The organism is Streptomyces cucumeris, from assembly GCF_024295805.1.
Classification (GTDB): Bacteria; Actinomycetota; Actinomycetes; order Streptomycetales; family Streptomycetaceae; genus Streptomyces; species Streptomyces cucumeris.
In genome coordinates this window covers 108,818-166,488 of sequence record NZ_JANCLX010000001.1, presented here as the reverse complement: position 1 = coordinate 166,488, position 57,671 = coordinate 108,818, and the positions used below count along the sequence as shown (strand labels likewise).

Genomic DNA, 57,671 nt, shown 5'->3' with positions numbered 1-57,671 from the left:
GCTCCAAGCCGTGGTGGTAGGTGAGGTCGTACCCCGCGGCCAGCCGGAAGGCGCCGGGGTCCCAGCCGAGGACGTCCCAGTCCCACCAGGAGCCCTCCGGCAGCCGGAGCGCCGGGTACGGGGGCGCGCTGTCCACCGTCGGTACCTCCTCCGCGGTCAGTAGGCGGGCAGGTGGCGGGGGCCGAGGTCGGTGCGGACGGGCGGCGGGGCGAGCCGGGCGGAGGCCCCGAGCACCGACAGACCGCGCTGAGCGACCACGACCGGTTCGAGATCGACCGCGACCATCTCGGGATGGTCGTCGACCAGACGGGACACCCGGAGCAGCAGCTCCTCCAGGGCCGCGGTGTCGACGGGCTTGGAGCCGCGCCAGCCGAAGAGGAGGGGAGCGGTCCGGATGGACCGGATGAGTTCGGCGGCGTCCCGGTCGGTGGCCGGGACGAGCCGGTGGGCGGTGTCACCGAGCAGTTCGGAGGGGGCACCGGCGAGGCCGAAGGAGAGCACCGCCCCGGCCGCCGGGTCGATCGCGGCGCGGACCACGGTGTCGACCCCGCGCGGCGCCATCCGCTGGACGACAAGACCCAGCTCCTCGGGCGGGCCGAGGTAGTCGGTCAACTCGGCGTAGGCGCGGCGCAGTTCCGCCTCGCCGCCGAGGTCGAGCCGCACCCCGCCCAGATCGGTGCGGTGGCGCAGATGGGGTGCGGTGGGCTTGAGGGCCACCGGGAAGCCGAGCCGCCCGGCGGCCCGGACGGCGGCGTCGGGGCCGGGCGCGGGCAGGGCGGGCAGCACACTGACCCCGTAGCGGGCCAGCAGCCGCTGGGTGTCGGCGGCGGAGAGCTCGACACCGGTCACGGTGGCGGGGTCGTCCGGCAGCGGGGCGCCGGGGTGTGGACCGCCGTCGGCCGGGACACCGGCGGCGAGGGCGCCGTCGCCCGGTGCGAGCAGGACCTCGATATCGGCCGCCGCCCCGGACTCGTCGATGTCGTCGTACTCCGGCACCCTTCCGGGTTCGGCGGACTCCTCGCGCCAGTGCGCGTACCGCACGGCCTCGGCGAGGGCGCGGACCGCCCGCTCGGCCGCGGGGTAGGCGGGGATCCGCCGGGTCCGCGGGGTGTCGTCCCCGTCGCGGATCCCGGCCAGGGCCTCCACCAGATCGGGGATCTCCAGGTGGACGACGGCCACGGGCTTGGCACCGCCGGGCACGGGGGCCGCGTCGGCCGCCTCGCGCACCGCGGCGGCGAGATCGGCGGCGCAGGTGTCACCGACCCAGGGGATGGCGGTGACGACGACCGCGTCGCACCCGTCGTCGGCGAGCGCCTCGGTGAGGGCCGCGCGGAAGTCGCCGGGCTCGGCGGCGGTGGTCAGATCGCGGGGCGGCAGCGGGCGCAGCCCCTCGGTGAGACAGGCGTCGTAGGTGAGCAGCCCCAGGGACTCGGAGTTGCCGAGGATGGCGACGCGCGGCCCGGCCGGAAGCGGCTGGGAGGCCAGCAGGACACCCACATCGGCGAGTTCGGTCACGGTGTCGACACGGATGACGCCCGCCTGCCGCAGCAGGGCGGAGACGGTGGCATCGGGGATCCGGGTGGTGGGCACGGCGTGGCCGGTGGGGGCGCTGCCGCTGTGCCGGGCGCCCTTGACCACCACCACCGGTTTGACGGCGGCGGTGCGCTTGGCGAGCCGGGTGAACTTCCGCGGGTTGCCGATGGACTCCAGGTACATCAGGGCCACGTCGGTCTGCGGGTCGTCGTACCAGTACTGGAGGAGGTCGTTGCCCGAGACATCGGCGCGGTTGCCCGCGGAGACGAAGGTCGATATCCCGGCGATCCCGGGCAGTCCGGACAGCCCCGCACCGCGCCGGTGCAGCCCGGCCAGCAGCGCGATACCGATCGCACCGGACTGGGTGAAAAGACCGAGCCGCCCGGGGATGGGCAGTTGCGGGGAGAGCGAGGCGTTCAGCCGCACCCCGTCGGCGGTGTTGATGACGCCGAAGGCGTTGGGGCCGATGACGCGCATACCGTAGCCGCGCGCCTGGCGGAGCAGGTCGCGCTGGCGGGCCCGGCCCTCGGCCCCGCTCTCGGCGTATCCGGCGGAGAGGACGACCAGGCCCTGCACGCCGTGCTCACCGCAGTCGGCCACCACGGAGGGCACCTGGGCGGCGGGGACGGCGACGACGGCGAGGTCCACCGGGCCGTCGATGTCACGCAGCGAGCGGTGGCCGGGAACGCCCTCGGGGTCGAGCGGCCCGCCGCCTTCGGGGAAGGCCCGGTTCACGGCGTGGAGCTGCCCGGTGAAGCCCCCGTAGAGGAGGTTGCGCAGCACGGTGCGGCCGACCCCGCCGGGAGCGCGGCCGGTGCCGATGACGGCGACGGAGCCGGGGGCGAGCAGCCGCTGTACGGAGCGGGCCTCGGCCCGCTGCTCGCGGGCGCGCATCACGGCCAGCGAGCGGTCGGTGGGTTCGAGGTCGAACTCGAGGCGGACGACACCGTCCTCGAAGCTGCGCTGCTGGGTGTAGCCCGCATCCGTGAACACCTTGATCATCTTGGTGTTGGCGGGCAGTACCTCGGCGGCGAAGCGGCGGATGCCGCGTTCGCGCGCGACCGCGGCGATGTGCTCCAGGAGGGCGGAGGCGACGCCCCGGCCCTGATGGGCGTCCTGGACCAGGAAGGCGACCTCGGCCTCGTCGGCGGGCGCGCTGGCCGACCGGCCCCGGTCGTCGATGCGGTCGTAGCGCACGGTGGCGATGAACTCGCCCCCCACGATGGCCGCGAGACCCACACGGTCGACGTAGTCATGGTGCGTGAAGCGGTGGACATCGCGGTCGGACAGACGCGGATAGGGGGCGAAGAAGCGGTAGTACTTCGACTCGTCGGAGACATGCTCATAGAAGCTGACCAGCCGCTGCGCGTCATCGGCGGTGATGGGGCGGATCTGGGCGGTGCCACCGTCCCGGAGCACCACGTCGGCCTCCCAGTGGGTCGGGTAGGCGTGCTGGTCCGGCGGCGTCGGCATGGGGCAAGCGTACGGGCCGGGAGGCCGTCGGGAGCAGGTCCGAACGGTCCCGTCCGGATTGGTGGGCGGGTCCGAATGGTGGACGCCCTTGCGTGGGGGCCGGGTGTCGGGGGAAGGTCCGTATCGGATCGGTCCGGGCATGGCCGGACCCACTCGGACATCGTTCGGGTGAACCCGGACACCGTATGATTTTGGTCTAGACAACAGCACCCGCCACATCTGAAGGGCAACACCATGGCTGAGCGCCGCGTCACCATCGGCTGGGCCGAGGGCCTGCACGCCCGCCCTGCGTCGATCTTCGTCCGGGCGGCCACCGCCGCGGGCGTCCCCATCACGATCGCCAAGGGCGACGGCACCCCGGTCAACGCCGCTTCCATGCTGGCCGTGCTCGGCCTGGGCGCGCAGGGCGGCGAGGAGGTCGTCCTGGCCACCAACACGGATGACGCCGAGGTCGCGGAGGTCGCCCTCGACCGTCTGGCCAAGCTGGTGGCGGAGGGTCTGGAGGAGCTTCCGGAGACCGTCTGACCCGTCCGGCGACTCCGGCGATCCGGCTCCGGCGATCCGCCGGGCCTTTTCTACGCCCACAGGGCCGCGGTGACCATTACGGTCATCGCGGCCCTGTCGTTTCCGATTTCCCACGTCCCGGAAATACACGGCCGGAAAAGCGATCAGAAAAGTGGTCAGAAAACGGTGAGAAAACCTGTATACGGGGGCCGTGTTAATTCCGGCCGCTCGCCGTGTTGACGGAGTGTTTCGAAGTTCTCACCTGCGCCGGACGGCGCCGGTACGCGGAGAGCGAGCGCTCGGTGTGCGCGGCGGCCAGCGTCCGGGCGCGGTCGGCGTCGCCGCGCGCGACCGCGTCCACCAGCGCGCCGTGCTCCGCCCAGGACTCCACCGCCCGCGCCGCGGGGTCCGGCCAGGCGCCGGCGCCCGGCGCGGTCCGCCGCGACGGCTGGTCCGACCAGCGCGCGGGACCGTCCGCGTAGACCCAGGCGATCTTGCGCCGGACCTGGACCAGCAGCCCGGCCAGACTCGGACTGCCCGACGCCTGGGCCAGTGTCTCGTGGAACCAGTCGCCCAGCGGGGCGAGTTCGCCCAGGCTGCCGCGGCGGGCCCGCTCCTGGCCGAGCCGCACCAGACCGCGCAGCACCTTCAGATGCGCCTCGGTGCGGCGCTGCGCGGCGCGGGCGGCGCCCAGCGGCTCCAGCAGCCCGCGGATGTCGAGGAGATCGGCGGCCTCCCGCTCGGACGGCTGGGCGACACAGGCGCCCGCATGGCGCCGGGTGGTCACGAACCCCTCGGACTCCAGGGTGCGCAGGGCTTCCCGGACGGGCACCCGCGAGACGCCGTAGCGGCGCGCGAGCAGTTCCTCGGTGAGCCTGCTGCCGGGCGGATGGGCACCGGAGACGATGTCCTCGCGAATGGCCGTGCACACCGCGTGCGCCGAAATCCGCCGACCACTTGGGATCGCGGTGGCATCCCCGTTCATTTCCGGTCCCGCACTGTCGAACCTCCGCCTTAATCCCAGCGAAACGCACCCGGCTGACGGGTGTTCGACAACTCTATTCCAAACCGAGGGAATTTCCGATGGCGGGCCGGAATTCATGGATATTTTTGGTCAGCCGGGGCGCCCCACGGCGAAGGCCCCGTCCGCTCGGCGGACGGGGCCTTCGGCCACAGGCTGGTGTGCGCGGCACCCGGGGTGCCGTGCGGTGGATCAGAGGTTGACGCCGTGCGAGCGCAGGTACGCCACGGGGTCGATGTCCGAACCGTAGTCGGCGCCGGTGCGCGCCTCGAAGTGCAGATGCGGGCCGGTGACGTTGCCGGTGGCGCCCGACAGGCCGATCTGCTGCCCCGGGGTGACCTGCTGGCCGACCGAGACGTTGAGCGAGGACAGGTGGCCGTACTGGGTGTACGTGCCGTCCTTCATCTTGATGACGATGTTGTTGCCGTAGGAGCCGCCCCAACCCGCCTCGACGACCTCGCCGGAGCCGACGGCGTGCACCGAGGTGCCCGAGGCGGCGTGGAAGTCGATACCGGTGTGGCTGCCGGAGGACCACAGACCGCTGGACGCCTGGTAGGCGGTGGAGACATAGGAGCCGGAGACCGGCGAGACGAAGGTGTTGAGGCGCTTGCGCTCGGCCTCGCGCGCGGCGCGCTCCTTGGCCGCCCGCTCCGCCTTGGCCTTCTTCGCGGCCGCCTCGGCCTTCCTGGCCGCCTCCTGGCGGGCGATGGTCTCGGCCCGTGCCTTGGCCGCGGCCTCCGCGGCGGCGGTCTCCTGGGACTGCGCCTGGGCCTGGATCTGGTCGGCCAGACTGTCGTCGATCACGATCGCCTGCTGCAGCCCCGTCTGCGCGGGAGCGGGGGCCTGCTCGGCGGCGAGGGCGGGACCGGCGATACCGGCGACCACACCGGAGGCGACGGTGGTGACTCCCGCGATGTTCGCGCCGGTGCGGACGGACCGTCGGGGACGGCGGTGTTTCCCGGTGGCACGGGTGAACGCCATGCTGTGGCGCACTCCTTTCCTTCCTTCTCGCCTACCGGGTTAGCTGACGGGTTCGGAGCAGGAAGGTCTCCTACGGCCCCCTCGTCCATCAGGACAAGGCGCCCGATTCACCCCTGGGGACATTGGGTCCCCGGCTCCCCTGGCTCGCGCCGTACGGGGACTCGGCGATGGCTGCCCGTGCCGCGGGTGCGGCGTGGTGATGGCGAACAGCCGGACTGACGCTAAACGGGGCGTCTTTGGATCACCAAACAGATCCTGATTTTTGTTGCTCTCCCCACAAACCAAACACCTAACCTCCCTATAAAACGGGCATTCGGAAGGACCCTGACATCGCACACGATGCCAGGGTCCTTCCGCTGACGGCCCGTCGGACGGCCGGAGGTCGTGCCGGGGTCAGCCCGAGACGACGGTCACCTCACCGATGCCCAGCTGCCGGACCGGCTCCGCGATCTGCGAGGCGTCCCCGACCAGCACGGTGACCAGCCGGTCCGCCGGGAAGGCGCTCACCACCGCGGCGGTGGCCTCCACCGTCCCGGCCTCGGCGAGCCGGGCGTACAACTGCGCCTGGAAGTCGTCCGGAAGGTGCTGCTCTACCTGGTCGGCCAGGGTGCCCGCGACGGCGGCCGCGGTCTCGTACTTCAACGGGGCGACGCCCACCAGGTTCTGCACCGCGACATCGCGCTCGGTGTCCGTCAGCCCCTCCTCCTTCACGGTGCGCAGCACCTTCCAGAGGTCCTCCAGCGCGGGGCCGGTGACCTCGGTGGCCACCGAGCCGCTGATCGCCAGCAGCGCGGCGCCCGCGGAGCCGCCGGACGGCGAGGGGGCCGTGGACCGCAGCACCTGGCAGAAGGAGCGCACACCGTAGGTGTAGCCCTTCTCCTCGCGCAGCACGCGGTCGAGCCGGGAGGTGAGGGTGCCGCCCAGGCAGTAGGTGCCGAGCGCCTGGGCGGGCCAGACGCGGTCGTGGCGGTCGGCCCCGATCCGGCCGATCAGGAGCTGGGTCTGGACCGCGCCGGGCCGGTCGACGATCACCACCCGGCCGGTGTCGTCGGCCACGATCGGCGGAACCGGACGGGGCGCGGCCGCGCCGCCGGTCCAGGCGCCGAGGGTGTCGGCGAGGGCCTTGTCGAGGTCGACCCCGGTGAGGTCGCCGACCACGACGGCGGTCGCGGTGGACGGACGGATATGCGCCTCGTAGAAGGCCCGCACGGCCGCCGCGTCGATGCCCTCGACCGTCTTCTCGGTGCCCTGGCGGGGCCGGGACATCCGCGACTCGGCCGGGAACAGCTCCTTGGCCAGGGCCATGGAGGCGCGGCGGGCCGGGTTGGCCAGCTCGTGCGGGATCTCGTCCAGCCGGTTGCGCACCAGCCGCTCGACCTCGCCGTCGTCGAAGGCAGGGGCGCGCAGCGCATCGGCGAGCAGCCCCAGCGCCTTGGGCAGCCGGGAGACCGGGACCTCCAGGGCGACCCGCACACCCGGGTGGTCGGCGTGGGCGTCCAGGGTGGCGCCGCAGCGCTCGAGCTCGGCGGCGAACTCCTCGGCGTCGTGCTTGTCGGTGCCCTCCGACAGGGCGCGCGCCATGATGGTGGCGACGCCGTCGAGCCCGGCGGGCTCGGCGTCCAGCGGGGCGTCCAGGTTGATCTCGACGGCCACCACCTGCTGGCCGGGGCGGTGACAGCGCAGCACCGTGAGCCCGTTGGGGAGCTCACCGCGCTCGGGCGCCGGGAAGGCCCACGGCCTGGGGGCGCCGCCGCTGGGCTGCGGGTGGAAGGTCATGGTCGCGGTGACGGCGTCGCTCACTGGGCCGCCTCCCCTTCTGCGTCGGTGTCGTCGGCGTCATCGGCGGACTCGGCGCCCTCGACGGGCTCGTAGACCAGCACGGCCCGGTTGTCCGGACGCAGCCGCGCGGCGGCCACGGCCCGCACCTCCTCGGGGGTGATGTCGAGCACCCGCTCCACGGCGGTCAGCGCGAGCTGCGGATCGCCGTGGAGCACGGCGAAACGGCACAGCTCGTCGGCGCGGCCGCCCACGGTGGCCAGCCGGTCCAGCCACTCGCGCTCGATCTGCGCCTGGGCGCGCTCCATCTCCTGTGGGGTCGGCCCCTCCTCGGCGAAGCGGGCCAGCTCCTCGTCGACCGCGGTCTCGATGGCGGGCACCTCGACACCACCGGAGGTCTTCACGTCCAGCCAGCCCAGCGAGGGCGCGCCCGACAGCCGCAGCAGCCCGAATCCGGCCGCGACGGCGGTACGGTCACGGCGCACCAGGCGGTTGTGGAGCCGGGAGGACTCACCGCCGCCGAGGACGGTCAGCGCCAGGTCGGCCGCGTCGGCCTCACGGGAGCCGTCGTGCGGCAGCCGGTAGGCGGCCATCAGGGCGCGGGCGGGGACCTCCTCCTCCACGACCTCGCGCAGCTGCTCGCCGATCACCTCCGGCAGGCTGCCGTCGCGCGGCGGCTGCTTGCCGTCGTGGGAGGGGATCGAGCCGAAGTACTTCTCGATCCAGGCGAGGGTCTGCTCGGGGTCGATGTCCCCGACGACCGACAGCACCCCGTTGTTCGGCGCGTAGTAGGTCCGGAAGAAGGCGCGCGCGTCCTCCAGGGACGCCGCGTCCAGGTCGGCCATCGAGCCGATGGGGGTGTGGTGGTACGGGTGGCCCTCGGGGTAGGCCATGGCGACCAGCTTCTCGAAGGCCGTGCCGTACGGGACGTTGTCGTAGCGCTGACGGCGCTCGTTCTTGACGACGTCCCGCTGGTTCTCCAGGCTCTCCTCGTCCAGGGCGGTCAGGAGGGACCCCATCCGGTCCGCCTCCAGCCACAGCGCGAGCTCCACCTGGTGGGTGGGCATCGTCTCGAAGTAGTTGGTGCGCTCGAAGCTGGTCGTGCCGTTCAGCGAGCCGCCGGCACCCTGCACCAGCTCGAAGTGCCCGTTGCCCGTCACCTGGGCCGAGCCCTGGAACATCAGATGCTCGAAGAGGTGAGCCAGACCGGTGCGCCCCTTGACTTCGTGGCGCGAGCCGACGTCGTACCAGAGGCAGATCGCGGCGACCGGGGTCAGGTGGTCCTCGGAGAGCACCACCCGCAGTCCGTTGGCCAGACGGTGCTCGGTCGCTTTCAGGCCGCCGGAGCCGGCCTGTTGCGTGGCCGTGTGACCCATGGGCATGTACGTCCCTTCGATCGCGTGATGGAGGCGGTGCGAGCCGCGTGATGAGCGCTCCTGTCACTGTATGCAAGCGCATGGACATCTGGCGAAGTTCCGGTCCCGTTCGACCGCGCGGACTGCCCTCGGACCACCGCCGTGACCCCCGGGGCGGCCCCTTCCGGGCAGGGCCGACGGCGTCCTCGGGACCGGTCCGGGGCGGGACGCGACCACGCTCATGCACGGCCCGTTCCACAGTTGTCGGCGGGGCGGGCCACAATGGACGCCGTCAGATCCCGCCCCGGCAGTTGAAGGAGCCGCACGCGCGATGGCCCGCCGCAGCACGAAGACCCCGCCGCCGGACGACTTCGAGGAGCGCATCCTCGACATCGACGTCGTCGACGAGATGCAGGGCTCCTTCCTCGAGTACGCCTACTCGGTCATCTATTCGCGTGCGCTGCCGGACGCCCGCGACGGGCTCAAGCCCGTGCACCGGCGCATCCTCTACCAGATGAACGAGATGGGGCTGCGCCCCGAGCGCGGCTTCGTGAAGTGCGCCCGCGTCGTCGGCGAGGTGATGGGCAAGCTCCACCCGCACGGCGACGCCTCGATCTACGACGCCCTGGTGCGGATGGCGCAGCCGTTCTCGATGCGGCTGCCGATGGTCGACGGCCACGGGAACTTCGGCTCGCTGGGCAATGACGACCCGCCCGCGGCGATGCGTTACACCGAGTGCCGGATGGCCTCGGCCACCTCGCTGATGACCGAGTCCATCGACGAGGACACGGTCGACTTCACGCCGAACTACGACGGCAGTGAGCAGGAGCCGGTCACCCTGCCAGCCGCCTATCCGAACCTGCTGGTCAACGGCACGTCCGGGATCGCGGTCGGCATGGCGACGAATATGCCCCCGCACAATCTGGGCGAGGTCATCGCCGCCGCCCGTCATCTGATCAAGCACCCCGGCGCCGATCTGGACACGCTGATGCGGTTCGTGCCCGGCCCCGATCTGCCGACCGGCGGCCGGATCGTCGGACTCGGCGGCGTCCGGGACGCCTATGAGAACGGCCGCGGCACCTTCAAGATCCGCGCCACGGTGGCGGTGGAGGACGTGACGGCCCGCCGCAAGGGCCTGGTCGTCACCGAACTGCCCTTCACCGTGGGCCCCGAGAAGGTCATCTCCAAGATCAAGGACCTGGTCGGCTCCAAGAAGCTCCAGGGCATCGCGGACGTCAAGGACCTCACCGACCGCCAGCACGGTCTGCGACTGGTGATCGAGGTGAAGAACGGCTTCAACCCCGAGGCCGTGCTGGAGCAGCTCTACAAGCTCACGCCGATGGAGGAGTCCTTCGGCATCAACAACGTGGCGCTGGTGGACGGCCAGCCGCTCACCCTGGGCCTGAAGGAGCTGCTGGAGGTCTACCTCGACCACCGCTTCGAGGTGGTGCGGCGGCGCAGCGAGTTCCGGCGCGGCAAGCGGCGCGACCGGCTGCACCTGGTCGAGGGCCTGCTGGTCGCCCTGCTCGACATCGACGAGGTCATCCGGCTGATCCGGTCCAGCGAGAACGCGGCGCAGGCCAAGGAAGCCCTGATCGCGCGGTTCGAACTCTCCGACGTCCAGACGCAGTACATCCTGGACACCCCGCTCCGCCGGCTGACCAAGTTCGACCGTATCGAGCTGGAGTCGGAGCGCGACCGGCTCAAGGCGGAGATCGAGGAGCTGACCCGGATCCTGGACTCCGACACCGAGCTGCGCAAGCTGGTCTCCGCCGAACTGGCCCAGGTGGCCAAGAAGTTCGGCACGCCCCGGCGGACCGTGCTCCTGGAGTCGGCGAACGCACCGGTCACCGCGGTGCCGCTGGAGGTCGCGGACGACCCCTGCCGGGTGCTGCTGTCCTCCACCGGTCTGCTGGCCCGCACCGCGAACGGGGAACCGTTCCCGGTCGAGGGGCAGGCAGCCAAGCGCACCAAGCACGATGTGATCGTCTCGGCGGTCCCGGCCACGGCCCGCGCCGATGTGGGCGCGGTGACCTCCACCGGGCGGCTGCTGCGGCTGCCGGTGATCGACCTGCCGATGCTCCCGGAGAAATCGGGTCCCGCCAGCCTGGCGGGCGGGGCGCCGATCGCGGAGTTCCTGACGCTGGAGGAGGGCGAGGAGCTGATCTGCCTCACCACCCTCGACGAGTCCTCACCGGGGCTCGCGATCGGCACGGAGCAGGGCGTCGTCAAACGCGTGGTCCCCGACTATCCGGCCAACAAGGAGGAGCTGGAGGTCATCGGGCTCCGGGACGGCGACCGGATCGTGGGCGCGGTGGAGCTGCGGACCGGTGAGGAGGACCTGGTCTTCATCACCGACGACGCCCAGCTGCTGCGCTACCCGGCGAGCCAGGTGCGGCCGCAGGGCCGCCCGGCGGGCGGTATGGCCGGCGTCAAGCTGGCCTCCGGCGCGAAGGTGATCTCGTTCACGGCCGTGGATCCGGCGGCCGACGCGGTGGTGTTCACGGTGGCGGGCGGGCACGGCACGCTCGACGACTCGGTACAGCAGTCGGCCAAGCTGACCCCCTTCGACCAGTATCCGCGCAAGGGCCGGGCCACGGGCGGTGTGCGCTGCCAGCGGTTCCTGAAGGGCGAGGACTGTCTCGTGTTCGCCTGGGCGGGCGCCACACCGGCCCGCGCGGCGACGGCGACCGGAGCGGCGGCGACACTCCCCGAACCGGACCCGCGCCGCGACGGCTCGGGCACGCCCCTCACCAAGCCGGTGACGGTGGTGGCCGGACCGGTGTGACCCGGACGGAGCTCCGGGCGGACGGGGCGCGGCACCACGGGGTGCCGCGCCCCGTCGCGCGTGGCGTGGCGTGGCGTGGGCCAGTCGTACGGAGGCGCGCGCCCGCCGACGTCCCCGCCGTGGCGAGGGTGACGCCGTCCGGGGCGGACATCGCCGATGTGCGCACGAGGGGACCAGAGGTGCCGGGCCACTCACGGGGAGGACCGCGCGCCCAGGGAAGCCGCGCGCGGGAACCGCTCGTCCGGGGGAGCCGGCGTCCGTGGGTCCGCGCCTGCGTGAGGCGAGGCGCGGGAGGGATCACAGGCCCCGGGGCTGCGCGCACGGAGGGCGACCGGTACGCATCGCGCCTGCGCGAAGACCACGCGTCCGTCGATGCCATGCTCCGCGGGGACGGCGCGGAGGCTGAGGCCCGTCTGTGTGCAAGGACCGGGTGCGGGAGGACCAGGGCCCATGGGCCGGGCGCACGGAGCGGCCCCGCGAGGGGCAGAGCGACCCCGCGAGGTGTGGACACCGCACGCGCCCGGGGCCACTCGCCGGGGGCCCATGTGCGCGTCGGAGCCGCGCGGCCGCGGGGGGGCGCCCGTCCGTGGGGCGCCGCCCGGAGGGCGCCACGCGAGCGTGACGCCGCGCGGTCATGGACGGCCGCGCTCGCCGGGGCCGCCCCGTGCGAGGGGGCGCTCAAGCATGCGGCAGGGCGGCCGCCGCTCGTGTGGCGGTCAGGGTCCGCTGCCGTTGCGGCGGGCGCGCAGTTGCTGGAGGGCGACGCGGGCACCGGCGTGTCCCCGGCCGGCCGCCCGGCGGAAGTGCCGCTCCGCCTCCTCCAGGTTGCCCAGGTCCATGTGGAGCGTGCCCAGGACCACCATCGCCGAGGTGTCCCCCGCGGCGACCGCCTTGCCCAGCCAGTGCACCGCCTCGGCGTACGCGCCCCGGTTGCCGAGCCCGATGCCGTAGACCGTCATGCCCTGTGGATCACCGGTGTGGGCCGCCTCGCGGGCGAGCGGCTCCGGCAGCGGCCGCCCGTCGCGATAGGCCGCCCGCACCATCGACTCGAGGGCGGGATCCAGCCCCCGTCGTCCCGCGCGTCTTCGCCGTCGCCCCCGCCACCGCGCCCATAAACCGCTCATCCCGGCCCCGCCTCCCCACCCCCCGTGTCCGCCATTCTCCCGTTTGTTTCCGCATCGCGGAACCGTGTGTACGGCGTCACATACGGACCGTGATCTTCCGGCTGTGGGGTGCATGGGGCGCGAAGTGACTCATGTGGCTCTCGCTGTCCCAACTCCGGCGCGCCATGCCGTTTGAGAGAGGTTAGGCTTACCTTTGTGAGCACGTGCGCGACCGCTTCCCGTGACCTGTCCGAGCCGCTCGCCGGGACGGCGGCAACCGCCCCCACCTGGCTGCTGGTCGAACAGCCCGGCCCGTGGGGCACCGAGGCCCTCACGGCCAGTCATCTCGACCCGGCCGTGGGACGCGCGCTGGAGCGCGCCGCCAAGGACACCGGCGTACGGGTGGCGCTCATCCGCCGCCCCAGCCGGCACGCCGATCTGCACACCGGTGCGCGGCACCGCGTGTTCGTCGCCCACACCCGGCCCAGCAGCTCCTGGATCCGCACCACCGCCCTCACCGACCCCGGACGGCTGCGCGCGCTCGACTTCGCGGCGCTGGGCGCCGGTGACCCGGCCGGGCTGACGCTGGCGGCACCGGACGACGGTGAGCCCGCTGGCCACGGGGCCCCCGGGCAGTGGGAGGAGTACACCGGGGATCCGCTGGTGCTCGTGTGCACCAACGGCAAGCGGGACCGCTGCTGCGCCGTCCTCGGACGCCCGCTCGCCGCCGAGCTCACCGCCTCCGGGGTGGACGGCACCTGGGAGGTCACCCACATCGGTGGTCACCGCTTCTCGCCGACGCTCGTCGTCCTGCCGCACGGCTACACCTACGGGCGCGCCACCGCGCGCAGCGTGCACGACGTGCTCGAGGCGCTGCGCGGCGGCCGTGTCGTGACCGAGGGCTGCCGTGGCCGCTCGGCCTGGGAGCGGCCGGGGCAGACGGCGGAGCTGGCGGTCCGCGCCATCACGGGCGAGTACGGCGTCGACACGCTGACCGTGGCACGGACCGAGGGCGCGGCCCCCACCTGGACGGTGACCGTGGCGCACCGCGACGGCCGGGAGTGGCGGGTGAGCGTCGCCCAGGTCGCGTCCGCCCCGCCGCGCCCGGAGAGCTGCGGCTCGGCGCTGGGCTCCCCGGCCCGGATGGAGGTCGTGGGCATCCGCGCGACGCACACCGCGGCCCCCGGAGCGCGGACCGTGGCGGCGGCCCGCCGCTGACCCCGCCCCGCCCCGGCCCGTACCGGGGCCGTGAGCGGCGCCTGCCAGGAGTGCCGGGCCGTTGGTCCCGGCACCGCCCGGGTCTCCCGGCCCGGTCCCCGCCCCGCGCCCTTGGTTACCCTTCGTTGCCATGAGCGCCGCGATACCGCCGCGGCCGCGGCTCGCGGCCACCAGGTGGCGCATCGGATGGCCCCGACGCGTCTTCTCCCAGGTCCTGCTGATGCAGCTGGCCATCGCCACGGGCGTCACCGTGCTCGCGACCGGCCTCTTCCTCGCCCCGCTCGGCTCACAGCTTGACGACCAGGCCATGCGCCGCGCCCTCGCCATCGCGCAGACCACGGCCGCCCGGCCCGGGCTGGCCGAGGCGCTCCAGGACACCCGCCCCTCCCCCGGCGGACCGGTGCAGACCGAGGCGGAGCGGATCCGCCGCGCGACCGGGGCCGAGTATGTCGTGATCATGGACCGGAACGGGGTCCGCTGGTCGCACACCTCACCGCGCGAGATCGGCAGGCATGTCTCGACCGACCCCAGTGAGGCCCTCGCGGGCCGCGAGGTCATGCAGATCGACCAGGGCACCCTCGGCCGCTCCGCACGCGGCAAGGTGCCGCTGCGCGACGCGGACGGCCGCGTCGTGGGCGCCGTGTCGGTGGGCATCGCGTACGAGACGGTGCGCGGACGGCTGGTCGGCGCGGTGCCGGGGATGCTCGCGTACGCGGGCGGGGCGCTCGCCGTCGGCGCGCTCGCGGCGTACCTGGTCTCCCGCCGATTGCAGCGACGCACCCATGACCTGGCGTTCTCCGATATCTCGGCGCTGCTCGCCGAGCGTGAGGCGATGCTGCACGGCATCCGCGAAGGTGTGGTCGCCCTTGACGCGCGGGGCCGCGTCCGGCTGCTGAACGACGAGGCGCAGCGGCTGCTGGACCTGCGCGCCGAGGACACCGGACAGCCGCTGGAGTCGGTGCTGCCCCCGGGCCGTACGGCCGATGTGCTCACCGGGCGGGTCACCGGCGCCGATCTGCTGACCGTCTCCGGCGGACGCGTCCTGGTCGCCAACCGGATGCCGACGGACGACGGCGGCGCGGTGGCCACCCTCCGCGACCGCACCGAGCTGGAGCGGCTCGGCCGCGAACTGGACGGCACCCGTGGGCTGATCGACGCCCTGCGCGCCCAGGACCACGAGCACGCCAACCGGATGCACACCCTCCTGGGCCTGCTCGAACTGGGGCTGCACGAGGAGGCGACGGAGTTCATCACCGAGGCGGTCGGGGTGCACCGCGCCACCGCAGAACAGGTCACCGAGAAGGTCCACGATCCACTGCTCGCCGCGCTCCTGGTGGGCAAGGCCACGGTCGCCACCGAACGCGGGGTCTCCCTGGTCCTCGGTGAGGACACCCTGCTGCCGGACCGGCTGGTGGATCCGCCCGGTCTGGTGACGATCGTCGGCAACCTCATCGACAACGCCCTGGACGCGGCCACGGGCTCGCCCGATCCGCGCGTCGAGGTGGCGCTCCGCGCCGACGAGGGGACGCGTACGGTGCGCCTGCGCGTAGCGGACACCGGCCCCGGTGTTCCGGCCGACCGGCGCGACCTGGTCTTCACCGAGGGCTGGTCGACCAAGGAACCACCCGCGCACCGGAAGCGCGGCATCGGTCTCGCCCTGGTGCGACGGCTCGCCGAACGCCAGGGTGGCAGCGCACAGGTGTCCGACCGTGCGGGCGGGGGCGCGGAGTTCACCGTCGTCCTTCCCGAGGCACTGACCGAGGAACCGGGCGGGGCACCGCTGACGGCGACAGGAGAGCCACGATGACCGACGGACCGGGCGCGGCCGCGCCCATCGACGTACTGGTCGTGGACGACGACGTACGTGTGGCCCGGGTGAACGCGGCCTATGTCGGCAAGGTACCGGGCTTCCGGGTGACGGGCCGGGCCCACTCCGCCGCCGAGGCGCTGGCCTTCCTGGAGGGCGGCGGCCACGCCGATCTGGTCCTGCTGGACCACTATCTGCCGGACGGGACGGGGCTCGCGCTGGTGGGGCAGTTGCGCCGACTCGGCCACCACACCGACATCATCATGGTGACCGCCGCCCGCGACATCGCGACCGTCCAGGACGCCATGCGCCACGGCGCCCTCCAGTACCTGGTCAAACCGTTCACCTTCGCCGGGCTGCGCGCCAAGCTGACGGGGTACGCCGCGCTGCGCCGTGCGCTGGAGGGCGGCGGTGAGGCGGGCCAGGACCAGGTGGACCGGATCTTCGGCGCGCTGGGCGGTGCCTCGGCGGGCCCCGCGGAGCTGCCCAAGGGCCACTCCGCGCTCACCGCCGATCTCGTCCGTGAGGTGCTGCGGGACGCCGAAGGACCGCTGTCGGCCCAGGAGGTGGCCGAGCGCTCGTCGCTGAGCAGACAGACCGCACAGCGCTATCTGAAGCTGCTGGAGCGGACGGGCCGGGTGCGGCTCAGTCTCAAGTACGGCGAGACCGGCCGCCCCGAACACCGCTATGTGTGGGTCTGAACGGGCCGCACGGACCCGGCCGCGGCCCTCACGCCGCCCCGGCCCCGGTGAGCGCCCGCACCTCGGTCTCCGCGTGCTTGGCCGCGTGTCCGGCGGTGTCCGCGGTCGTACGTGAGGTGACCGTGCCGAGCCAGCCCGCGAGGAAGCCCAGCGGCACGGAGACCAGTCCCGGGTTCTCCAGCGGGAAGAGCTGGAAGTCCAGCCCGGGGAAGATCGCGCCCGGACTGCCGGAGACCACCGGGGACAGCACCACCAGCACCACCGCCGGAACCAGCCCTCCGTAGACCGACCACACCGCGCCCCGGGTGGTGAAGCGCCGCCAGAACAGCGAGTACAGCAGGACCGGCAGGTTCGCGGACGCGGCGGCGGCGAAGGCGAGCCCGACCAGGAAGGCCACGTTGAGGTCCTGGGCGAGCAGCCCGAGACCGATCGCCACGGCGCCGATGCCCACCGCCGCGAGCCGCGCGACCGCGACCTCGCGGCGCGGGGTGCGGTCCTTCCGGCGGCTGAGCGAGGCGTAGAGATCATGGGCGACGGAGGCGGAGGAGGCGAGGGTGATGCCCGCGACGACGGCGAGGATGGTGGCGAAGGCGATGGCGGCGACGACCGCGAACAGCACCGTGCCCCCGGTCGACCCGGCGCCGCCGCCGAGATCCAGCGCGAGCAGCGGGACGGCGGTGTTCCCGGCCGCGTTGGAGGACCGTACGGCATCGGTGCCCAGCACCGCGGCCGCGCCGAAGCCGAGCACGATCGTCATCAGGTAGAAGCCGCCGATCAGGCCGATGGACCAGATGACCGAGCGGCGCGCGGCACGGGCGGTGGGCACCGTGTAGAAGCGCGAGAGGATGTGCGGCAGCCCCGCGGTGCCCAGCACCAGGGCCAGTCCCAGGCTCACGAAGTCCAGCCGCGCGGTCCAGTCGCCGCCGTACTTGAGGCCGGGGGCGAGGAAGTCGGAGCCGTGCCCGCTGTGGCGCGCCGCCGAACTCAGCAGCGCGTCGACGTCACCGTGGAAGCGGATGAGGACGAGGACCGTCAGCGCGACCGCCCCGCCCATGAGCAGCGCGGCCTTGACGATCTGGATCCAGGTCGTGGCGCGCATCCCGCCGAGCGCCACGAAGACCACCATCAGGGTGCCCACGCCGATGACCGTCCAGGTGCGGGCATGAGTGCCGGTCTCACCGAGCAGCAGTGCGACCAGGCTGCCCGCGCCGACCATCTGGGCGATGAGGTAGAGCACGCAGACCGTGACCGAGGAGATGCCTGCGGCAATCCGGACCGGACGTTCGCGCATCCGGGCGGCCAGGACGTCGGCGAGGGTGAACCGGCCGCAGTTGCGGACCAGTTCGGCCACCAGGAGGAGCACCACCAGCCAGGCCACGAAGAAGCCGACGCAGTAGAGGACCCCGTCATAGCCGAAGAGCGCGATCAGCCCGGAGACGCCGAGGAAGGACGCGGCCGACATGTAGTCACCGGCGATCGCGAAACCGTTCTCCATGGGCGAGAAGAGCCGTCCACCCGCGTAGAACTCCTCCGGTGAGCCATGCCGGCGGCGCCCCGCCCAGGTGGTGATCCCCAGGGTGGCGGCCACGAAGACGCCGAAGAGCAGCAGCGCCAGGCTCTGTTGGTTGCCGGTCACCGCCCGTGCCCCCGCATCATCTCCTGGGTCACCCAGCGCAGTTCGAGCGCGACCCGGTCCCGGCGCAGCCGTGCGTGGCGGGCGTACGCCCAGGTGAGGAGGAAGGTGGTGGCGAACTGGGCGAGCCCGGCGACCATCGCGACGTTGAGGGCGCCGACCACGGGGCGGGCCATCAGATCGGGGGCCGTGGTCGCCGCGACGACATAGACCAGATACCACAGGAGGAACGCGGCGGCCGCGGGGAACACGAACCGGCGGTAGCGCCTGCGCACTTCCTGGAACGCGGCGCTGCCGTGCACCTCCGTGTACACGTCCTCCGCGGCCGGCGGGCTCACCCGCCGGGGTCTGCTGTCGGTGTCGTCCGGCTCTCCCCAGCCGGACGCGAGCGCGTCGTACCAGGGATCGTCCAGCCGGGCCGCTCCCGTATCGCGCGCGTTGTGCATGTCCACCCGAAAACTCCTTGTTCACTGCCGCATCGGCCGCGTGCCCAAGGATGGACAGACAGGGAAGATCCCGGACCCTTCAATACCGGACGTTCACCCCATCAGGTGACTCAGGTGACGAACGGCTCGGAAGTGTCCCCTGGTGGCCGGGCGATGCCGTGCCGGTAGGCGTAGCGGACGGCCTGGGCCCGGTCGCGTACACCGCTCTTGGAGAAGAGGTTGTTGATGTGGGTCTTCACGGTCGCGGGGGCGACGTGCAGACCGCGCGCGATCTCCGCGTTGGAGAATCCCTCCGCGACCAGCGCCAGAACCTCCGCCTCGCGTGGGGTGAGGCCGTCGGGCAGCGCGCCGGGCACACCGGTCACGGCACCGGACGGCCGGGGCGCGGGAGCGGGCCGGTCGCGTTCGGCGAGCCGCTCCAGCAGCATCCGCTGCACCTTCGGGGAGAGCCCGGCGTCCCCGGACATCACGTCCTGGACGGCCCGCAGGATCTCGTCCGCGTCGGCGTCCTTGGTGAGATAGCCGCGGGCCCCGGCGCGCAGCGCGGGGAAGAGCGAGTCGTCGTCGGCGTAGGTGGTCAGCACGACGACCTGGGTGTCCGGATGGGCGGCACGCACCCGGCGGGTGGCCTCGACCCCGTCGCAGCGCGGCATCCGCAGATCCATCAGGACGACGTCGGGGGCCAGTTCGGCGACCAGCCGCAGTGCCTCCTCGCCGTCACCGGCCGCTCCGACGACCTCGATACCGGGGAGGAGGCCGAGCAGCATCACGATGCCCTCGCGCACCACGGTCTGGTCGTCGGCCACCACCACCCGCGCGGTCACCGGCGGCGCCGCTCCCGTGCCATCGTCCCTCACCCGTCCACCGTCCCCTCGGTTGCCGCGGCCGTACCCCGCGGCACCTCTTCCGCCCCGGGCCGTCGGCTTCTGCGCCCACGCCCCCTCAAACCTCCCGTGCGCCACGCGCCCCCGCGAGCCCGTGCCATCTCGTTCACCGCTTCCGCCCCGTTCACAGCGGCACCGTCAGCCGCACGGTGAACCCTTGCCCCTCCGGCCCCGCCTCCAGGGTGCCGCCGAGGAGTTCGGCGCGTTCGCGCATCCCCAGCAGACCGTACCCGGAGCCCGTAGCGGCCAGACCGGCGGCCGGCGGGGTCTCGCGGGCGCCGTCGTCGCTCACCTCGAGCGACACCTCACGCTCCGCGTAGACCAGCCGCAGCCGCACTCGCGCACCCGGCGCGTGCTTGCGGACGTTGGTCAGCGCCTCCTGCGCGACCCGGCGCACCGCGAGCCCCGCCTCGGCGCCCAGCCGCCTCCGCTCCCCCTCGGCGGCGAACCCGGCCCCTTCGGCCGCCGCGGAGTCCCGCAGGAAGTCCTCGACCGGCACCATCTCACCGCGCAGCGCCGACAGCGCCTGCCGGGTCTCGGTGAGCCCCTCGCGGGCCATCCCCCGCGCGGCCACCACACGGTCCAGGACCTTGGCGGAATCCTCTCCGCACTCGATCATCAGCCGCGCCGCCTCCAGGTGGACGAGCTGGGCGGACAGGCTGTGCGCCAGCACATCGTGGATCTCGCGGGCGATCCGGGCCCGTTCGGCCAGCGCCGCCGTCTCGGCCTCGGCGCGCCGGGCGGCCCGCTCCTGGTCGAGCAGCCGGTAGCCGTTGCCCCGGGCGTCGCTGTCGAGGCGGAGGGTGTAGCCGATGAGCAGCAGACCGGCGCCGGTGATGACACCGCCCGCCGAGGGATCGGCGCTGGTGAGCACCGAGGACACCATCGCGATGCCCCCGCAGACCGCCCCCGCGAGCAGCGGCAGCCGCTCCATCGCGACGATCGCGACGGCGCCCCAGAGCACGTCCGCCGGGTGGTCGGCACCGGCCGCCCGCATAGCCGCCCCCGCGCCGATCAGCAGGCCCATCAGCGCCACGGCGGGCAGCAGCCGGTGGTCCAGGGTGACCCGGCGGAAGACGAACAGCGCGACCGTGCACCCGGCCAGCGCGCCGATCAGCACCGCCCGTTCCCACCCCGGGAGGCCCTCGTCGCGGAACAGCCCCCGGACCAGCCAGCACACCGCGGTCGTCCAGCCGCAGATGTCGAGCACCCGCCGGATCCTGGGCAGTCCCTGACCCGACAGCGCCTGCCGTGACGGCCACCGCGTTGCCGCTCTCATCGACCGAACGCGCCTTTCTCCACGCCGAGCGTCATCCCCTCCGGGCCGGCGCTCCGCAGAACGGCGACGGCACCGCTCAGCAGCAGCGACACCGCCAGGGTCAGCATGATCGCACCGTTCTCCTGGCGCACCCCCGCGAGCGCGCCCGCTCCGGCCAGGGCCAGCCGGAGCACCAGACCACCGGCCCAGACCGCCGCGGTGGCCTTCCCCGCTTGTGCCCAGACCGCGCCGGACTCATCCGTCCAGACCCGGCTGGTCCAGGCCCAGGCGGCCCCGGTGAGGGCGCCGACGAGCAGATCCCCCACCAGCAGCGCCACGGACGCCAGATGGTGACGGTGGTCGATCAGCCCCGGTTCGCGCAGCGCCAGCGCGCCGAGCACGACCGGCAGCGCCCACCAGCGCCGTACGTCCTCGGCCACCCTCCGCGGGCGGAACTGACGGACGATCACGGCGACGATCACCGCGGCGATCACGACGGCATGGGGAAATCCGGACATCACACAGAGCCTCCGAGAGGGACATCACTACTCCCGGGGACGCTACGGACCGGCGGGGCCGGTGCGGATCGGAGCCGGGGTGGGTCCCGGGGCCGCTGATGGCTGAGGGCTCTCCACCCGCGGGTGGAGAGCCCTCAGCCATCAGGCCGGGTGCCGGTCAGGCGTCGATGCGCGAACGGTCCAGGGTGGCCGCGGAGTTGGTGATGAACTCCTTGCGCGGCGCGACCTCGTTGCCCATGAGCAGGTCGAACACCTGCTCCGCCGCCTCCAGGTCGCTGATGTTGATACGCCGCAGGGTGCGGTGGCGCGGATCCATCGTGGTCTCCGCGAGCTGGTCGGCGTCCATCTCACCGAGACCCTTGTAGCGCTGGATGCCGTCCTTGTAGCGCACACCGCGGCGCTGGAGGTCCAGCAGCGTCTCCCGGAGCTCGTTGTCGGAGTAGGTGTAGATGTACTTCGACTGGCCCCGCTTGGGATTGACCAGCTCGACCCGGTGCAGCGGCGGCACGGCCGAGAAGACCCGCCCCTGCTCGACCATCGGCCGCATATAGCGCTGGAAGAGGGTGAGCAGCAGGATCCGGATGTGGGCGCCGTCGACATCGGCGTCCGCGAGGAAGATCACCTTGCCGTAGCGGGCCTGGTCGATATCGAAGGTGCGGCCCGAACCGGCTCCTATCACCTGGATGATCGCACCGCACTCGGCGTTCTTCAGCATGTCGGAGATCGACGCCTTCTGAACGTTCAGGATCTTGCCACGGATCGGCAGCAGTGCCTGGAACTCCGAGTTCCGCGCCAGCTTGGCCGTACCCAGCGCCGAGTCGCCCTCGACGATGAACAGTTCGCTGCGGTCCACGTCGTCGCTGCGGCAGTCGGCCAGCTTCGCGGGCAGCGAGGAGGACTCCAGCGCGGTCTTACGGCGCTGCGCCTCCTTGTGCTGACGGGCCGCGATCCGGGTGCGCGCCGCGGCGGCGACCTTCTCCAGGATGGCCCGGGCCTGTGCCTTGGCGTCCCGCTTGGTGGAGGTCAGGAACGCCTTCAGCTCCTTGGCGACGACATTGGCCACGATCCGGGAGGCGGCCGAGGTGCCCAGCACCTCCTTGGTCTGCCCCTCGAACTGCGGCTCGGCCAGCCGCACGGTCACCACCGCCGTCAGGCCCTCCATGGCGTCGTCCTTGACGACGTCGTCCTCGGCGACGCGCAGCGTCTTGGTGCTGCGCAGCGCCTCGTTGACGGTCTTGGTGATCGAACGCTCGAACCCGGAGACGTGGGTGCCGCCCTTGGGGGTGGCGATGATGTTGACGAAGGACTTGACCGTGCTGTCGTAGCCGGTGCCCCAGCGCAGCGCGATGTCGACAGCGAGCTCACGGGTGACCTCGGTGGGCGTCATATGGCCGCGCTCGTCCAGGACCGGCACGGTCTCCTTGAAGGTGCCCTGTCCGGAGAGACGCTGCACATCGCAGACGGCCTTGTCCTGGGCGAGGTACTCACAGAACTCGCTGATGCCGCCGTCGTAGCGGAAGGTCTCCTCGACCGGTCCGGTCTCCCCGTCGAGACCGCGCTCGTCCCGGACGATCAGAGTGAGGCCGGGGACCAGGAAGGCGGTCTGACGGGCACGGGCGTACAGGGTGTCCAGGGAGAGCTTGGCGTCCTTGAGGAAGATCTGCCGGTCCGCCCAGTAACGGATACGGGTGCCGGTGCGCGTCTTGGGAACCCGCTTGCCCTTGAGGAGGCCGCTGGAGGGGTCGAAGGGCGCGTCGGGGCCGGATTCGGTGAAGATCCCGGGCACCCCGCGCCGGAAGCTGATCGCGTGGGTCTTGGCGTCGCGGTCCACCTCGACGTCCAGACGGCTGGAGAGCGCGTTGACCACGGAGGCTCCGACGCCGTGCAGACCGCCGGAGGCCGCGTAGGAGCCGCCTCCGAACTTGCCGCCCGCGTGCAGCTTGGTCATCACGACCTCGACACCGGACAGCCCGGTCTTCGGCTCGACGTCGACCGGGATGCCCCGGCCGTTGTCCCGGACCTCCACCGAGCCGTCGTCGTGGAGGATCACCTCGATACGGTCGCAGTAGCCGCCGAGGGCCTCGTCCACCGAGTTGTCGATGATCTCCCAGAGGCAGTGCATCAGACCACGGCTGTCGGTGGACCCGATGTACATACCGGGACGCTTGCGCACGGCCTCGAGGCCCTCGAGGACGAGAAGGTGCCGCGCGGTGTAGTTGGAGCCGCCCCGGTCTGCTCCGGTCAGCAGCGCAGTGGACGGCACGGACGTGTCGGCGGTCACGCGGTTCGCTCCTCGCTGAATTTCTTGGTTGGCCCGACTGTGGGCACGGTGTGGCTGGGTCGCCCGTCAGAGGGTACCGAGGCTTGATAGAGCCTTTGTGCCGCCACCCGTGAAACGTCCATGCTAGTCCAGCCATCACATGTTTCGCTCGTACGTTCGATAGCCCGTTGGGGTGACGCACACATCACGTTCCCTTTCAGGCATGAACCATTTAGGCTCCGGGCACGTCCTCATGAACAACCGGCAACCCAGTCGGTTGGACACAACCGACCAAACGACGTGAATCTGTAAACCATCGCAATACGGCTCATTCGCCGCCAACCGTCACCATCCGGCCTACTCAGAAGCAATCTTTGGGGAAAAGCCACGAGCGGGAACGATTTCGGGCTGGTTGGATGTTGACCCTGGTACGACAGCTCGTCGAGCTAGAGAAGAGGCGACGTGACTACTGTTCTGACACCCGCGAGCCCACTGACGGCCGCTGACCGCTGCGACCGCTGCGGCGCCCAGGCTTACCTGCGCGTCGTCCTGATGAGCGGCGGTGAACTGCTCTTCTGTGCCCACCACGGGCGCAAGTTCGAGCCGGAACTCAAGAAGATCGCCGCTGAGATACAGGACGAGACCGAGCGGCTGACCGCCGTTCCGGCGTCCGCGTCCGAGGACGAACGCTGACGCTTCGCACCACCCACGACGACGAGCGACGCCGGCCCAGGGCCGGAACCCGGGCGGCTCGCCCCCAGCAGGGGGCGGCCGCCCGCGCTCGTGTCAGTGCTCATGTCAGCGCTCGTGCCAGGAGCCGTCACCGGCTCGATCCATGGGCGGCCACCAGCGGCGCCACCGCTGAGATCCTCGTATACACACCGGGCTGGCCCGCCACCGCGCAGCCGCTCCCCCAGGACACCAGGCCCACCAGCCGTCCCCCGGCCACCAGCGGCCCTCCGCTGTCGCCCTGACAGGCGTCGTGCCCGCCGCTCGGCAGCCCCGCGCAGACCATCGAGTCCGGCTGGTACTGCCCCTCGGCACTGCCCGGATAGGCCGCCGCGCAGGTCGCGTCGTCCAGCACCCGGACCGTGGCCATCCGCAGGGTCGAGGCATAGCTGCCGTCACCCTCCGTATCGCCCCAGCCGTACACCGCCGCCCGGATACCGGGCTGGTACGCCGGGTCCCCGTGCTGCGCCATGGGGAGGACGTAGGCGGACGGCAGTGGGCGGCTCAGGGTGATCACCGCGACATCACCGGCCCGCTCATCCGCCGCGTAGGCCGGATTCACCCACACCTGGGTCGCCGGGTACTCCACCCCGGCGGTCCCCCGCAGATCATTGCGTCCGACGATCACCCGGAGATCCCGCACCTCCTGCCAGCTCCGGCCGAGCACCGCCCGGCTCAGACAGTGGGCCGCCGTGAGGACCGTCGTCGGGGTGACCACCGCACCGCCGCAGAACTGACCGGAACGGGTGGTACCGAACACCGCACGGCTGGACAGGGCCACCACCCACGGTGCCTCGACCGTGCGGACCGCCTGACCACCCACCACCCCGCGATCGGCCGTCGCCGGTGCCGGAGAGATCAGCACCAGGGCGAGGGCAGCGGACAGCGGGACCGCGAGAACGGCGAGGAGTGGGCGGAACGACCTACGCATACAGCCTCCTGACCGTGCGGAGCGTGGCGCACACCCAGCGTCACCCCGCCCGATGGAGACCGCATCCGGTAGTGGTCCATCCGGGGTGCCCGGCCACTCATGGCCTCACGGACGGACGCGAACACGGACAGCGCGAAGGCCGGACCCCTGCTCGGGGTCCGGCCTTCGTCGTGCCGATGTCATCCACCACGGCCGCCTGCGGCCGCGGAAGGATCAGTCGAGGTAGTCGCGCAGCACCTGCGAGCGGGACGGGTGGCGCAGCTTCGACATCGTCTTGGACTCGATCTGGCGGATGCGCTCACGCGTCACGCCGTAGACCTTGCCGATCTCGTCCAGCGTCTTCGGCTGCCCGTCGGTGAGGCCGAAGCGCATGGAGACCACGCCCGCCTCGCGCTCGCTGAGGGTGTCGAGCACCGAGTGGAGCTGCTCCTGGAGCAGCGTGAAGCTGACGGCGTCGGCCGGGACCACGGCCTCGGAGTCCTCGATGAGGTCACCGAACTCGCTGTCGCCGTCCTCGCCCAGCGGGGTGTGCAGGGAGATCGGCTCACGGCCGTACTTCTGGACCTCGATGACCTTCTCGGGGGTCATGTCGAGCTCCTTGGCCAGCTCCTCCGGGGTGGGCTCACGGCCCAGGTCCTGGAGCATCTGGCGCTGGACGCGCGCGAGCTTGTTGATGACCTCGACCATGTGCACCGGGATACGGATGGTGCGGGCCTGGTCGGCCATGGCGCGGGTGATCGCCTGACGGATCCACCAGGTGGCGTACGTGGAGAACTTGTAGCCCTTGGTGTAGTCGAACTTCTCGACCGCGCGGATCAGACCCAGGTTGCCCTCCTGGATCAGGTCCAGGAAGAGCATGCCGCGGCCGGTGTAGCGCTTGGCCAGCGAGACCACCAGTCGGAGGTTGGCCTCCAGGAGGTGGTTCTTGGCGCGGCGGCCGTCCTCGGCGATGATCTCCAGCTCACGCTTGAGCTTGGGGGCGAGCTTGTCCGAGTTGGCCAGCTTGTCCTCGGCGAACAGCCCCGCCTCGATGCGCTTGGCGAGCTCGACCTCCTGCTCGGCGTTGAGCAGCGGGACCTTACCGATCTGCTTGAGGTAGTCCTTGACCGGGTCGGCGGTGGCACCGGCCGCCGCGACCTGCTGCGCGGGGGCGTCGTCCTCGTCCTCGTCGGAGAGCACGAAGCCCTGGTTCTCGGGCTCGCCCTCGGCGCCCTCGGGGCCGCCGGGCTTGCCCGTCGGCGCCTCTTCCAGCACGTCCTCGCCCTCGAGGAGCTCGTCGGCGGCGTCCTTCTTGGCGGTGGTCTTCTTCGCCGCGGTCTTCTTGACCGCGGTGGTCTTCTTGGCCGCGGCCTTCTTCGCCGTGGTCTTCTTCGCGGCGGCCTTCTTCGCCGGGCCCTCGGCGGACTCGTCGGCGCTCGCGCCCGCGGCGGCCGTGGGAGCGGCCGGAGCGGCGGGGGCCTTCTTGGCGGCAACCGTCTTGGCCGCGACGGATTTAGTGGCGGTGCGCTTGGCCGGGCTCTTCGCTGCGACGCTCTTGCGGGTGCGCTTGGGCGCTTCTGCGGCACTGACCATCAGCGTCACACCCTCCTCGTCGAGGATTTGGTTGAGGCTGCGCAGTACGTTCTTCCACTGGGTTGGCGGAATCTGGTCAGCCTCGAAGGCCCGACGCACGTCATCGCCGGCGATCTGCCCCTCAGCCTTTCCCCGCTCGATGAGCGCCATCACAGACTCGGACTCGGCGATCTCCGGCGGGAGCGTACGGGATGTGCTGGCCGACACGAACAACCTCTCGGAACGTTGGAAACGGCTTCCGGCTCCGTCCGAGGAGGACGGGAGCCGACGACCGCCGGCAAGGATGAACCGACGGCGCGGAGCGGAGTGCGGAGGAGTACAGCGTTGCGAGCGACATCCATATTCCCTCCGCGGCTGCCACCTCTTTAATCATCGCTCTGCCCCAAAGAGCGTTACGCCCAATCGTCGTGGCCCGAGTCACACCCCATAACGGTATTAATACCCACCTAACCGGACAGATAACTCCGAGTTGATCACGTGCGGATTCCGCACATGGCACTGGTCACACCGATGCGCCCGCCCGCGGGATCGCGTCGGTCGCGATCCCGCGCGCCGCGCCGCCGAACCCACGACACGGATTCGGCGGCGCGGCCCGCATACGCCGTACGGCATCCACCGGGCCCTCGCCCGCCCGCCGGACCCTCGCTCACCGCTCGCGGTCCGCCCGGCTTCGACACCGTACGCCGTACGTCCTCCGCGCGTTCGCACCCGCCGCCCGCCGCCCGCCCTGCGGCTTCCGGACACCGCGCACGTCCGCACATCGGCCAGTCCGCACGTCCGCCCGTCCATCCGGTCCACCGGGCGCTCCGGTCCGCCGGGCGCTCCGGTGCGGCACCGCACGGGGGCGGGCGCTGCATACGGGCGCTGGTATACGGCGGACGCGCGACATCCCGGGGCGCGCGGAACGCGCCGTGGGATCAGTGCTCGCGCGGCGCGGGCACCCCGACCTCGGCGTGATCGAGATCCGGGTGGACGGTCAGCAGCTGACGCATGGCGCCTTCGGCCGCCGCGGCATCGCCCGCGGCGACCGCCTCGACGATCCGGCGGTGGTGGCCGACGCTCGCCTCGGTGAGGCGCTCACAGCCGGTGCTGGGCGCACCGGAGACGTGCAGCGCGGCGCCGACGATCCCCGCCAGGTGCTCCAGCATCCGGTTGCCGCCGACCTGGAGGAGCAGGGCGTGGAACTCGGCGTCGGCGCGGGAGAAGGTGAGGGTGTCGCCCTGGGTCAGGGCATGGCCCATGATCTCGGCCATGTCGGCGAGCCGCTGCTGGACGTCCTCGCGGCCGTGGCCCGCGGCGAGGCGGGCGGCCAGCGGCTCGATCGTCCAGCGCAGCTCGCACAGCTCACGGCGCTGGTCGTCACGCTGCGGGCCGAAGGCGCGCCATTCGATGATGTCGGGGTCGAGGAGGTTCCAGTCGCTGACCGGGCGGACCCGGGTACCGACGTTGGGGCGCGCGCTGACCAGGCCCTTGGCCTCGAGGACGCGCAGGGACTCCCGAACGACGGTGCGGGAGACCTCGAAGCGCTGGCCGATCTCCTCGGGGACGAGGGGGCGGTCCGCGCCCAGGTCGCCGGAAACGATCATCTGGCCCAGCTGCTGGACGAGTTGGCCGTGCAGCCCACGGCCCCGGTTGCCGGCTGCGCGTCGGCCCACCCGCCCGATTTCCGCGTCGGCGCCGTCCCAGGAGGGAGCGCTGCCGCGGTCGGCGCCGGGGGCGTCGGCGTAGGAGTAGCGGTCAAGCTCGCCCGAGCCGGCCAGGCCGGAGTCGGCGGGACGAGCCGCGGTCATCGTGGTGTGCGCAAGGGTACTCACGCATCCTTTGTCGGCGACGCTCCGAAGCCCCTTGAGGTCTTTGGTGAAAAGCACACGAAAGGGTGATCGCCCATTACCTCATAATTGACGCTCAATCGGACAGAAAGCAGCACCCTTCGCGGAGTTGCGAGCACTTCGTGCGATGGACCTGCGAAACGGCCCCCGACCTGGTCCGGTAGGGCGCCGCCGCATGGAGACGAGGTGACCTGGCGCCGGAGCGCGGGCCGGACGACCGGCCCGCGGCGCACTACTGGCGCGTACTCCTGCCACGCAACCCGGTGAGGGCATACGCGCACAACAGGACGGCCACCGACAGCATCAGCGCCTGCCCCATGGGCTGACCGGCGAGCCGCATCAGGACTGCGAACATCCGGTCGAATTCGGAGGTCGGGCGTTCGAGTGCCTCGGCGCGCAGCCGGTGCGGAAGCATGGCCAGCGAGCGCAGCTCCGGCTCCCGCAGAACACGCCGCACGACGGGCACCGCCAGGACCGGCACGGCGAGCAGGGTCGCCAGCCCGAGCGCCGTGGAGCGGAAGACTCCGGCGGCGAGCAGTCCGGCCCATCCCGAACCGACGGTGAGACCGATGAGACTGGCGGTCAGCTCGGGCCAGTCCCCCGGCAGGGGCACGGCGTCACCGCCGACGAGCAGCAGGAGGGCCGCGCTGTCGAGGACCACCACGCCGATCGACAGCATGATCGCCGCGGCGGCGCAGACCACGAACTTCGCGGAGAGCAGGCCGAGTCGGCGAGGCACGGTGTCACGCGCGGGAGCCAGCGCCGGATAGCGGAACTCCTCCCCGAAGGCGAGCGCACCCAGGAGCCCGGCACCGATGGCGACCGGCGGCAGCGGCAGGTCGACGGGCCAGCCGGTGACCCGGTGGAGCTCACCGGTGATACCCGCGCGGGCCAGCAGTACGGAGGCGAGGAGCGAGGTGACGATCGACGCGACGACGATCATCCAGCCGGTCCGCACACCCGTGGCGCGGCGCAGTTCGTATCGCATCGGCCAGGCGGGGCCGGGGAGGCGGAGCCGGGGCAGAAAGCGGGGCGGCGGAGCCTCGGGGTCACGGGCGCGGGCGCCCGAGGAGGTCGCCGGCCCCATGTCGGCGGTCTCCTCGACCAGCCGGTGCACCACGATGCCGTGGCGGTAGGCGGCCTCCCCGACGGAGGCGGTGGGGAGGCCGTAGACCGAGATGTGCACCTCGTCGTCGTGCACCACGGAGAACGGATCGGCGAGCGCGCCCGCCTCCATGTCGAGCTCGGCGTCGGCGACGGTGTGGGCGGCGGTCGCGGTGCCGGACCCTCCGGCGACGCTCTTGCCGTTGCGGGCTGCCTCGCCCTCGGCCGCGACGGTCCGGATCTTCGCGGTGGCCGCCGTGGGGGCGGTGGCCGCGAGCGCGACGGTGGGCGCCGTGGTGGAGACCGTGGAAGCAGTGACGGTGGTGGCAGTGGTGGAGGCGGAGGTGGTGGTGGCAGCAGGGGCTGCCTGGGCCCCTGGGGTGACCGAGGCCATCGCCGCGGTGGCCGAGGTGGCTTCCGCGGCCCGGCCGGCGCGCCCGGCCGGGGCTGTCGCCTCAGCCGCCGCTCGGGTGCGGAACCGGAATCTGAAGCGGCTCTTCGACTCCGTCGCCTTCTGCGCCTTGGCCGCCTTCGCTGTCTTGACCTTCTTGGACGAGCCGTTGGCGGCTCCGGCCGCCGAGCCCGCGGTCGCGGGTTCGCCCGCCTTGGCGGCGGCCTCCGCGGCTTCGGCTTCCCTGGCCGCGAGTGCCGCCTTGGCCGCGGCCTTGGCCGCCGCCTCCGCCTCGGCGGCCTGCCGGATGGCGTGCGCCTCGTCCTCGAGCACAGCGGCGAGTCGCCCGGCCAGCGGGGAGCGGACCACCACCCGGGGCCGCAGCCGGGTCCGGGCGAACTCCTCGACCGTCTGATCGGCGATCAGCCGTCCACCCTCCAGGGTCAGCACCTGGTCGGCGAGACGGACGACGCCCTCGGGGTCGTCGGAGGTGACGAGGACGGCACCGCCCTGTGCGGCGAACCCGCGCAGCAGCCTGTGGAGCCAGGCGGTCTCACGGCGCGACAGACCCCGCGCGGGGTTGTCGAGGATGAGGGTGTGCGGGTCCCCGAGCAGCGCGGCGGCGACGCCGAGGCGGCGCTCCATCCCTGCGGCGAGATCCCCGATACGCTCGTCGGCCAGATCGGTGAGGCCGACGACATCGAGCACCACATCGGCGCGGGAGGAGGGCACCCCGACCGCTGCTCCCAGCATCCTCAGATGGTTGCGCGCCGTGCGGCCCGGGTGGCCGGGCACATCCTCGAGCAGGACGCCGATCTCACGGGCCGGGCGCCTGATGCGGTGCAGGGGCCGCCCCCGGAAGAAGGCGGAGCCATGGCCTCGGTCGAGCTGCAACAGCAGGCGCAGCGCACTGGTCTTCCCCGCGCCGGAGCCACCGAGGAGGACGGTGACACGGCCCGGTGGAGCCTCGAAGGTGAGATCGTCGATAACGGGCGGGTGGTTGCGGCGGGGGGTGCTGGTCAGTCCGGTGGCCTGAATCATTCCTTCTCCCGCGGGGCGTGGAACCGCTCGGTGGCACGTGGGGACTGGTGACGTACCGGAGCACGGTAACCCGCTATGTCCTAATTCGTCGGAACCTCACCCTCTGACGAGTCGTCGTGTCATGGGCCATCACACTTCGGGGCGGAGCATGGGCGGATTGAGGAGCGTCGCGCCCCCGGCCCGGAACAGCTGGGCGGGCCGACCGCCCTGACGGGTCGTCGTTCCCCCGGTGGGCACCAGGAATCCCGGGGTGCCGGTGACCTTGCGGTGGAAATTGCGCGGGTCCAGGGCCACGCCCCACACCGCCTCGTAGACCCGGCGCAGCTCGCCGACCGTGAACTCCTGCGGACAGAAGGCCGTGGCCAGGGAGGAGTACTCGATCTTGGAGCGGGCGCGTTCCACCCCGTCCGCGAGGATCCGGGCGTGGTCGAAGGCGAGCGGAGCCGACTCGCCGTCCCGGCCGAACGCTCCCTCCTGGTCGAGGAGCGTCTCCACCGGAGCCCAGCGCACGCTGTGTGCATCCCCTCCCGGCCGGGGCGCGGGCAGATCGGGCGCGAGCGCGAGATGCGCAACGCTGACCACGCGCATCCTGGGATCGCGCTTCGGGTCGCCGTAGGTGGCGAGTTGCTCGAGGTGCGCGGCGTTCGGCGGGGCCGGGAGGGCCGGATCGTGAGCAAGCAGCCCGGTCTCCTCGGCCAGCTCCCTGGCCGCCGCCATCGCCAAGTCCTCATCGGCCCGCACGAATCCCCCCGGGAGCGCCCATCGCCCCTTGAAGGGCGGCTCTCCACGGCGGACGGCCAGCGCACACAGCGCGTGCCGCCGCACGGTGAGCACGACCAGGTCCACGGTGACGGCGAACGCCGGAAAGGCCGAAGGGTCGTAGGGCATGACGCGATCATAGTCGTCTGCCTGACGATAAACAGGGTCTTCAGCATGATCGTGGATGTTCCTGAGATCGCTCTCTCCCCCGTATCCTCGCGCGATTCTCGCAACTGTCTCCGAATGCCGCGCACCCCGGAACGCCGCCGCGGTCAGCGTCGGCTGTGCGTCCCCCGGCCTCCGGTACGGCGTCGGGTGCGCGGCCTGCCCTCCGGACGACGCCTGCCTCCCGGAGCCGTCGCCGCCACGGGTCCGCCGGGTCCGGTCCTCCCGCCTGTCCCCCGCTGCTCCGGCGGCCGCTCGCCCTCGCCCGCCCGGTCCGTCTCGCCCGGTCGGCCCGTCTCATCTACCCGGTTCGCTTCGTCCACCCGGTTCGTTTCGCTTCCTCGCCGTCCGGACCTCTCCTCGTACCGCGCCTCCTCGTACCGCGCCGCTTCCGTCGTCTCGCTGATCGCCCCCGCCGTGCCGTGCGGGCTCTCCGCCGTTTCCCCCGCATCCGCCGCTTCCACCGCGTTCGCCATGTCCGGCGCGCCATCCGTGTCCACCGTGTGTGCCGTGTCCGCCGCCCCGCCGGGACCCCATGGCTCCTTGGCGCCGGCCCGTGCCAACTCCTCCTGGACCGCGGCGTGCACGGCTCGGTCCACTCCGCCCTGGCGAAGACAGCGGCGCAGCAGCTCCGGGTTGAGCCCCTCGTTGCACGCCTGGTGGAGCAGCCGGGCGAAGAGGTACTCGGGATCGGCCTTGAGCGCCAGGCTGAGCGCCACCCGGGCGGCGGGCTCATCGCCTCCCGACCACGCGACCCAGCCCGCGAGGGTGAGCGGCGCCGCGGCATGCTCCTCGTAGGAGCCGACGCAGCGGCGGGCCAGCGCCCGCCACAGGCGCAGGGCCGCTTCGGTGTCCGGTCCTTCCATCCATCGCGCGGCCCAGTCCCGTGTCACCCGGTCCTGGAGACCGATGATCACCGCCGCCGCCTCGTCGTCCCTGAGCAGACGGTCGTCACGCAGATCGGCGCCGCAGAGGTCGGCGGCGGCTGGGGCCGAGCGCAGCCGGTCGAGCATCCGCCCCACCAGGATGAGGGTCTCCGCCCGGACCGTGGCGCAGTCGGCGCGCTCCAGGATCCGCGGCACCAGCTCACCCGCGGCCACGTCCAGGGCATGCTCCTGCCCTTGGGCCCGGGGGCCGACCAGCGGTGCCAGCCGCGCTTCCATCTCCCGCAGCGAACCGCGCACATGCACACCAGCGAAGGTCGCGGCGGCGGCCATGACCGAGGTGCCGGGCAGGGCGAGCGGCACGCCCTCCTTGGGGCAGCACCGCTGGTCGGGGCAGACGTAGGACCAGAACCTGCCGTCGGACAGGCACAGCGCCTCGTAGACGGGCACCTCCATCGCCCCGCACGCGACGCGCAGACGCTGGGCGAGGGGTCGTAACCGCTCCACCGTGTCCAGCCCCGACTCGCCCGCGGCCGGATCCTGGCACAGGAACAGGACGATCCCGTCGGGACGCTCGCCGCGTCGCTGACTGCTGGTGATCAGGCATTCGGCGAGCTGGTCGCAGATCTCCGGCCATTCCTCGGGCGCGCCGGGGATACCGAGCCTCAGCCGTCCCCCGAACCGGCCGCGGGGGCCGTGCAGCGCGATCATCACGATGCTGTCGTCGGGGTGAAAGCCGAGAACATAGGGCAGGGCGTCGGCGAGCTCCGCCGGGCTGCGCAAGGTGACCTGGTCCTGGCCGGAGATCCCGGCCGTTTCGTCGTGTCGAGTCATGACCAGACGGTCTCTCAGCCGGGCCGACCCCGCCAGGCCTGTGGATAACGTTATCCACAGGCTGCTCGGCCCGTTCGCGCATTGTCGGGGGGATCGGGTTGCATGGGGGCATGAGCGACGAAGACCTGCGTATCTCGGCCGACCGCGTCCTGGCCCGCCTCGTCGGCGATCCCACCGGCTCGGCGCGGCTCCGAGAAGATCAGTGGCGCGCGATCGAGGCGCTGGTGGCCGAGCGCCGCAGAGCGCTGGTCGTGCAGCGCACCGGCTGGGGCAAGTCCGCGGTGTATTTCGTCGCCACCGCGCTGCTGCGCGAGCGCGGCAGCGGTCCGACCGTGATCGTCTCTCCGCTGCTGGCGCTGATGCGCAACCAGGTCGAGGCGGCCGCGCGCGCCGGTATCCACGCCCGCACCATCAACTCGGCCAACACCGAGGAGTGGGACACCATCCAGGCGGAGGTGGCCGCGGGTGAGGTGGATGTGCTGCTGGTGAGTCCGGAGCGGTTGAACAACCCTGATTTCCGGGATCAGGTGCTGCCCAAGCTGGCCGCCGCCACGGGTCTGCTCGTCGTCGACGAGGCGCATTGCATCTCCGACTGGGGCCATGACTTCCGGCCCGATTACCGCAGGCTGCGCACCATGCTCGCCGATCTGCCGCGGGGCGTCCCCGTGCTGGCCACGACGGCCACGGCGAACGCCCGGGTCACCGCCGATGTCGCCGAGCAGTTGGGGACGGGGAGGCAGGGACAGGACAGCGGCGAGGAGACCATGCGGGCCCTGGTGCTGCGCGGCCCGCTGGACCGGGAGAGTCTGAGCCTCGGGGTGCTTCAGCTGCCGGACGCCGCCCACCGGCTCGCCTGGCTCGCCGACCACCTCGAAGAGCTGCCGGGATCGGGGATCATCTACACCCTGACCGTGGCCGCGGCCGAGGAGGTGACCGCGTTTCTGCGGCAGCGCGGCCACACCGTCGCCTCCTACACCGGCAAGACCGAGAACGCCGACCGGCAGCAGGCCGAGGAGGATCTGCTCGCCAACCGGGTCAAGGCACTGATCGCCACCTCGGCGCTGGGCATGGGGTTCGACAAGCCCGATCTGGGCTTCGTGGTGCACCTCGGTTCGCCCTCCTCCCCCATCGCCTACTACCAGCAGGTCGGCCGCGCCGGCCGAGGCGTGGAGCACGCCGAGGTGCTGCTGCTGCCCGGCCGTGAGGACGAGGCGATCTGGCGGTATTTCGCCTCGCTCGCCTTTCCGCCCGAGGAGCAGGTACGCCGCACCCTGGACGTGCTGGCGGCCGCGGACCGACCGGTCTCGCTGCCGGCGCTCGAGCCGCAGGTCGAGCTGCGGCGCTCCCGTCTGGAGATCATGCTCAAGGTGCTCGATGTGGACGGCGCCGTCCACCGGGTCCGCGGTGGCTGGACCGCGACCGGGCAGCCCTGGGTCTACGACGCCGAGCGGTACGCCTGGGTGGCGCGGCAGCGGGAGGCGGAGCAGCAGGCGATGCGGGACTACGCCTCGTCGGCCGACTGCCGGATGGAGTTCCTGCGCCGACAGCTGGATGACGAGAAGGCGGCGCCCTGCGGCCGCTGTGACAACTGCGCCGGGGCCCGGTTCACCGCCGAGGTGTCCGCGGCCACGCTGGACGCGGCGCGCGGGGAGCTGGGGCGACCCGGTGTGGAGGTGGAGCCGCGCCGGATGTGGCCGACGGGTCTCCCGGCGGTGGGCGTCGATCTCAAGGGCCGGATCCCGGCGGGCGAGCAGGCCGCTCCCGGCCGGGCCCTGGGCCGACTCTCCGACATCGGCTGGGGAAACCGGCTGCGGCCACTGCTCGCCCCGCAGAGTGCGGACGGGCCTGTGCCCGACGATGTGGCGGAAGCGGTGGTCACGGTGCTGGCCGACTGGGCCAGAGGGCCGGGCGGATGGGCGTCGGGGGCGCCGGACGCACCGGCCCGCCCGGTGGGAGTGGTCACCATCGCCTCCCGCACCCGGCCGCAGCTGATCCAGACGCTCGGCGAGCGGATCGCCGGAATCGGCCGGATGCCCCTGCTGGGCACCATCGCCTACCGCGATGGAGAGGTGGACACCCGGGTGCCGCGTACCAACAGCGCACAGCGGCTCCGTGCGTTGCACGGCGCGCTGACGGTGCCGCCCGCGCTGTCGGAGGCCCTCACCGAGGCCAAGGGCCCGGTGCTGCTGGTGGACGATCTCTCGGACACCGGCTGGACCATGGCTGTCGCCGCCCGGCTGCTCCGGCGGGCCGGGGCGGGCGAGGTGCTGCCGCTGGTTCTCGCCGTGCAGGGGTGACGAACACCCGTCCGCGCCGTCGGCGGGCGGCGGGGTGTGCGTGGGCGGCCGGGAATCCGCGGGCGGCCGGGATTTTAGAACGCGCACCAACGTAAATCGGTCAGTGGCGCCAACTGCTCATTGCCGCGCGGGGGCCCGACCGCGAGAATTGACCTCAGCTCCCCGCCCCGGCCAGTCCGTGGTCCCGCTGGGGCAGTGTCGTGGCCCGCGCCCCCGACCCCATACGGATCCTGGGCGCGCTGACGAAGGGAGGACCGTGACCTTCGGCTTCGCCCCGCCACCGTCCGCCGATCCCGCTTCCCGACTGGGGCGGATGCTCGAACCCTCGGAATGGGCCGCCGCCGGTATCCCCCTGCTGCGCAATCCGCGCGAGGTCGTCACCGGACTGCACAACCGCCATACACCGACACCGTCCACGGCGGTCGTGGCGGTGCTGGATCCGGAGGAACGGCTCACGGCCAGCGCGTCGTTCTCCCGGCGCGGCACCGTGGCGGCGGACGGCTGGGAGTTCCGCAACGCGCTGCTGGCCCAGCTGCGCCGGGTCATCCCGCACGACCTGCGGCGCCGCACACCGGTACGCACCGCCGTGCTGCTCTATTGCCGTGACGGCGAGAGCCAGTGGACGCAGGAGGACGGTGCCTGGATGTGGGGGCTGCGAGATGCCTGCACGCTGCACGGGCTGCGCTGCGGTGCATACATCACGCTGACCCGCCACGGCTGGCAGGTCCTCGGCGAAGGGCGGAGCGGCCGTCGGCCGCACTCCGCCTCGCTCCGGACCGCCCTCGGTTTCACCGCCAACGGCGACGGCGGGGCCGCGCCGCTGTCGCCGCCTCGTAGCGGAGCGCATGACGCGCTCAGCCACTCCGCGGCGGTGTGACACCGTCCGGCCGGACGCCGGACAGCTCCGTCACCGTGGACAGAGACTGCCGGGCACCGGGCGTACGAGGCCGTGCGAGATCAGACACCCGCGGCGATCAAGGTATTGATGCGCTGCGGGTCGCCGCAGACGACCAGCAGCTCACCGGCTCCGCTCATCGCGTCCGGCAGCGCCCGGGCGATGGCGTCGTCCGCCCCGCCGTTGACGGCGACGACCACGACGGGACGGCCCTTGGCGCGGTCGGCTTCCGCCGCGGCGTAGAAGACGTCGTCACCGGCGTCGAACTGCGCCCAGTAGGACGCCTCGCCGAAGGACAACTCGTGGGCCGCCCACGGATGCTGGTCCCCGGTGGTGAGCACCAGGATGTCACCGGGTACCCGACCGGAGTCCAGCAGCAGGTCGACCGCCTCGTCCGCCGCGTCCAGAGCGCCGTCCACCGGAGCGGGGATCAGCTGGATCTGGGGCGCGGCCGTCGCGGCGGCAGCGGGAGCGGGCTTGGCAGCCGGGGCCGCGGGCGCGGCCGGCAGGGGCTTCGTCGTATCGCTCGTGGAGCGCTGCGACGGAGCCGACGAGGTCCCGGCGGTACCGCGGCTCGGGCCGGGGTTTCCGGGCCGCCGCGGGGCGGGCCGGGGACCGGGACCAGGAACAGGACGAGGGGTCGGCGCGGTGCGGCCTGCGGCCGGTGTCGCGCGAGGACCCGGGACACTCTCGTGAATCTGAGGCTCCTCGGGGATGAGAGGCATGGGCTGATGTCTATCAAACGCCGGTGCGATTCGCATCGGCGGGTGGCGGTTTTGACCGCTGGTCTGCTCAGAAGTCGAAGCCGAGTTGGCCTTCGCCCTCCAGCCCGACCGGTTCGGGTGCGGTGCGCACCCGCTTGAGGTGCCGCCACCGGGGCAGCCCGTCCAGGTAGGCCCAGGACAGCCGGTGGTGGGGGGTGGGCCCCAGCTCCCGCAGTGCGGCGCGGTGCACGGGGGACGGATATCCGGCGTTGTCACCGAAGCGGAAGTCCACGTGAGCGGCTCCCAGTTCGGCCATCATCGCATCCCGTCGCACCTTGGCGATCACGGAGGCTGCGGCGACGGCCACACAGGACTGATCGCCCTTGATGACCGTACGAACCGTCCAGGGAGAGCCGAGGTAGTTGTGCTTGCCGTCCAGGATCACCGCGTCCGGACGGACGGGCAGCCCGTCGAGCGCCCGTGTCGCGGCGAGCCGGAGGGCAGCCGTCATCCCCAGGTCATCGATCTCCTCGGGAGAGGAGTGACCCAGGGCGTGCGCGGTGACCCACGTCTCCAGCTCCTGCGCCAGCGTCGAGCGCTTCTTGGGGCTCAGCAGCTTGGAGTCGGTGAGCCCGGTCGGCGGACGCCGCAGACCGGTGATCGCCGCGCAGACCGTCACCGGCCCGGCCCATGCCCCGCGCCCGACCTCGTCGACACCGACGACGATCTTTGCTCCTGTGGTGGCGCGGAGCGAGCGCTCGACACTGTGGGTGGGCGGTTCATAGGCCATGGCGAGGACAACATTACGCCGCCCCCACGGAGGTCCGGAAGCGGGTTCCGTGGCCACGGGGTCCAGCCGGCGGCATCCGCCGCCCTTCCGGCGCCGGCGGTGCCCCTCCGGTCCAACACCGCGCCGCGGGCGGGCGGTTCGTCCGGGGGTTGACCGCGGAGCGGGAGCCGGTCACCGGGCCACCGGACGTCAGGCGGGCGGCTCGGGCAGCCAGCCGGGCAGCGTCTCGGTGCGCTCCTGCCACGCACCGGGCGGTGCCCCGGCCGCCGCGGCGGCGATCACGCCCCCGGTGATGGCACAGGTGGTGTCCACGTCCCCACCGGCCTGGGCGGTCCGCCAGAACGCCTCCTCGAAGGAGCCCAGGTGGCGGGCCGCGGCCCACAGGGCGAACGGCACGGTGTCATGGGCGCTGGTGCGGCGACCGCATCCGAGCACCGCAGCGACCGTGCCCGCGTCCGCGTAGTCGAGCATGTCCCGGGCACGGCGCAGCCCTGCCTGCACGGCGCTGCGGGGCACGGCCTCGGTCACGCGGTCCAGCAGGTCTTCCGGTCCGGAGTGGCTCGCGGGGTCGGCCACCAGCGCGGCCGCGGCGGCCACCGCCATCGCGCCCGCCACCGCCTCACGGTGCTGGTGCGTGGTGTAGGCCGAGATCTCCGCCTGGTGGATCGCCTGCTCCACGTCACCCGCGTACCAGGCGCCGAGAGGGGCGATCCGCATGGCGGCGCCGTTGCCCCAGGAACCCTGCCCGTTGAACAGGGCTGCGGCCAGGTCTCGCCAGTCACCCCCCTCTCTGACCAGCCGGAGCATCCGGTTCACGGCGGGACCGTAGCCCCGGTCGAAATCATGGTGCTCGGCGAAGGACCGGGCGAGCTCGTCCTGGTCGATCCGCCCGTGCGAGGCCAGGACGGCCAGGACGGAGCTTGCCATTTCGGTGTCGTCGGTCCACTGCCAGGGGGCAGGGGGCAGCTCACGACGCTTGAGGAACGGATAGTTGGCGGGTACGAAGAACTGGGAGCCGAGGGCATCGCCCACGGACAGCCCGCGCAGGCTCCCGAGGGCCCGGTGGAAACGGTCAGCGGTCATCGCTGGGCACTTTAGCCGGTGAGACCGTACGGCTCGGGGGTGCACCAGCGCTCGAAGGGCCGGTCGAGGCGGTAGCGACCGTCGGAGCCGAGCAGCAGGGACCGCGTCTCCCCGTTGCCGGGGTTCGACAGTGACTCGAATTCGGCGACGGTCCAGTGCAGCCAGCGCATACAGAACAGCCGCATGGTGAGCCCGTGGGTGACCAGCAGGACGTTCGGCGGATGGGCGGGGTCCTGGAAACTGCGCCACAGGCTCTCCAGGAAGGCGTCCACCCGGTCGTAGACGTCGGCGCCCGACTCGCCCTGCGCGAAGCGGTAGAAGAAGTGCCCGTAGGCGTCGCGGTACGCCTTCTGCTTCCGCACGTCATCGCGGTCCTGCCAGTTTCCCCAGTCCTGCTCGCGCAGCCGCGGTTCCTCCCGGACCCGGGTGCGCGAGGGGTCCAGTCCGAGCAGGGTGAGGGTCTGGTGGGTGCGCCGGTACGGGGACACATAGACCGAAATCCGCTCCTCGCCGAAGGCCGTGCGCAACCGCTTGCCCGCCTCCTGCGCCTGGCGTCGCCCCCGCTCGGTGAGTCTCAGGGCATGATCGGGTTCGCGTTCGTACACCGTGTCATCGACATTTCCCTCCGATTCTCCGTGCCGTATGAGGACGATGCGCCGGGGTCTTGCCATATCGCCACCCTAGTTCGGCGCCATGGCGTGCGCCTCGCTCCCCTTGTCCGCCACCGGCCGCCCGTCGCGGATCTCGCAGCGCCGTCCGGTGAACCGGCTGCGCAACAGCCGGTCGTGCGACACGACCACCACCGCCCCGGTCCACTGGTCCAGCGCCTGCTCCAGCTGCTCCACCAGTCCGAGGGCCAGATGGTTGGCCGGCTCGTCGAGCAGCAGCAGATCCGCGGGACGGGCCAGCAGCCGGGCCAGGGCGAGCCGACGCCGCTGCCCCGCCGAGAGCGATCCCACCGGCACATGAAGGTCACGTTTCTTGAAGAGCCCGAGGGACAACAGCAGCTCGACCTGCTCTTCCGAGGTCCCCGGCAGCCCGCGCCCGAAAGCCGACAGCAGCCGCTCACTGGGCCGGGCGACCGGTATCTCCTGGGCGAGATAGCCGATCCGGCCCCGCCTCACCACCTGACCAGCATCCGGCCGCTCCACCCCGGCCATGACCCGCAGGAGCGTGGACTTGCCCGCACCGTTGGCCCCGTGGACCAGCAGCCTCTCACCGGCGGCGACCGTGAGCCCCTCCACCGCCAGGCGATCCCCCACCCGCACATCACGCAGGCCGACCAGCACACCGCTCTCACCACCCGCCTCAGGGCGCGCGGTGAACCGCAGCGGATCCGGGGGCCGGGGCACCGGAGCCTCCTGGAGCCTGCGCAGCCGCTCCTGGGCGTTGCGCACCCGGCTGGAGACCGAGGACTGCACCCGCCCCTTGTCCCGGTCGTAGGCGACCTTGTTGCCGTCCTTCATCCCCCGGCCGGGAGCGACCCGCCGGGCCACCGTCGTGGCGGCCTCGGCCAGAGCCGCCGTCTCGGCGCACCACTGCTCGTACGCCTGCTCCCAGCGACGGCGCGCTGCGGTCTGCTCGGCGACGAATCCGCCGTACCCCCCGCCGTAACGGACCAGGGTGCGCCGGTCGCCGTCCACCTCGACGATGGCGGTCGTCACCCGCTCCAGGAACACCCGGTCGTGGGAGACCGCGAGGACCGTGCCGGGGTGGCTCCGCAAGGCGTCCTCAAGCCATATGAGGGCGGCGCCGTCGAGATGGTTGGTCGGTTCATCGAGGAGCATCACTTCGGGGGCCGCCGCGATCAGACAGGCCAGACCGAGCCGGGCCTGCTCTCCTCCCGAGAGGCTGCCGAGCCGCCGGTCCCGCCCGATGGTCCCCAGTCCCAGGTCATGGAGAGCCTTGTCCACCCGGGCGTCCGCCTCGTAGCCACCGCGCGCCTCGAAGGAGGTGAGCAGGTCGCCGTACTCGGTGAGCACCTCGGGGGCGCAGTCGCCGAGCTGCACCTCCAGCTCTCGCAGCCTGCCTTCCATGGCGCGCAGCTCGGACAGAGCCGCGTCGATCGCCTCCCCCACCCGGTGATCCGGAGGCAGTTCGGGAGTCTGGCCGAGATATCCCGCACCGCCCTCGGCCACGGTCACCACCGCGCCGTCATCGGACGGTTCGATTCCGGCCAGCACCTTGAGCAGTGTGGATTTGCCCGCGCCGTTCTCCCCGACGATGCCGACCCGTTCACCGGGCCGCACCGAGAAGGACACATCGTCGAGCAGTGTGCGGTCGCCCCGGGACAGGGTGACACCGCGCAGCGAGATCTGAGTGGGCAAAGGCGAACCTCCGAGCGGAGAGCGGACGGGACGGGAGCGGGGAGCCGGACCACTCCAAACACAACTACAGTTGCGTTACCCTCAGCATGCCACGGCAAACCGACTAACACAACTGGAGTTGCACTTGTCCGCAGAAGATGCCGCCACCTCACCGGGCACCATCCGGCCCGGAGGACGTACCGCCCGCACCCGCGCCGTCGTTCGCGACGCCGTCCTGACCGGACTCGCCGAGCACGGCTACCCCGGGCTCACCGTGGAGTACGTCGCCGAGCGCTCCGGCGTCCACAAGACGACGCTCTACCGGCGCTGGGGCAACGTCGAAGGGCTGGTGACGGACGCGCTCGACCTCGCGGGCGAGGACACCTGGACGCCCCCCGACACCGGAACGCTGGACGGCGATCTGCGTGCCCTGGCCCGCGAGGTCAACGACACGTTCGGCGACGCCTCGGCCGCGGTCGTTCCCACCGCCTTCATCGCGGCCGCGTTCCAATCCGAGCGCACGGCCGGGGCGCTGCACAGCTTCTACACGGAACGGTTCGCACGTTGCGAGGCCGTCGTGAAACGGGCGGTCGAACGGGGCGAGGCGCCGCCCGGCACCGATGCGGCAGCGGTCGTACGGGCCGTGTCCGCACCGCTGTTCCTCCGAGCGGTGATCACCCGGGAACCTCTCGGCGAAGAGCTCGCCGACCAGACGGCCGGAGCCGTCACCGCCGCGGTCAGGGCCGGAGCGTATCTCCCGGCCGCACCGGGAGGATCAGCCGGCTGAAGGCAATCAGCCGGCTTCCGGCCGGAGTCGGGCAGAGCCGCAGGACCGTCCACCGGGTCAGGCCGGGCGTCCGACTGCGACCGTGGGTCGGGGCGGTGCCGGGCGCCGGGTCCCGCCGGGGACCGGCCCGGGTGTCTCAGCGCATCGAGCCGGTCAGACCGTCCAGGCCGATACGACGCCCACCACATCACCCGCGATCGCGGCCACGTCCGCCTCGATCTGCGCACGCAGGCCCAGGCGCTCCACCCGCTCGGCCCGGTACTTCCCGTGCTCGGCGGCAGAATCCCACATCGACAGGGTGAGGAACTCGTTCCCCGGGGCCTCGCCGAACAGGCCGCGCAGCATCCCGGGAGACCCGGCCATCGCCGGGTTCCACACCTTCTCCTGCACCAGCGTGAAGTGCTCGACCCGCTCCGCGTGGACCCGGCAGTGCGCGACCCGCACCACGTCCACATCGGTGAACCGCGGCTCGAAACCGACCTTCACATCGAAGCGATGCTCGAACAGCCGGACCTGCATGTCCCGGTACGTCCCCGACTGCGAGGCCGCCAGCCGGTCGTGCGACCGCGCCATGAAGGAGTCGTAGAACGTCCGGCTCTCCCAGAACGAGAAAATGTGCGCCACATCGGAACGCCCCCGGCTCCAGCCGCCGCCCTGCCCCCGGAAACCCGGTTCCCCGGGCAACCCCGCCCACTTCCGCTGCCCCCGCTCGAAACCCGGACGGTCCACCACGGTGCAGCGAATCCACTTGACCAGCACCGCGCTATCCTACGGCCCCGCCGGTGGCCCGCATCACATGGCCAACCAACCGGCAGGCAGTGATGGTTCACCACCCCGAGTGCCGTATGCGCCCCTCTCACTACCTGTGCGCCCCCGGAGTCGGCCTCCAGAACGGCGCATCCCGTCGGCGCGGAAGTCCCTCGGGCGGAGTGAACGAGAACAAGGGGCGGTGGAGCCGGTCAACGGCTCCACCGCCCCTTGTCACATCAGGCCGCCGGGAGGGGGTCGGTCACCTCCCGGACAGGGTCCCGCGTCAGCTGCAACCGCTGGTAGAGCCGCAGCCCTCGCACAGGTAGCAGCTGCCCGCACGGCGCATCTTGGTGCCGCAGGAGAAGCACAGCGGCGCGTCGGCGTTCAGCCCCAGCTGCATCTCGACCAGCTCGGTCGAGCTGTGCGCCTCCTTCGGGGCGGAGGAAACGGCACGGGGTGCGGACGACGTGGTGGCCGCCGAAGCCTCCACCTGGCGCGGAGCCGACTGGGCCAGACCCTCGACGTCCACCTCGTCCTCGGGGGACTCGTACGAACCGGTCTCCAGGTGGCGCTGGCGCTCCTCGGCGGAGTGGATGCCGAGCGCCGAGCGGGTCTCGAAGGGCAGGAAGTCCAGCGCCAGGCGGCGGAAGATGTAGTCGACGATCGACTGTGCCATCCGCACGTCCGGGTCGTCCGTCATACCCGCCGGCTCGAAGCGCATGTTGGTGAACTTCGAGACGTAGGTCTCCAGCGGCACGCCGTACTGGAGGCCGACCGAGACGGCGATGGAGAAGGCGTCCATCATGCCCGCGAGGGTCGAGCCCTGCTTGGACATCTTCAGGAAGACCTCGCCCAGCCCGTCGTCCGGGTAGGAGTTGGCGGTCATGTAGCCCTCGGCGCCGCCCACCGTGAACGAGGTGGTGATGCCGGGACGGCCCTTGGGGAGGCGTCGGCGGACCGGACGGTACTCGATGATCTTCTCGGCCTCGGGCTCGGCCTGCTCGACGACCTTCTTCTCCTCCTCCTTCTTCTTGGCGGAGAGAGGCTGGCCGACCTTGCAGTTGTCGCGGTAGATCGCGAGCGCCTTCAGGCCGAGCTTCCAGCCTTCGAAGTAGACCTCCTCGATCTCCTCGACAGTGGCCGTCTCCGGGACGTTGACCGTCTTGGAGATCGCACCGGAGAGGAAGGGCTGCGCGGCGGCCATCATGCGCACGTGGCCCATGGCGGAGATCGAGCGCACGCCCATGGCGCAGTCGAAGACCTCGTAGTGCTCGGGCTTCAGGGCCGGGGCGTCGACGACATTGCCGTGCTCGGCGATGTGGGCGACGATCGCCTCGACCTGCTCGGGCTGGTAGCCGAGCCGCTTGAGCGCCTTGGGGACCGTGTTGTTCACGATCTGCATGGAGCCGCCGCCGACCAGCTTCTTGAACTTGACCAGCGCCAGGTCCGGCTCGACGCCCGTGGTGTCGCAGTCCATCATCAGGCCGATGGTGCCGGTGGGGGCCAGCACGGAGGCCTGGGCGTTGCGGAAGCCGTTCTTCTCGCCGAGGCGCAGCACGTCCTGCCAGGCCTCGGTGGCCGCCGCCCACACCGGGGTGTCCAGGTCGTCCATGCGCACCGCGGTGCCGTTGGCGTCCGAGTGCTGCTTCATGACGCGCTTGTGGGCATCCGCATTACGGGCGTAGCCGTCGTACGGGCCGACGACCGCGGCCAGCTCGGCGGAGCGCTTGTACGACGTGCCGGTCATCAGGGAGGTGATGGCTCCGGCCAGCGCGCGGCCGCCGTCGGAGTCGTAGGCGTGGCCGGTGGCCATCAGCAGGGCGCCGAGGTTGGCGTAGCCGATGCCCAGCTGGCGGTAGGCGCGGGTGGTCTCGCCGATCTTCTGGGTGGGGAAGTCGGCGAAGCAGATGGAGATGTCCATCGCGGTGATGACCAGCTCGACGACCTTGGCGAAGCGCTCGGCGTCGAAGGACTGGTTGCCCAGGTCGTCGTCGCGCAGGAACTTCAGGAGGTTGAGCGAGGCGAGGTTGCACGAGGAGTTGTCCAGGTGCATGTACTCGCTGCAGGGGTTGGACGCGGTGATCCGGCCCGACTCCGGCGAGGTGTGCCAGTGGTTGATGGTGTCGTCGTACTGGATGCCGGGGTCGGCGCACGCCCAGGCGGCCTCCGCCATCTTGCGGAAGAGACCCTTGGCGTCGACCTCCTCGATGACCTCACCATTCATCCGGCCGCGGAGGCCGAACTTCGAGCCGGTCTCGACGGCCTTCATGAACTCGTCGTTCACCCGGACCGAGTTGTTGGCGTTCTGGTACTGGACGGACGTGATGTCGTCGCCGCCCAGGTCCATGTCGAAGCCCGCGTCGCGCAGCGCGCGGACCTTCTCCTCCTCCTTCACCTTGGTCTCGATGAAGGCCTCGACGTCCGGGTGGTCCACGTCCAGGACGACCATCTTGGCCGCGCGGCGGGTGGCGCCGCCCGACTTGATCGTTCCGGCGGACGCGTCGGCGCCGCGCATGAAGGAGACCGGGCCGGAGGCGTTGCCGCCGGAGGAGAGCAGCTCCTTGGAGGAGCGGATGCGGGAGAGGTTCAGGCCGGCACCGGAGCCGCCCTTGAAGATCATCCCCTCTTCCTTGTACCAGTCCAGGATCGACTCCATGGAGTCGTCCACGGACAGGATGAAGCAGGCGCTGACCTGCTGCGGCTGCTTGGTGCCGACGTTGAACCACACGGGCGAGTTGAAGCTGAAGACCTGGTGCAGCAGGGCATAGGTCAGCTCGTGGTCGAAGATCTCCGCGTCGGCGGGCGAGGCGAAGTAGCCGTGCTTCTCGCCGGCCGCGCGGTAGGTGTGCACCACGCGGTCGATGAGCTGCCTCAGGCTCGCCTCGCGGTCCGGGGAGCCCACCGCACCACGGAAGTACTTGCTCGTGACGATGTTGACCGCGTTCACCGACCAGAATTCGGGGAACTCGACGCCGCGCTGCTCGAAGTTGACCGAGCCGTCGCGCCAGTTGGTCATGACGACGTCACGAGACGCCCACTCCACCTCGTCGTACGGATGTACGCCGGGTGTGGTGTGGATGCGCTCGATACGCAGACCCTTGCTCGCCTTGCTGCCCTTGGCGCGGGAGCCTCGTGCCGGGCCGCTCGTCGTCTCTGTCATTCCGCCTCCCTGTACGGGCGAAAACGCCCTGATGTGCCTATTTCTTCCCAGGCACGGTGTGTCTGTCTTCCACCCGGGCACGCACTGCGCCCCGGGTACGTCTGCGCCGCCGGTCAGTCGGCGGCGATGGCCGGCGCGGGGGCCTCCGCGGCCCCGTCGGCACCGGATCCGCGGTCGTGCGCGGGAGGCCGTTGCTGGTCACGCAGCTCCGTGACCGCCGCCTCGAAGTCCTCGAGCGAGTCGAAGGCGCGGTAGACGGAAGCGAAGCGGAGGTAGGCGACGAGGTCGAGCTCCTGGAGCGGGCCGAGTATGGCGAGCCCCACGTCATGAGTGGACAGCTCGGCGCTGCCGGTGGCGCGTACGGCTTCCTCCACCTGCTGGCCGAGCTTGGCGAGGGCGTCCTCGGTGACCGGGCGGCCCTGGCACGCCTTGCGCACACCCGAGATGACCTTGTCGCGACTGAAGGGCTCGGTGACCCCGCTCCGCTTGATCACCATCAGCGACGCGGTCTCCACGGTGGTGAAGCGACGCGAGCAGTCGGGGCACTGGCGGCGCCTGCGGATCGAACAACCGTCGTCCGTGGTCCGGCTGTCCACCACACGACTGTCGGGGTTCCTGCAGAAGGGGCAGTGCATGGCTCCGTACCCTCCCTCACCCTTATGAACGGCGCATGGCTGCATAGCCTCGACCGGACCGGAAGGCCCGGTGAAGCGGCCACAAGCATAGGCGAAAACCTCGGCGATGAATCACCAGGGACCACAACCTGTAGGCGGCTTGGGTCCATCAAACCACTAGATCTGGTGTCTGGCACTCAACAGGATCGGGTGGCGTGTCACAGTCCGGGAGCAGGCACGAGACTACGCGAGCCACCGCCCTCACGGATTCACGGGGGTCGGAGTGGGAGACTGGAGACCACCGGACGAGCTCCCGGAGACTCGGCCCATACACCCAATCCTGTGATCGCGTCAGCCGATCTACGAAATTTCACTCGAACGTGTGTTTGGCGCAACCTTTCGAAAGCAACTACCGTTGTCCAGCTAGGGAGAACATCTCGAGAGGGGCCCGTCGTGACCACCACCGCAGAGAGCACCACCATCACCACTCAGGAGCGCTCCCAGAGCAGGCTCGAACAGGCGCACGCGATGAACCAGACGCCCACCATGAACGACGCCACGAACCCGGAGGGCCAGAAGCCCTCCCGTGCCCTACCCGGACGACCTCCAGGCATCCGGGCGGACAGCTCTGGGCTGACCGACCGGCAGCGCCGCGTCATCGAGGTCATCCGCGACTCTGTGCAGCGACGCGGCTACCCGCCGTCCATGCGGGAGATCGGTCAGGCGGTGGGGCTCTCCAGCACCTCCTCCGTGGCCCATCAGCTGATGGCTCTGGAGCGCAAGGGCTTTCTGCGGCGGGACCCCCACCGCCCCCGGGCCTACGAGGTCCGCGGCTCCGACCAGCCCAGCGCACAGCCGACCGACACCACCGGCAAGCCCGCCGCCTCCTATGTGCCGCTCGTCGGCCGGATCGCGGCCGGTGGCCCGATCCTCGCCGAGGAGTCGGTCGAGGACGTCTTCCCGCTCCCCCGGCAGCTGGTCGGTGACGGCGAGCTGTTCGTCCTCAAGGTGGTCGGCGACTCCATGATCGAGGCCGCCATCTGCGATGGCGACTGGGTGACGGTGCGCCGTCAGCCCGTCGCCGAGAACGGGGACATCGTCGCCGCGATGCTCGACGGCGAGGCCACGGTGAAGCGCTTCAAGCGTGAGGACGGCCATGTGTGGCTCCTCCCGCACAACGCCGCGTACCAGCCGATCCCGGGCGATGAGGCGACCATCCTGGGCAAGGTCGTCGCCGTGTTGCGGCGCGTCTGACGCGACGGATCGAGGTGCACCCCTAGCGTGCCCAACGACCGGGCCCCGGGACCACTGCGCCGGTTCCGGGGCCCTGCTGTGCTCAGCGACAGAGCACGGCAGCCCTGGTCATGCCCCGTCGGCCTTGGCCGCGGCATCGATGGCGGCCAGCGAGCGGCGCACCTGGTTGCGGTCGGTGGTGTACCAGAAGTCCGGCATGGACTTCCGCAGGAACGAGCCGTAGCGCGCCCGCTCGACCCGGGGGTCCAGGACGGCGACGATGCCACGGTCCCCGGACGCGCGGACCAGCCGTCCCGCACCCTGCGCCATCAGCAGCGCGGCGTGGGTCGCCGCGACGGCCATGAAGCCATTGCCCCCGGCTTCCTCCACCGCCTTCTGACGGGCGCTCATCAGGGGGTCGTCAGGACGGGGGAAGGGCACCCGGTCCATGACCACCAACTGACAGCTGGGGCCCGGCACATCGACTCCTTGCCAGAGGGAGAGGGTGCCGAACAGGCAGGTCTTCGCATCGGCGGCGAATGCCCGGATCAGCTCGCCGAGAGTCTCCTCGCCCTGGAGCAGGATCGGCACGTCCAGACGACCCCGCAGCTCCTCGGCCGCCGCCTGCGCAGCCCGCATCGACGAGAACAGCCCGAGGGTGCGCCCACCGGCGGCCTCGACCAGCTGGGTGAGTTCATCGAGCATGTCGGAGCGGCTGCCCTCCCGGCCGGGCTGCGCCAGATGCTTGGCGACGTAGAGGATCCCCTGCTTCGCGTAGTCGAACGGTGAGCCGACATCGAGGCCCTTCCAGCGCGGGGCGACGTCCCCCTCACCCTCGGGGTCCTGGGGGCTCTCGGGCTTGAGGCCCAGGGACGCGGCCACACCGTTGAAGTCCCCGCCGAGTTTGAGCGTGGCGGAGGTGAGCACCACCGAGCGGTCCTCGAACAGCTTCTCCCGGAGCAGCCCCGAGACCGAGAGCGGGGCGACGCGCAGCGAGGCCCCGAAGCGGTCATGGCGCTCGTACCAGACCACGTCGAACTCGGAACCCTCCACGATCCGCTCGGCCACCTGGAGGATGCTCTCCACCGAGCCGAGGGCCTGCTTCCGCACGGCGTCCTCGTCCTGGACGGAGGAGTCCCGGGTGGTGCCCAGTGCCGAGATGACCGTGCGCGACGCGTCGCGGAGCGCCATGAGGGCGTAGCCGAGATCTTCCGGGATCTCCTCGAGACGGCCGGGCAGGGCCAGCTCCATCAGACGCTCGAAGGTCTCCGCGGCGGTCTGCAGGGCATCCGCCGCCTTCTCGTTGACCAGCTTGGCGGCACGCCGCACCGCGCGGTTGACCTGGCCCGGGGTGAGCTCGCCGGTGGCGACGCCGGTGACGCGGGAGACCAGCTCATGGGCCTCGTCGACGATCAGCACCTCATGACCGGGCAGCACGGGTGCGCCCTCGATGGCGTCGATGGCGAGGAGGGCGTGATTGGTGACGACGACCTCGGCCAGCTTGGCCCGCTCACGGGCGGCCTCGGCGAAACACTCCGCCCCGTAGGCGCATTTGGACGCGCCCAGACATTCCCTGGAGGTCACGGAGACCTGTGACCAGGCACGGTCGGAGACGCCAGGGGTGAGGTCGTCGCGATCACCCGTCTCGGTCTCATCGGCCCAGTCGCGCAACCGCAGCAGGTCCTTGCCCAGCTTGCTGGTGGGCGCCGCGGCCTCGAAGGGGTCGAACAGACCGGCCTCGTCGGCGTCCTCCTGCGGCACTCCCTCGTGGAGACGGTGAAGACACAGGTAGTTCGAACGGCCCTTGAGCATCGCGAACTCGGGGCGCCGGCGCAGCAGCGGGTGCAGTGCCTCGACGGTGCGGGGCAGGTCGCGCTCGACGAGCTGGCGCTGGAGGGCGAGGGTCGCCGTGGCGACGACGACCCGCTCGCCCTGGGCGAGCGCGGGAACGAGATAGCCGAGCGACTTACCGGTGCCGGTGCCCGCCTGCACCAGCAGATGGGAGCTGTCGTCGATCGCCTCCGCCACGGCTTCGGCCATAGCGGTCTGGCCAGGGCGTTCGGTGCCGCCGACAGCGGTGACGGCGGCATGGAGCAGGTCGGCGAGGGGAGGCGAGGACGATTCAGTCATAGGGCTGCCAGCCTACGGGGCACCACCGACATCGCTCTCCCCAGTCCGCTCGGTGACCGATGGATCCGGACGGGCTTTTCGCGGAGGCGGAACGGAATCGGCGTGAGCGGTGTATCAGAAGCAGAGACGCACAGCGGAACCGATGCGTCACAGGAAGTCACCGGATGTGGGAGGGCGACGCTGATCATGGAAGGCAACCCGGGTGAAGGCGGAGCACGAAGTACGGATCAGGGCAGGGCGGATCAGAGAAGGGCTGATCAGAGGAGGTGGCGCAGGGCACGGTCGCGGAGCATCAGGGCCGCGCGCTTGCCCGGGAGTTCCACCTCCGCTGAGAAACGGAAACCCGCTCCGAGGAAGGCCGCGATAGAGGGGGTGTTGCGCAGATCCGGCTCGGCCACGACGCGGGCGCAGGACGGGCGGTGGTCGAGGACGAGATCGGCGGCAGCGCGCAGCAGTGTGGTGCCCAGACCCTGGCCTCGATCGCTGACCCTGCCGATGAGGAGATGGATCCCGGTGTCATGCGGCCGGGCCGGGTAGTACCGGGAGAGCGGATCGAGATCGGCGCGGTACAGCTCCCAGTAGCTCATGGGCACCCCGTCGAGGACGCCCAGGCAGGGCACGCTCCGGCCGTCACCGTCGAGCTGGCCGCCCAGGTGGCTCGCGGTGGCCTCGTCGGGACCGTCCAGCTCCCAGAAGGCGGCGACGGCGGGGTCGTTCATCCACTGGGCGATCAGCCGGAGGTCACGCCCGATGCGCACGGGGACGAGCTGGAAGGCGCCCGCCGAGGTGCTGGTGGGGCCCCACCCGGAGATCTGGTCCAGCAGGTCCGGACGGCTGTCGGTCTCCGCCCCGGCGAGGTGCCTGTCACCGAGGTGTGCGGCGTCCTCTTCTTCCTGGCGCAGCCGCAGGTCGATGGTGTCGTCGGTCTCGGAGCTCGTGGTGGAGTCGGTGTGCGGCACGGCGACGCTCTCCTCTCATGGGTCTCAGGCTCGTGGTGGTTCTCCGGCACGGCGCGGCGAGCGTGATGCGGTGCGGCCATGGCCGTGGGGCTGGGTGCGAGGGCGTGTCCGTGGGTGCGCTGCGAAGGGAGTTGGTGGCGAGACGCTTGTCGCTCGGGGACGTCATGGCACAGGCAGGACAGCGGCGGCGGCCGATACGGCAAGGGGGTTGGTGATGGTGACGTAGACCGACTGGGTATCCACCGGGCCCACGAGTTCGTCCAGGCCGTGCAGCCGGGTGTGGAGATTGGCCTTGCAACGAAGGGTGGGTGTGTCGAGGAGCCGTGCGGGCAGTGGCGAGCGGGTTCGGTCGGGACCGGACGCCGCGGCGCCGAGGAAGCGGCGGAACGCGGCCAGCAGGACGGGCTCGTCCACGAGGCGCTGTGATCCGAACGCCCCGATCAGACCGAGGACATTGTTGATACCGAGGTAATAGGCGAACCGCTCGTCGGTGACCTCGTCGGAGACGAAGGTGTCGCTGCGGTCCCCGATACCGGGCAGCCGTCGTTGGAGTTCGGAGCGCCGGGACTCACGGAAGTAGTAGCCCTGGTTGTCCCGGTAGCGGCCGCCGACGGGCCAGCCGTCGGGGTCGAGCAGCACCAGCGTGTTCTGCTGATGGGCTTCCAGCGCGATACCGGCCTCTCCGTCCAGCCAGAGCACGGGGCGTACGACCGTGTGCAGATAGCGCAGGAACCACTCGGCGGCGACGGCCTCACCGGAGCGGCCGGTGCGGGCGGCGAGTCGGGCCACGAGGTGGGCGAGCCGGGAGCGCATCACCGGCTGGCCCGGCCAGGGCCGGAGGGCGATCAGTCCGGCGACGCACACCGCGTCGTCGCCCGGCCCGAACGGGTTGTGCCGGATGGCGACATCGATTCCGGTCAGCGGTTCACCGTCCGGCCCGTCGACCGCGAGCCAGGCGGGGTCCCTGACGATGTCGAAGCCGGGGAAGCCGGGGAAGGCCGCCCGCCACTGCTCGGCCAGTCCGCTGCGGAGCAGCCGATGGACCTCCACACCACGGTGGAGCTCCTTGCGCAGGTTCTCACGACGGGAGTTGGTGATCCGGAGACCGAGGGAGAGTTTGAGCATCGCGGGCGCACCGGGCCGGTACACGGTGCGCACCGAGGACGTGGGGCTCCAGTGGGCGCCTGAGGGCCCCAGGTCATGCAGTACGCCCGCGGCGAAGAGTTCGGTGACGGCGGGGCGGTGCCTGATCTCACGGGCCTGCCAGGGATGAAGGGGCAACGGAATGGTTCCGGGCGGAAGTTGAAGGCCATTGTCCGCGAGGGAGAGGGCCAGTCGCTCGGCGGGGACGGTCCGGCCCCGCTCCGTCCAAGCCGATTCGCAGACCAGCGCCGATCGGTCCACCGCGATCCAGTGCAGGGGAAAGGAACCGTGCGACTCCGGTGAGCAGAGCGACGATTCGCTGTCGGAGAGGCCCTCGCGGCTCTTCGGGGTGGGATGGAGGGGGTGACCGAGGACGAGGGACTGCTCCGCGCTGAGAAAGGGGGTGTGCACACCGGGGTCGGCCGGTACGGCTCGACGGTGGGCGAGGAAGGCGGCGGTGCGCCGTACGGAATCCGCGACCCGCCCGACGAGTTCGGTGCCGTCCGCGTCGGGGTCGTCCCGGCGAGCGCCATAGGCGGCTTCACGGGTGAGCAGCGCCGCTAGGGTCACCGCGCCGACGGAAGGTGCGTCATGGGGACCATGCTCCAGCACCGGCGGCCCGAAGCGGTGCCATCCGGTGGGCGACCAGTAGCGCACGGGGACGAGCAGGACGGTTCCGCTCGCGGCGAGGGGGATGCGGAGCGTGCCGCCGTCGGGGCATGAGGCGCCCTTCTCCCGGACCCAGCAGCGCAGCAGGTTCTCGACCCCCGCCGCGTCGGCCGCGACCTGTGGATCGGGGTCGTCGAGCAGGTCGGGAGCCACCACCGGGAGGCAGCCGGAGGCGGGCAGGCTTCGGCCGCCGGGACGCAGGGCGCTCGGGCGCGGAGCGAGGGGTGCCAGGGACGGGGGTCCGGACGGGGACGGGGACGGGGGCACCTGGGAGCTTCGGCCTGGAGCACCCGGCTCCTGGCGCGGCAGTGTCCCCGCCGCCACCCCCGGGTTCGCGGAAGACGGTGATCCGGGCACGGGAGGCAGAACGAGGGCCGGGGGCGGCACCGCGGTGGGCGGCGTCGTGAGCGGCACGGGTGGCGGCGGTGACGCGGTGGTCCGCGCTGTGGAGGGAATCGCGGCTCCCTCCCCCACCGTCCGCGCGACGGAGGACGGCAGAACCACCGGCGGCACGGCGACCGCCGGCCCCCCGGCACGCGGCCCCTCCGTCCCCGGCCCCTCGGATCGCGCCCCGTCGGCTCCCGGCCCACCGCCGGCTGACTCTCCGGTGCCCGACGCTCCTGCGGGCGGCGCTCCTGCTGGAGAGCCCTCCGCTGCACCACCGTGGGGCGGAGGGATCGCCGCGGTCACTGTCCCCGTCAGGGCTGGCTGTGCCGGTGGGACGGGCCGGGTGGGACGGCGGTCCGGGGCATCGCGGCCGGTCGAGGGTCCGGCCTCTGGTTCCGGCTGGGGTCCCGGCTGGGAAGGAAGGGGGTCTCCCCCGAGGGAGTGCGGCATGGTGGGTTCGGCTCGGGCATCACGTCGGTCGGTCCGTGGGCCCGGTGCCTGCCTCCTTCGCTGGTGCGGTGGGGGTGCGGGAGTACGGGTGCGGGATGTGTCACCGGTGGTCGCCGACGAACGGCGATGCGACGGGAGGCCGTTCGGAACCGGGGCCGAGGCCAGAGCCAGGGCCGAGGCCAGGGGCTCCGGCGGTGCGGATCGCGGCGTCGAGGGCGTCGGCGAGCCGGTCGAGCACCGCTTCGGCCTGTTCGTCGGTGATGGTCAGCGGCGGAAGGAGGCGGATCACCGCGCTGTGGCGGCCACCCAGTTCGACGATCAGGCCACGCTGCAGACACTCCTGCTGGACTGCCGCCGCGAGCATCGGCGCGGCGGGCCGGGCCCCGGGACGGCCGCTCCCCGGCCGCGCGGCTTCGGGCCGTTCCGCTGCAAGCTGTTCGGCTGCAAGCTGTTCGGCCTCGGGGTCGACCAGCTCGAGGCCGATCATGAGGCCACGGCCGCGGACGTCGCCGATATGGGGGTAGCGCTCGGCGAGTTGGCGCAGACGGTGCAGCATGCGCTCACCGAGGGCGGCGGCGCGCTCCGCGAGCCGGTTCTCCCGTACGTATGCGAGGGTCGCCGCACCGGCAGCCATGGCCAGCTGGTTGCCGCGGAAGGTGCCCGCGTGAGCGCCCGGACGCCAGGCGTCCAGCGCCTCGTGGTAGACGACGACGGCCAGCGGCATGCTGCCGCCGATGGCTTTCGACAGCACCATCACATCGGGCACCACACCGCTGTGCTGCACCGCCCAGAAGGCACCGGTGCGCCCGACGCCGGTCTGCACCTCGTCCACGATCAGCGGGATGGAACGGGCCGCGGTGATGTCCCGCATCCGCCGGAGCCAGCCGTCCGGGGCGGGGATCACACCGCCCTCGCCCTGCACCGGTTCCAGGATCATCCCGGCCGGGGTGCCCACCCCGCCCTTGGGGTCGTCGACGAGCCGTTCGGTCCAGCGCGCCGAGAGCTCCGCGCCGTACTCCCCGCCCACACCGAAGGGACAGCGGTAGTCATAGGGGAAGGGCAGCCGGGTCGTGCTCACCGAAGGGGCGCCGCCGGACGCGGCCAGCGCTCCGGCTGTCATTCCGTGGTAGGCACCGGAGAAGGCCAGCAGTCCGTCCCGGCCGGTGGCGGTCCGCACCAGCTTGAGGGCGGCCTCGACCGCGTCCGTGCCCGCCGGGCCGCAGAACTGCACCCGTGCATGGCGGGCGAGTCCGGGCGGCAGAGTGCTGAACAGCTCCTCGGTGAAGGCGTCCTTGACCGGTGTGGCCAGGTCCAGGACCTGGAGCGGCGCACCCGAGTCCAGCACGCCCCGGATGGCCTCCAGCACCACCGGGTGGTTGTGGCCCAGCGCCAGGGTCCCCGCGCCGGAGAGACAGTCGAGATAGCGGTGGCCGTCGGCTCCCTCGATCGTCAGCCCCCGCGCACGCACCGGCACGATGGGCAGTGCCCGCGCATAGGTGCGGGCGGCGGACTCCCGCAGTGCCTGGCGCCGCAGAATGCCCTGGGCTCCACTTCCGGTGCCGCCGGGCCCATCCGGCAGGGGAATCGGCGGGAGCTCGGTCACGGCCATGACTCACGGTCCTCCTGCTGCTGAACGCCCTCCGACAGTCCCCCGTACGTACCAACGACGGGTCAGCCCCGGGATCACGGGCTGACCGAAGATCCTTGCCGTACGGGAACCACGGACCCGCCTTCAGCCGTCGTAGGCGGCACCGGCATAGTGGGAGACCATCCCGCCGTCGGGGCGGTGCATGACAAGTCCACACCGGGCGCAGAGCAGCTCAGAACATTCAGGGGGAGTTCCACCGATGCCATCCACACGCCGACCCGCGCTGGCCGTGGCCGCCGTCACCGCCGTACTGGCGCTGACCGCCACCGCCTGCGACTCGTCGGACGACACGACCGAGTCCAAGGCACCGGCATCGTCGGGCCAGGAGAGCACGGGTGACATCAAGCTGCCCGACAACCTCAACGACAGGCTCAAGAACCTCGGCGTCGACCTCGACGAGTGGAAGAACGGCGCCTGGAACAAGTGGAACAAGGACGACTGGCTGCGCGAGGCCGGTGACTTCATCAACCCGATCATCAAGGGTCTGTGGAAGCCGGACCGGATGCGGGACGCGCAGGAGCCCGATCAGCCCGTCGACGACGGTGACATCGACGACCAGGGTGTGACCGACCCGGACCCGAAGCCGGTCACGGCCAAGGAGGTCAGTCACCCCTACAGCGGCAAGGTCCCCTACGCGGGCAAGGTCTTCTTCGACAGCCCCGAGGGTTCGATGGTCTGCTCCGCGACCGTGGTCAAGGACCCCGCGCACCCCGGCAAGTCCAACATGGTGTGGACCGCGGGCCACTGTGTCCACGCGGGCAAGGGCGGCGGCTGGTACAAGAACCTGATGTTCGTGCCCTCCTACAACGACGCCGGTAAGTCGGCGGCCGAGCTCAAGAACGCCACCAAGGAAGAGCTCGCGCCGAAGGGCGTCTGGTGGGCCGACTGGGCGCAGACCTCCTCGCAGTGGATCGACAACGGCGCCGCGGTCGGCGGCAAGGGCGCTCCCTACGACTTCGCGGTGATCCACGTGAAGCCGGAGAACAGCGGCGGCAAGTCGCTGGAGGAGACGGTCGGCGGCGCGCTGCCGGTCGACTTCAACGCCCCGGCGGTGAAGTCCATCAAGAACATCACGGCCACCGGTTACCCGGCAGCTCCGCCGTTCGACGGCCAGAAGATGAACCAGTGCGCGGACAAGCCGGGCCGGTTGTCCCTGGACGCCAAGCAGCCGACCATGTTCCGCATCGGCTGCACGATGACCGCCGGTTCGTCCGGCGGCGGCTGGGTCGCCACCGGCTCCGACGGAAAGCCCGCGCTGGTGTCCAACACCTCCATAGGCCCGTCCAACGCCACCTGGCTGGCCGGTCCGCACCTCGGCCCCGAGGCCAAGGGCGTCTACAACGCGGTGAGCAAGAAGTTCGCGAACCGCTGACCCGCGGCATCCGGTGAGCGGGTAGGCGCGTGGCGGGCCCCCTCGCCACACGCCTACCGGCCGCTCCCCGGCGCAGCGCATTAGCCACACGGGCGAGGGCCCGCCCCCGGAAGATCCGGGGGCGGGCCCTCGTCGTAGCGGAGAGCGGGGAGCGGGGAGGCTACTGCGACGCGGACGCCGCCGGCGCGTACCGCTTCAGCTCGGCCGCCAGCTCCTCGTGCACCCGCGCCCTGAGCAGCGTGCCCTCCGCGGTGTGCTCCTCGGAGATCACCTCACCGTCGGCATGCGTACGCGAGACCAGCTTGCCCTCTGTGTAGGGCACCAGGGCCTCCACCTCGACCTGCGGCCGCGGCAGCTCCTCGTCGATCACGGCGAGCAGCTCGTCGATGCCCTGCCCCGTGCGGGCCGACACCGCCATCGCCCGCCGTTCCAGACGCAGCAGCCGCTGGAGGACCAGCGGATCCGCCATATCCGCCTTGTTGATCACCACGATCTCGGGCACCTCGACGGCGCCCACCTCGCGGATCACCTCACGCACGGCGGCCAGCTGCTCCTCCGGCGCCGGATGCGAACCATCCACCACATGCACGATCAGATCGGCGTCGCCGACCTCCTCCATGGTGGAGCGGAACGCCTCCACGAGGTGGTGCGGCAGATGGCGTACGAACCCGACGGTGTCCGCCAGGGTGTAGAGCCGCCCGCTGGGCGTCTCCGCCCGCCGCACGGTCGGGTCCAGGGTGGCGAACAGCGCGTTCTCCACCAGGACGCCCGCCCCGGTCAGCCGGTTGAGCAGCGA

The 57,671-nt window shown here is 71.7% G+C and carries 43 protein-coding genes and 1 riboswitch (2 of these 44 running past the window's edge); of the genes, 11 read left to right on the top strand and 32 right to left on the bottom strand.

Annotated elements, in window-relative coordinates:
• Nucleotides 1–136, bottom strand: the 5' portion of a protein-coding gene (locus tag NMK44_RS00880) for a hypothetical protein (RefSeq protein WP_254737177.1). The gene continues 221 nt to the left of window position 1, outside the view; only the first 136 of its 357 coding nucleotides appear in the window; the start codon lies at nucleotides 134–136; its stop codon lies beyond the left edge, outside the window.
• A gap of 20 nt (nucleotides 137–156) precedes the next feature.
• Entirely contained in the window at nucleotides 157–3,006 is a 2,850-nt protein-coding gene (locus NMK44_RS00875) for a bifunctional acetate--CoA ligase family protein/GNAT family N-acetyltransferase (RefSeq protein ID WP_254737176.1), read from the bottom strand.
• A gap of 234 nt (nucleotides 3,007–3,240) precedes the next feature.
• Between NMK44_RS00875 and NMK44_RS00870 the strand changes: the two genes are divergently transcribed.
• Nucleotides 3,241–3,531, top strand: coding sequence for an HPr family phosphocarrier protein (locus NMK44_RS00870; RefSeq protein ID WP_254737175.1), 291 nt, complete (start codon nucleotides 3,241–3,243; stop codon nucleotides 3,529–3,531).
• Nucleotides 3,532–3,724: 193 nt separating this feature from the next.
• Here the strand turns inward: NMK44_RS00870 and NMK44_RS00865 are convergent, their stop codons facing one another.
• From NMK44_RS00865 to NMK44_RS00850, 4 genes are all read right to left on the bottom strand, one after another.
• The gene (locus NMK44_RS00865) at nucleotides 3,725–4,495 is read right to left on the bottom strand and encodes a GntR family transcriptional regulator (protein ID WP_254737174.1); all 771 of its coding nucleotides are present in this window, start codon (nucleotides 4,493–4,495) and stop codon (nucleotides 3,725–3,727) included.
• A gap of 228 nt (nucleotides 4,496–4,723) precedes the next feature.
• Nucleotides 4,724–5,512 (bottom strand): M23 family metallopeptidase, encoded by a 789-nt coding sequence (locus NMK44_RS00860; protein ID WP_254737173.1) that lies wholly within the window; start codon nucleotides 5,510–5,512, stop codon nucleotides 4,724–4,726.
• A gap of 14 nt (nucleotides 5,513–5,526) precedes the next feature.
• Nucleotides 5,527–5,689, bottom strand: a riboswitch (cyclic di-AMP (ydaO/yuaA leader).
• Between the two features lie 216 nt (nucleotides 5,690–5,905).
• Nucleotides 5,906–7,288, bottom strand: a complete 1,383-nt coding sequence (locus NMK44_RS00855; protein ID WP_254737795.1) for a M16 family metallopeptidase — start codon at nucleotides 7,286–7,288, stop codon at nucleotides 5,906–5,908.
• A gap of 20 nt (nucleotides 7,289–7,308) precedes the next feature.
• Complete coding sequence (locus NMK44_RS00850) at nucleotides 7,309–8,670, bottom strand: M16 family metallopeptidase (RefSeq protein ID WP_254737172.1); 1,362 nt, start codon at nucleotides 8,668–8,670, stop codon at nucleotides 7,309–7,311.
• 304 nt (nucleotides 8,671–8,974) lie between these two features.
• Here NMK44_RS00850 and NMK44_RS00845 point away from each other — a divergent pair, with 304 nt between their 5' ends.
• A complete protein-coding gene (locus tag NMK44_RS00845; protein ID WP_254737171.1) occupies nucleotides 8,975–11,431 on the top strand; it encodes a DNA gyrase/topoisomerase IV subunit A in 2,457 nt (818 codons plus the stop codon).
• 716 nt (nucleotides 11,432–12,147) lie between these two features.
• Here the strand turns inward: NMK44_RS00845 and NMK44_RS00840 are convergent.
• Nucleotides 12,148–12,555, bottom strand: a complete 408-nt coding sequence (locus NMK44_RS00840; protein WP_254737170.1) for a tetratricopeptide repeat protein — start codon at nucleotides 12,553–12,555, stop codon at nucleotides 12,148–12,150.
• Nucleotides 12,556–12,750: 195 nt separating this feature from the next.
• On the opposite strand from NMK44_RS00840, the gene NMK44_RS00835 reads away from it, so the two are divergent.
• From NMK44_RS00835 to NMK44_RS00825, 3 genes are all read left to right on the top strand, one after another.
• On the top strand, nucleotides 12,751–13,752 hold the full coding sequence (locus tag NMK44_RS00835; protein WP_254737169.1) for a ferredoxin family protein: 1,002 nt from the start codon (nucleotides 12,751–12,753) through the stop codon (nucleotides 13,750–13,752).
• A 130-nt stretch (nucleotides 13,753–13,882) separates the two neighbouring features.
• Entirely contained in the window at nucleotides 13,883–15,559 is a 1,677-nt protein-coding gene (locus NMK44_RS00830; protein WP_254737168.1) for an ATP-binding protein, read from the top strand.
• Nucleotides 15,556–16,260 carry a response regulator gene (locus tag NMK44_RS00825; protein WP_254737167.1) on the top strand — a complete coding sequence of 235 codons (705 nt, stop codon included), beginning with the start codon at nucleotides 15,556–15,558 and terminating at the stop codon, nucleotides 16,258–16,260. The genes NMK44_RS00830 and NMK44_RS00825 overlap by 4 nt, the downstream gene beginning before the upstream one ends.
• 28 nt (nucleotides 16,261–16,288) lie before the next feature.
• Here NMK44_RS00825 and NMK44_RS00820 read toward each other — a convergent pair whose 3' ends face one another.
• The 6 genes from NMK44_RS00820 to NMK44_RS00795 all read right to left on the bottom strand — a co-directional run bounded on the left by NMK44_RS00820 (nucleotide 16,289) and on the right by NMK44_RS00795 (nucleotide 23,280).
• Entirely contained in the window at nucleotides 16,289–17,896 is a 1,608-nt protein-coding gene (locus tag NMK44_RS00820) for a monocarboxylic acid transporter (RefSeq protein WP_254737166.1), read from the bottom strand.
• Entirely contained in the window at nucleotides 17,893–18,345 is a 453-nt protein-coding gene (locus tag NMK44_RS00815) for a DUF485 domain-containing protein (RefSeq protein WP_254737164.1), read from the bottom strand. Before NMK44_RS00815 ends, NMK44_RS00820 begins: the two co-directional genes overlap by 4 nt.
• A gap of 104 nt (nucleotides 18,346–18,449) precedes the next feature.
• Nucleotides 18,450–19,196, bottom strand: coding sequence for a response regulator transcription factor (locus tag NMK44_RS00810; RefSeq protein WP_308358005.1), 747 nt, complete (start codon nucleotides 19,194–19,196; stop codon nucleotides 18,450–18,452).
• A 151-nt stretch (nucleotides 19,197–19,347) separates the two neighbouring features.
• Complete coding sequence (locus NMK44_RS00805) at nucleotides 19,348–20,502, bottom strand: sensor histidine kinase (protein ID WP_254737163.1); 1,155 nt, start codon at nucleotides 20,500–20,502, stop codon at nucleotides 19,348–19,350.
• Entirely contained in the window at nucleotides 20,499–20,999 is a 501-nt protein-coding gene (locus tag NMK44_RS00800) for a DUF1453 domain-containing protein (protein ID WP_254737162.1), read from the bottom strand. The genes NMK44_RS00805 and NMK44_RS00800 overlap by 4 nt, the downstream gene beginning before the upstream one ends.
• Nucleotides 21,000–21,156: 157 nt before the next feature.
• A complete protein-coding gene (locus NMK44_RS00795) occupies nucleotides 21,157–23,280 on the bottom strand; it encodes a DNA gyrase/topoisomerase IV subunit B (protein ID WP_254737161.1) in 2,124 nt (707 codons plus the stop codon).
• A 441-nt stretch (nucleotides 23,281–23,721) separates the two neighbouring features.
• Here NMK44_RS00795 and NMK44_RS00790 point away from each other — a divergent pair, with 441 nt between their 5' ends.
• On the top strand, nucleotides 23,722–23,952 hold the full coding sequence (locus NMK44_RS00790; RefSeq protein ID WP_176180246.1) for a DUF7455 domain-containing protein: 231 nt from the start codon (nucleotides 23,722–23,724) through the stop codon (nucleotides 23,950–23,952).
• 127 nt (nucleotides 23,953–24,079) lie between these two features.
• On the opposite strand, the gene NMK44_RS00785 is transcribed toward NMK44_RS00790, so the two are convergent.
• From NMK44_RS00785 to NMK44_RS00760, 6 genes are all read right to left on the bottom strand, one after another.
• On the bottom strand, nucleotides 24,080–24,919 hold the full coding sequence (locus NMK44_RS00785) for a S1 family peptidase (RefSeq protein ID WP_254737160.1): 840 nt from the start codon (nucleotides 24,917–24,919) through the stop codon (nucleotides 24,080–24,082).
• A gap of 213 nt (nucleotides 24,920–25,132) precedes the next feature.
• On the bottom strand, nucleotides 25,133–26,704 hold the full coding sequence (locus tag NMK44_RS00780; RefSeq protein WP_254737159.1) for an RNA polymerase sigma factor: 1,572 nt from the start codon (nucleotides 26,702–26,704) through the stop codon (nucleotides 25,133–25,135).
• A 704-nt stretch (nucleotides 26,705–27,408) separates the two neighbouring features.
• On the bottom strand, nucleotides 27,409–28,359 hold the full coding sequence (locus NMK44_RS00775; protein WP_308358002.1) for a FadR/GntR family transcriptional regulator: 951 nt from the start codon (nucleotides 28,357–28,359) through the stop codon (nucleotides 27,409–27,411).
• 193 nt (nucleotides 28,360–28,552) lie between these two features.
• Nucleotides 28,553–30,856 carry an ATP-binding cassette domain-containing protein gene (locus NMK44_RS41935; protein ID WP_302887642.1) on the bottom strand — a complete coding sequence of 768 codons (2,304 nt, stop codon included), beginning with the start codon at nucleotides 30,854–30,856 and terminating at the stop codon, nucleotides 28,553–28,555.
• A gap of 129 nt (nucleotides 30,857–30,985) precedes the next feature.
• Nucleotides 30,986–31,744: an NUDIX hydrolase gene (locus tag NMK44_RS00765; RefSeq protein WP_254737157.1), complete on the bottom strand. Its 759-nt coding sequence runs from the start codon at nucleotides 31,742–31,744 to the stop codon at nucleotides 30,986–30,988.
• Nucleotides 31,745–31,887: 143 nt separating this feature from the next.
• Complete coding sequence (locus NMK44_RS00760; RefSeq protein WP_254737156.1) at nucleotides 31,888–33,498, bottom strand: DUF4192 domain-containing protein; 1,611 nt, start codon at nucleotides 33,496–33,498, stop codon at nucleotides 31,888–31,890.
• A gap of 110 nt (nucleotides 33,499–33,608) precedes the next feature.
• Here NMK44_RS00760 and NMK44_RS00755 point away from each other — a divergent pair, with 110 nt between their 5' ends.
• Complete coding sequence (locus NMK44_RS00755; protein ID WP_254737155.1) at nucleotides 33,609–35,795, top strand: RecQ family ATP-dependent DNA helicase; 2,187 nt, start codon at nucleotides 33,609–33,611, stop codon at nucleotides 35,793–35,795.
• Between the two features lie 256 nt (nucleotides 35,796–36,051).
• Entirely contained in the window at nucleotides 36,052–36,672 is a 621-nt protein-coding gene (locus NMK44_RS00750) for a hypothetical protein (RefSeq protein ID WP_374215208.1), read from the top strand.
• An 80-nt stretch (nucleotides 36,673–36,752) separates the two neighbouring features.
• Here NMK44_RS00750 and NMK44_RS00745 read toward each other — a convergent pair whose 3' ends face one another.
• The 5 genes from NMK44_RS00745 to abc-f all read right to left on the bottom strand — a co-directional run bounded on the left by NMK44_RS00745 (nucleotide 36,753) and on the right by abc-f (nucleotide 41,594).
• Complete coding sequence (locus tag NMK44_RS00745; protein ID WP_254737154.1) at nucleotides 36,753–37,415, bottom strand: hypothetical protein; 663 nt, start codon at nucleotides 37,413–37,415, stop codon at nucleotides 36,753–36,755.
• Between the two features lie 67 nt (nucleotides 37,416–37,482).
• On the bottom strand, nucleotides 37,483–38,184 hold the full coding sequence (rnhB, locus tag NMK44_RS00740; RefSeq protein ID WP_254737153.1) for a ribonuclease HII: 702 nt from the start codon (nucleotides 38,182–38,184) through the stop codon (nucleotides 37,483–37,485).
• Between the two features lie 189 nt (nucleotides 38,185–38,373).
• On the bottom strand, nucleotides 38,374–39,267 hold the full coding sequence (locus tag NMK44_RS00735) for an ADP-ribosylglycohydrolase family protein (RefSeq protein ID WP_254737152.1): 894 nt from the start codon (nucleotides 39,265–39,267) through the stop codon (nucleotides 38,374–38,376).
• An 11-nt stretch (nucleotides 39,268–39,278) separates the two neighbouring features.
• Complete coding sequence (locus tag NMK44_RS00730) at nucleotides 39,279–39,938, bottom strand: histidine phosphatase family protein (RefSeq protein WP_254737151.1); 660 nt, start codon at nucleotides 39,936–39,938, stop codon at nucleotides 39,279–39,281.
• Between the two features lie 9 nt (nucleotides 39,939–39,947).
• Nucleotides 39,948–41,594: a ribosomal protection-like ABC-F family protein gene (gene abc-f, locus NMK44_RS00725; protein WP_254737150.1), complete on the bottom strand. Its 1,647-nt coding sequence runs from the start codon at nucleotides 41,592–41,594 to the stop codon at nucleotides 39,948–39,950.
• 124 nt (nucleotides 41,595–41,718) lie between these two features.
• Between abc-f and NMK44_RS00720 the strand changes: the two genes are divergently transcribed.
• Nucleotides 41,719–42,360, top strand: coding sequence for a TetR/AcrR family transcriptional regulator (locus NMK44_RS00720; protein WP_254737149.1), 642 nt, complete (start codon nucleotides 41,719–41,721; stop codon nucleotides 42,358–42,360).
• Nucleotides 42,361–42,513: 153 nt separating this feature from the next.
• Here NMK44_RS00720 and NMK44_RS00715 read toward each other — a convergent pair whose 3' ends face one another.
• The 3 genes from NMK44_RS00715 to nrdR all read right to left on the bottom strand — a co-directional run bounded on the left by NMK44_RS00715 (nucleotide 42,514) and on the right by nrdR (nucleotide 46,905).
• On the bottom strand, nucleotides 42,514–43,119 hold the full coding sequence (locus NMK44_RS00715) for a YdbC family protein (RefSeq protein ID WP_254737148.1): 606 nt from the start codon (nucleotides 43,117–43,119) through the stop codon (nucleotides 42,514–42,516).
• 274 nt (nucleotides 43,120–43,393) lie between these two features.
• Nucleotides 43,394–46,270, bottom strand: coding sequence for a vitamin B12-dependent ribonucleotide reductase (locus tag NMK44_RS00710; protein WP_254737147.1), 2,877 nt, complete (start codon nucleotides 46,268–46,270; stop codon nucleotides 43,394–43,396).
• A 113-nt stretch (nucleotides 46,271–46,383) separates the two neighbouring features.
• Nucleotides 46,384–46,905, bottom strand: a complete 522-nt coding sequence (nrdR, locus tag NMK44_RS00705; RefSeq protein ID WP_254737146.1) for a transcriptional regulator NrdR — start codon at nucleotides 46,903–46,905, stop codon at nucleotides 46,384–46,386.
• A gap of 432 nt (nucleotides 46,906–47,337) precedes the next feature.
• On the opposite strand from nrdR, the gene lexA reads away from it, so the two are divergent.
• Nucleotides 47,338–48,138 carry a transcriptional repressor LexA gene (gene lexA / locus NMK44_RS00700; protein ID WP_254737145.1) on the top strand — a complete coding sequence of 267 codons (801 nt, stop codon included), beginning with the start codon at nucleotides 47,338–47,340 and terminating at the stop codon, nucleotides 48,136–48,138.
• Nucleotides 48,139–48,246: 108 nt separating this feature from the next.
• On the opposite strand, the gene NMK44_RS00695 is transcribed toward lexA, so the two are convergent.
• From NMK44_RS00695 to NMK44_RS00680, 4 genes are all read right to left on the bottom strand, one after another.
• Nucleotides 48,247–50,247, bottom strand: coding sequence for an ATP-dependent DNA helicase (locus NMK44_RS00695; RefSeq protein ID WP_254737144.1), 2,001 nt, complete (start codon nucleotides 50,245–50,247; stop codon nucleotides 48,247–48,249).
• Between the two features lie 257 nt (nucleotides 50,248–50,504).
• On the bottom strand, nucleotides 50,505–51,206 hold the full coding sequence (locus NMK44_RS00690) for a GNAT family N-acetyltransferase (RefSeq protein ID WP_254737143.1): 702 nt from the start codon (nucleotides 51,204–51,206) through the stop codon (nucleotides 50,505–50,507).
• Nucleotides 51,207–51,368: 162 nt separating this feature from the next.
• Nucleotides 51,369–53,432, bottom strand: a complete 2,064-nt coding sequence (locus NMK44_RS00685; RefSeq protein WP_428849354.1) for an IucA/IucC family protein — start codon at nucleotides 53,430–53,432, stop codon at nucleotides 51,369–51,371.
• Nucleotides 53,433–53,955: 523 nt separating this feature from the next.
• Nucleotides 53,956–55,464 carry a diaminobutyrate--2-oxoglutarate transaminase family protein gene (locus tag NMK44_RS00680; RefSeq protein WP_254737142.1) on the bottom strand — a complete coding sequence of 503 codons (1,509 nt, stop codon included), beginning with the start codon at nucleotides 55,462–55,464 and terminating at the stop codon, nucleotides 53,956–53,958.
• 238 nt (nucleotides 55,465–55,702) lie between these two features.
• Here NMK44_RS00680 and NMK44_RS00675 point away from each other — a divergent pair, with 238 nt between their 5' ends.
• Nucleotides 55,703–56,875 carry a trypsin-like serine peptidase gene (locus NMK44_RS00675; RefSeq protein ID WP_254737141.1) on the top strand — a complete coding sequence of 391 codons (1,173 nt, stop codon included), beginning with the start codon at nucleotides 55,703–55,705 and terminating at the stop codon, nucleotides 56,873–56,875.
• Between the two features lie 160 nt (nucleotides 56,876–57,035).
• Here NMK44_RS00675 and hflX read toward each other — a convergent pair whose 3' ends face one another.
• Nucleotides 57,036–57,671 carry the 3' portion of a GTPase HflX gene (hflX, locus tag NMK44_RS00670; protein WP_254737140.1) on the bottom strand. Its footprint extends 864 nt past the window's final position, so only the last 636 of its 1,500 coding nucleotides appear in the window; the start codon falls outside the window, past its right edge; the stop codon is at nucleotides 57,036–57,038.

Excerpts from the sequence above, each read along its gene's own strand:
- NMK44_RS00875 (WP_254737176.1), bottom strand. The coding sequence starts at position 3,006 with ATGCCGACGCCGCCGGACCAGCACGCCTACCCGACCCACTGGGAGGCC.
- NMK44_RS00870 (WP_254737175.1), top strand. The coding sequence starts at position 3,241 with ATGGCTGAGCGCCGCGTCACCATCGGCTGGGCCGAGGGCCTGCACGCC.
- NMK44_RS00865 (WP_254737174.1), bottom strand. The coding sequence starts at position 4,495 with ATGAACGGGGATGCCACCGCGATCCCAAGTGGTCGGCGGATTTCGGCG.
- NMK44_RS00860 (WP_254737173.1), bottom strand. The coding sequence starts at position 5,512 with ATGGCGTTCACCCGTGCCACCGGGAAACACCGCCGTCCCCGACGGTCC.
- NMK44_RS00855 (WP_254737795.1), bottom strand. The coding sequence starts at position 7,288 with ATGACCTTCCACCCGCAGCCCAGCGGCGGCGCCCCCAGGCCGTGGGCC.
- NMK44_RS00850 (WP_254737172.1), bottom strand. The coding sequence starts at position 8,670 with ATGCCCATGGGTCACACGGCCACGCAACAGGCCGGCTCCGGCGGCCTG.
- NMK44_RS00845 (WP_254737171.1), top strand. The coding sequence starts at position 8,975 with ATGGCCCGCCGCAGCACGAAGACCCCGCCGCCGGACGACTTCGAGGAG.
- NMK44_RS00840 (WP_254737170.1), bottom strand. The coding sequence starts at position 12,555 with ATGAGCGGTTTATGGGCGCGGTGGCGGGGGCGACGGCGAAGACGCGCG.
- NMK44_RS00830 (WP_254737168.1), top strand. The coding sequence starts at position 13,883 with ATGAGCGCCGCGATACCGCCGCGGCCGCGGCTCGCGGCCACCAGGTGG.
- NMK44_RS00825 (WP_254737167.1), top strand. The coding sequence starts at position 15,556 with ATGACCGACGGACCGGGCGCGGCCGCGCCCATCGACGTACTGGTCGTG.
- NMK44_RS00805 (WP_254737163.1), bottom strand. The coding sequence starts at position 20,502 with ATGAGAGCGGCAACGCGGTGGCCGTCACGGCAGGCGCTGTCGGGTCAG.
- NMK44_RS00800 (WP_254737162.1), bottom strand. The coding sequence starts at position 20,999 with ATGTCCGGATTTCCCCATGCCGTCGTGATCGCCGCGGTGATCGTCGCC.
- NMK44_RS00785 (WP_254737160.1), bottom strand. The coding sequence starts at position 24,919 with ATGCGTAGGTCGTTCCGCCCACTCCTCGCCGTTCTCGCGGTCCCGCTG.
- NMK44_RS41935 (WP_302887642.1), bottom strand. The coding sequence starts at position 30,856 with ATGATTCAGGCCACCGGACTGACCAGCACCCCCCGCCGCAACCACCCG.
- NMK44_RS00765 (WP_254737157.1), bottom strand. The coding sequence starts at position 31,744 with ATGCCCTACGACCCTTCGGCCTTTCCGGCGTTCGCCGTCACCGTGGAC.
- NMK44_RS00760 (WP_254737156.1), bottom strand. The coding sequence starts at position 33,498 with ATGACTCGACACGACGAAACGGCCGGGATCTCCGGCCAGGACCAGGTC.
- NMK44_RS00755 (WP_254737155.1), top strand. The coding sequence starts at position 33,609 with ATGAGCGACGAAGACCTGCGTATCTCGGCCGACCGCGTCCTGGCCCGC.
- NMK44_RS00745 (WP_254737154.1), bottom strand. The coding sequence starts at position 37,415 with ATGCCTCTCATCCCCGAGGAGCCTCAGATTCACGAGAGTGTCCCGGGT.
- rnhB (WP_254737153.1), bottom strand. The coding sequence starts at position 38,184 with ATGGCCTATGAACCGCCCACCCACAGTGTCGAGCGCTCGCTCCGCGCC.
- NMK44_RS00735 (WP_254737152.1), bottom strand. The coding sequence starts at position 39,267 with ATGACCGCTGACCGTTTCCACCGGGCCCTCGGGAGCCTGCGCGGGCTG.
- NMK44_RS00730 (WP_254737151.1), bottom strand. The coding sequence starts at position 39,938 with ATGGCAAGACCCCGGCGCATCGTCCTCATACGGCACGGAGAATCGGAG.
- NMK44_RS00710 (WP_254737147.1), bottom strand. The coding sequence starts at position 46,270 with ATGACAGAGACGACGAGCGGCCCGGCACGAGGCTCCCGCGCCAAGGGC.
- nrdR (WP_254737146.1), bottom strand. The coding sequence starts at position 46,905 with ATGCACTGCCCCTTCTGCAGGAACCCCGACAGTCGTGTGGTGGACAGC.
- NMK44_RS00695 (WP_254737144.1), bottom strand. The coding sequence starts at position 50,247 with ATGACTGAATCGTCCTCGCCTCCCCTCGCCGACCTGCTCCATGCCGCC.
- NMK44_RS00680 (WP_254737142.1), bottom strand. The coding sequence starts at position 55,464 with ATGGCCGTGACCGAGCTCCCGCCGATTCCCCTGCCGGATGGGCCCGGC.
- NMK44_RS00675 (WP_254737141.1), top strand. The coding sequence starts at position 55,703 with ATGCCATCCACACGCCGACCCGCGCTGGCCGTGGCCGCCGTCACCGCC.